The sequence below is a fragment of the Bacillus glycinifermentans genome, assembly GCF_001042475.2.
Lineage (GTDB): Bacteria > Bacillota > Bacilli > Bacillales > Bacillaceae > Bacillus > Bacillus glycinifermentans.
In genome coordinates, this window is record NZ_LECW02000045.1 from 461,374 (window position 1) to 519,044 (window position 57,671).

A 57,671-nucleotide genomic window follows, 5' to 3' on the forward strand; every position below is an offset into this window, starting at 1 on the left:
GATCGTCAATGCCGCGGGAGAGAGCTATATCAGCTATGCAGACTACGCCATTGCAGTTGTAGACGAAGCCGAAAACGGCGAGCATATCAATGAACGGTTTACGGTTGTAGGTGAAGCGGAATAAACGTAAAGAGGGCCTTTCGGGAAAAGGCCCTTTTTCATGTTATTCAAAAGTTATACTGGATTTCATTGTATCCGGCAACGGCTCCGATGCAAAACAAAATAATAAAGAATATGATGAATATTAAAGTAAGGACAACACTCGCCCCCAGATAAAACACTTGCCATTTTATAAAAGCGGCATAATTTTCTAATAGAGATTCGTGCGGTTCTTCAGATATTTCTTTGCTCATCAGCGAAGCGGAGCTTGCCGATTTCAGCAAATATACGCCTGAAACGATCATTAATACGCCGGGTGCTGCTCCTATCAAAAACAGCGGGAGGCCGAAGAGCGCTGTAAAAGCGCCTGTAATAATAATCAAAATTCCCGCGGCTTTTCCCCATTTTGAAATAATGTTAAGAGAATTTCTCAAACTTTCAGTCATCATAAACATCTTCCCGTCTTCCAAGATATATAATAAATTCTATTTATACAATAAAAAAGAGTATTTTTGAATCTAAATTATGAATTTTAAGAGATGGAAACGTTTTTAAATGATTTCCCGGAGGAAGCGGGTTTTCGGTATGGTATAGTATGTTCTAAACACCCTGCTTTACTGGTAGATTTAATTCCGGTACCCAGCCGATTTTACCATAGGTCCTGAAAGGGTGTGTTTTTGTATTGATCTACCTTTTTTAGAAAGGCGGTTTTACTGTGAAATCCTCTTATCTTTATCGTCTCCTGCAAATCGATCATATAAAAAAAACCGGCGACCTTCCAAATGAACAGCAGCTTGCCGATTCGTTCGTCTTTGTTTTTCATTTGAAGGGCGAAGGAAGAATTGAGATTAATGAAGCGGGTGTTCCGCTGCAAAAAGAAACGCTCTATATCTGTCCTCCTTATGAAACGTTCGGCATTACGGCCTCCTCAGACGACGTCAGCGTATTTCTCATCAGGCTGCACGCGTATGCAAGCGCCAAGCGGCACCAAACGCTTGAGCCTGACACAGATCCAGACCTCTTTTCCGACATTCAGATGATGAATGTGCATTCGGTCGGAAATCTGTCCGCCCGTCTTCAGAAGCTTTTTTCATTATGGCCGCCTTCTTCTGCGCTTCAGGAGATGAAGTGCCAGCTGGAACTACAGCACCTTCTTTACGACATCTGCTCGGCAAGGCTGTTTCACCCGGCTGATACCGCATCAGCCATCGCCAACACGAAAGCGTATATTGAAGAGCATGCGGATGCACACATCACGCTTGATCAGCTGGCACACATGGCCGGTATCAGTGCTAAGCATTACAGTGAAACGTTCAAAAAGCTGTACGGGCAAAGCGTGACAGAGTTCATGACGGAAACCAGGATGATAAAAGCGAAACAGATGATGGCCAGGGCCAGCTACAAGCTAAGGGAAATCGCCAGCCAGACGGGATACCAGGATGAATTTTACTTCAGCCGGACGTTTAAAAAGCATACCGGGCTTTCCCCGAGCGCCTACATGAAAAAAAGGCGCAAGAAGCTTGCTGCCTACGGCCAGAACACGCTCGGACAGCTCATACCGCTTCACCTCATTCCTTATGCGGCTCCGCTCCATCCGAAATGGACGGCGTATTACTACAAGCATTTTGCGGCAGACATCCCGGTTCACCTCAGCGCTTACCGCTTTGATGAACCGCGGGAAGAAAATCTGCAAATCCTGGCCAAAGCTGGTCCTGAGCTGATTATCAGCATGGATGACGTTTCAGAAGAAGAACGGGAGCGCCTGAACGGAATCGCCGATGCCGTCTATCTGCCGTCACAGGAAGATTGGAGAACGCAGTTCGCCTTGGCCGCCGCTCATGTCGAAGAAGAAGAGGAAGCGCGCAAATGGCTGGCGTCCTATGAGAGGCAGACCGAAGCTGCGAAAAAAGCGCTTCAGGCTGTCGGACAGCAGCGATTTCTGTTTTTGCGCCTGCATAAACACGAACTCTATCTCGCCCACAATCGCTCTGTCCGGGACGTTTTTTTCGGCGACTTAGGCTTTGAATCGGCTGCTTTTTTGGATGAACCGACGGATCGGGCGATTCCGTTGGAAACAATCAAGGCATATCACCCTGATTGCATCATGGTCTTCATTTACAAAGAACCTGAAACGATCGCCTATTACCACGAGCTGCAGCAGACGTCTGCCTGGCAGGATCTAAAAGCGGTGCGCGAACAGCGTGTGTACCGCATTCAGTCAGATCCTTGGCGCGAATATTCGGCTTGCAGCCATGAACGGATCATTCGCCAGGCCGTTCGGCTGCTGTCCGGAAAAAGTTCATTTTAATTGCCGGATATTGTCCATGGTGTTATTAAGAAGGCTTACCTATAATTTTAATTGATAATTATTATCAATTAAATCAGGGGGTCTTAGATAGATGAGAAAAATCTCTATATGTTTATGTATTTTGCTTCTCGCTTTGACTGCGGCAGCTTGCGGCAGCCAAAAAGAAGAGACTGGCGGCGCTGCAAAAAGCGCACAATCATCAGAGAAAAGCATTCAATATCTCGGTCATACATACAAGGTGAAGGTTCCGACTGACCGAATCGTGATTACGGGAAGCGTGGAATCGATGGAAGACGCGAAGCTTCTTGACGTTCACCCTGCAGGTGCGATTTCTTTTTCAGGAAAGTTCCCGGATCTGTTTAAGAGCATTACCGATAAAGCTGTTGCTGTCGGCGAAAAAACGGAACCTAACCTGGAAAAAATCCTTGAGCTTAAGCCTGACGTCATTTTAGCCTCCACGAAGTTTCCCGAGAAGACGGTGAAAAAGCTCGATAACATCGCGACTGCGATTCCTGTTTCGCACGTTGCTTCCAATTGGAAAGACAACTTGAACCTTTTGGCTCAATTGACGGGAAAAGAGGATAAGGCAAAGAACATCATTTCGGAATATGAAAGCGATCTGAAAGAAGCTAAAGCCAAATTGAAGAAAGCCGCAAAGGATACAAAAGCGCTCGTCATCAGAATCAGACAGGGAAATGTGTTTATTTATCCTGAAGAGGTATTTTTCAATTCAACGCTGTACGGCGAGCTTGGCTACACAGCGCCTGATGAAGTAAAGGCTGCCAAAACCCAGGAACTGATTTCGCTGGAAAAATTGAGCGAGATGAATCCGGACTACATGTTTGTTCAATTCTCTGACGACGAGAATGCCGACAATCCGAATGCGCTGAAAGATTTAGAGAAAAATCCGATTTGGAAAAGCATTTCTGCGGTGAAAAAGGATCATGTATTCGTGAATGCTGTAGATCCGCTTGCACAAGGAGGAACAGCATGGAGCAAAGTTCAATTTTTGAAAGCTGCCGCGGAAAAATTAACGCAGGACTAAACATGATATGCACGCAAAGCGAATAACACGAATCATCATCATCGCCGCTCCGTTTGCCGTGATCTTATCCATATTTCTCTCCGTGTGCTTCGGAGCAAAGCAGCTTCATTGGGAAACCGTGTTTTCGGCGCTGTTTCATTTTGACCAAGGGAATACAGACCATCAAATTATCTGGCATTCCAGGCTTCCGCGTGCAGCGGGCGCCCTCTTGATCGGGGCGGCGCTGGCCGTGTCGGGAGCGCTGATGCAGGGAATCACCCGAAACTATTTGGCTTCGCCTTCGATTATGGGCGTTTCCGACGGTTCGGCATTTATCATCACGCTGCTGATGGTATTGATTCCGCAGTCGTCCGCTCTTGAGATGATGGGGTATTCGTTTATAGGATCCGCTGTCGGAGCGGGTCTCGTTTTCGGACTGGCTGCCGTGATTCCCAACGGCTTTATGCCCGTTCAGCTGGCGATTATCGGCACGGTGACGAGCATGCTGCTCAGCAGCCTGTCGGCGGCGATGTCGATTTATTTTCAAATTTCGCAGGATCTCAGCTTTTGGTACAGCGCCAGGCTGCACCAGATGAATCCGGAACTTCTGACATACGCCGTACCTTTTTTCGTACTCGGCATCATCCTGGCTCTTTCTCTCAGCGGAAAAGTGACGGCTTTGTCGCTGGGGGAGGATATTTCTGAAAGCCTCGGGCAGAAGAAAAGAGCCGTCAAGCTGACAGCGATGGCAGCGGTCGTCTTGCTTACGGGAAGTTCTGTCGCCTTGGCGGGGAAAATCGCTTTCGTCGGCTTGATCGTTCCGCACATCACGCGTTTTCTCGTCGGTTCTGACTACAGCCGGCTGATTCCCTGTTCCTGTATTATCGGCGGCGTTTTTCTGATTTTGGCCGATCTTGCCAGCCGGCTGATCAATTATCCGTTTGAGACACCGATTGAAGTCGTGACTTCCATCATTGGCGTTCCTTTCTTTCTTTACTTGATTAAAAGAAAAGGAGGGGAACAGCGTGCCTAAAAAAATAGGAGTTATCTATGCCGTTTTGATCGTGCTGATTCTTGCAGTCTGTTATTTCAGCATCACGATGGGAGCGTTCTCTGTTCATCCGGCGGAGCTGCTTTCGGCACTTTTTGGAATCAACCCGAACGAGCAGTACGGCATTCTGCTGTTTGATTTGCGGCTTCCCCGCATCGCAACGGCAGGCCTTGTCGGTCTCGGTCTCGGGATAGCCGGCGCCGTCATTCAGGCGGTGACAAGAAATGGATTGGCCGATCCCGGAATATTGGGAATTAATGCGGGAGCGGGAGCCGCCATCGTCGGCTATATGCTGATTTTTCATGGACAGACGGAAACGGCCAATCTCCTCTCCGCGATGGGGATGCCTTTCTTCGGGCTGCTCGGGGGGCTTTTGGCGGCCGTATTCATTTTTATGTTTGCCTGGCACGGAGGAAACCTCGATTCCGCGAGGATCATACTTGTCGGGATTGCTATTAATTCGGGTTTCAGCGCCATATCTTTGTACTTGTCATTGAAAATGAACCCGAATGATTATGAAATGGCGATGGTCTGGAGAAACGGAAGCATCGGTTCGGCGAACTGGACATATATTCAAGCCGCTCTGCCGTGGTTTTTGCTGTTAATTCCGTTTCTTCTCGCCAAATGCAGGCTTCTTGATACGATTCGGTTTCACGAAGATACGGTGAAGAGTCTCGGCGTTTCCTCGAATGCGGAAAAAACGTTGCTGCTTATCGCCTGTGTCGGGATCATTAGCGCCTGTGTGTCGATCTCGGGAAGCATGGCATTTGTGGGCTTGATTGCGCCCCATATTGCACGAAGGCTTGCAGGCGTGCTGCACCGCTATTCGCTGCTCTTAAGCGGACTGATCGGGATGTTCCTCGTTCTGTGCGCCGATTTGGCCGGGAAATTGCTGTTTCAGCCGTCAGAGGTTCCCGCGGGAATTTTGCTTGCGATTTTCGGGGTTCCTTATTTCCTGTACTTGCTGTTTAGACAAAAAAAGGCGGCTTCATAGACCGCCTGTTTCAACCAACATAGAGGGGAGGGGGAAGGCAGATGGTTCATGAAAAACATGACGAGGCTGCCAAAGACGCTGAATGCCCGCCGGTAGCCATACCGGGGACGAAGCAGCATCTCATGCGGTCGCCTTCAGGGGACCGCAATTACCGGATTTTTATAAGCAGCCCCATTGAGGAGCCGCCTCCTTCGGGATATCCGGTGATTTATTTGCTGGACGCCAATTCGGTGTTCGGCACGATGGTCGAGGCTGTACGAATGCAGGCGCGCCGCCCTGAAAAGACAGGGGTGGTCCCTGCCGTTATCGTCGGTATCGGCTACGAGACGGACGCCCCGTTTGATCCGGCGCGTTATTATGATTTTACGCTTCCGGTGCGGCCGGAAAATCTGCCTAAACGGCCGGATGGAGCGGAGTGGCCTGAATCCGGCGGAGCGGAAGCTTTTCTGTCATTCATCGAAGAAAAGGTGAAGCCGGAAATCGAACGGGAATTTAAGATTGACATGAGAAGGCAGGCCATTTTCGGCCACTCTCTCGGCGGTCTTTTTGTCCTGCAGGTTCTGTTTACAAAGCCCGAATTATTTCAGACATACATCGCAGGCAGCCCGTCGATTCATTGGAATCAACCGTTTTTTGAAAAAGAACGCGAATTTGTCTCCCGATTGCATGCGGCAGATGCAAAGGTCGATGTATTGCTTGGAGCCGGAGAGCTGGAGAAAAGCCATAAAAGCCGTATGAACGAACGTGCGGAAAAGCTGGCAGAGCGCTTATCGGCTCTTGAAGAATTCGGAGTGCGGGCGGAGTTTCATGAATTTGAGGGAGAGGGCCATATATCGGTTTTGCCGGTTTTCATCAGCAGGGCTTTGCGGTTTGCGCTAAACCCTGACAGACAGGCCCGATAGGAAGCGGGGCGGGGAACTGCCCCCTTCACTACATAATGAAAGTGACACAAATATACCAAAGCGGCGGACGAATCAACCGGAAACGATTTGACCGTTAGCAGTAATTGGTATATTATATTTTTAAACGATAATGATTATCATTATCAATTAAGTTTGTGATCCAAAGTCTCTAGGAAAGGAAATGACCACAAATGAAAGGCAAAGTTGCTTTAGTTACAGGAGCTGCCCAGGGAATCGGAGAAGCGGTGGCAAGGGCGCTTGCGGAAAGCGGTGTGTCGGTTGCTGCGGTCGATCAAAATGAACAGGGGCTTCGTTCCCTTGTGACAGACTTGGAAAAGACAGGCCTGCATGCCGAGGCTTTTACCGCAGATGTCGGAAACAGTGCAGCCGTTGAGGAGACTGTGGGCATGATCGAACGTAATATAGGTCCGATCGATTATTTGGTCAATGTCGCCGGCGTGCTTCGGACCGGGTTGATCACATCGCTCAGTGATGAAGATTGGGAGAAGACATTCAGCGTCAACACAGCAGGGGTTTTTCACGTATCCCGCTCAGTTGCCGGCCGCATGATTACAAGAAGGAACGGCTCGATCGTTACCGTAGGCTCCAATGCCGCGTGTGTGCCGCGAATGCAAATGGCTGCTTACGCAGCTTCAAAGGCGGCGGCTTTGATGTTTACGAAATGCCTTGGCCTTGAGCTGGCCGAGTACAATATTCGCTGTAACATCGTATCGCCGGGCTCGACGGATACGCCGATGCAGCGGTCCATGTGGTCTGGCCGGGACGGGGCACAGGCAGTCATAGACGGATCGCCGGAAGCGTTCAAAACGGGAATTCCGCTTGGCCGTCTGGCTTTGCCGGCTGATATCGCAAATGCCGTTCTCTTTTTGCTGTCCGAGTCGTCCCGCCATATTACGATGCATGACTTGCGCGTTGATGGCGGGGCTACCTTGGGAGTCTGACCGAATTTAAAGGAGGTTTTGGAAATGATTGATCACCGTATCGTTCAAGAATCGCCGGCTGACCAGCTTTTACGCGAGTATCGGCCCGATGCTTCGTTTTTCTTTTCTTCTCCGGAGCGGACCATTTTGGCCAAAGGCGTTTTTGCCGCAGTTTCTGAAGCTGAAGGGTGCAACCAGATGGAAAATTTGGCTCAGCGGGCTGTTTCCGTTCTCAAAGATGCCGAGCAGTCCGGGCGGCAGAACCCGATCATTGTCGGTGCTGTCCCCTTTGATGAAACAAAGCCCGTGCAGCTTACCGTGCCGAACGAGGTCTGGTGCGCCGGCCCGCTGATGCTTGAACAGGATGTACAAATACATCCGGGTCCGGGACCTGTTTATGACATTGAGCCGATTCCTCAGCCCGGGGAGTATATACGGGGGGTCGAAAAAGGACTGGCCCGCATTGCTGCAGGGGATGTCAGCAAAATTGTGCTGTCCCGGTCGCTGCGCTATACATCACCGGTCAGCATTGATATCTCCCGCGTACTTTGCAATCTTGCACAGCACAATGCGGGCGGATACACTTTTGCAGTCGATTTGTCCAGGCAGGCAGCGGCGTCCGAATCTGCCGGAAGAAAGCGCAGGACATTGATCGGAGCCAGCCCCGAGCTGCTCGTTTCCAGAAACGGACTGCACGTTTACGCAAATCCTCTGGCAGGATCAAGGCCGCGGAGCGATGATCCTGCGGAAGACCGGCGCCGGGCAGCCGAGTTGCTTTCTTCTTCAAAAGATCGCCATGAACACGCGGTCGTCATTGAAGCTGTAGCTGCAGGGCTCAAACCTTTCTGCAAGACATTGGACGTGCCGCGGGAGCCTTCGCTGATCAGCACGGAGACGATGTGGCACCTTTCCACAGAGATCAAGGGCGTGCTGACAGACGCGTCGATATCGTCATTAGAGCTTGCTGCGGCGCTGCAACCGACTCCTGCTGTCTGCGGCACGCCGACAGATGCCGCAAGGGCGGCTATTAAGGAGATTGAGCCGTTTGACCGGGGCTTTTTCACCGGAATGGTAGGCTGGTGCGATTCCGCCGGAGATGGAGAGTGGGTCGTGACCATCCGCTGCGCCGAGGCGGAAGAACGAGCTCTCCAACTGTTCGCCGGAGCCGGCATCGTCGCTGGTTCAAGGCCTGAAGACGAGCTGGCAGAGACGTCAGCCAAATTTCGCACGATGCTCATTGCGATGGGGCTGAACAATGAATAGCAAAAATTGGGGGGATGAATATGCTAGCAGGATGCCCGACATGGCCGGACGAATTTGCTGAAAAATATCGAAAGGAAGGGTGCTGGCGAGGCGAGACATTCGGAGGAATGCTGAGGGAACGGGCAGACAAGCACGGTAACCGGATTGCGGTTACGTATGGAGATGCTCACATTAGCTACGGGGAATTGGATATGAGAGCCGACCGTCTGGCGGCGGGATTTTTGGAGCTGGGCATCAAAAAGGAAGACCGCGTCATCGTCCAATTGCCGAATACACCGGAGTTTTTTGAGGTTTGTTTTGCCCTGTTTCGGATCGGTGCGCTGCCTGTATTTGCGCTTCCTTCACATCGGCAAAGCGAAATCGCTTATTTTTGCGAATTTGCCGAAGCGGCTGCATACATCATTCCTGATACACACTCACGATTTGACTACCGCGTGCTTGCGAGACAAGTCCGCAGCAAGCTGCCGGAATTGCGCAATGTCATTGTCGCCGGCGATCCGGAAGAATTTCAGGGGCTCAGCGATCTGTATAGAGACGCAGATCCCGGCCGCCATCCGCATGTTAAGCCGGACGATGTCGCTTTTCTCCAATTATCCGGCGGAAGCACGGGGCTGTCCAAGCTGATACCGAGAACGCATGACGATTACATATACAGTTTGAGAATCAGCGCTGATATTTGCCGGCTTGATCATAACAGCGTATATCTTGCTGCTTTGCCGATGGCCCACAATTATCCGCTCAGTTCGCCGGGCGTACTCGGAACGTTGTATGCGGGAGCCAGAGTCGTTCTTGCAGAGGGGCCAAGTCCTGACGAAACCTTTCCTCTTATCGAAAAGGAGAGGGTTACCATCACGGGGGTCGTTCCGCCGATTGCTTTAATCTGGCTCGAAGCCGCATCATCGCGATCAGAAGACCTTTCAAGCCTCGAAGTGTTCCAGGTAGGCGGTGCCAAATTCAGCGCTGAAGCCGCCCGCCGTGTAAAGAGCGTGCTCGGTTGTACATTGCAGCAGGTGTTCGGCATGGCGGAAGGTCTGGTCAACTATACAAGGCTTGATGATCCTGAGGACATTGTCGTCAATACTCAAGGGAAGCCGATGTCGCCATTTGATGAAATTAAGGTCGTCGATGAAAACGGCCGCGACGTTGAACCGGGACAAACGGGTGAGCTGCTGACCCGCGGGCCGTACACGATCCGCGGCTATTACAAAGCCGAAGAGCATAATGCGAAAGCATTCACGCCGGATGGCTTTTACCGCACGGGAGATCTGGTCAAAGTGAACTCATCAGGTTATCTGATCGTTGAAGGCCGTGCAAAGGATCAGATCAACAGGGGCGGAGAGAAAGTCGCTGCAGAGGAAGTGGAGAACCACCTTCTTGCTCATCCCTCCGTACATGATGCGGCTGTCGTTTCCATGCCGGATGACTTTCTCGGCGAAAGGTCATGTGCATACATTATTCCGCGCGACACTCCGCCTGCCGCTGCCGAACTGAAGCAGTTTTTAAGAGAGCGGGGGCTTGCGGCATATAAGATTCCCGACCGGGTAGAGTTTACCGATTCTTTTCCGCAGACAGGCGTTGGAAAAGTAAGCAAAAAAGCGCTGCGCCAAGCAATAGCCGAAAAAATGGCGCAGGCCGCCAAAGCGAAACAATAATCAATTGAATGAAAGGACGTGATGTTGATGGCCATTCCTGCCATCTCTCCGTACAAGATGCCGAAAGCATCTGATCTGCCGAAGAACAAAGTGTCATGGATGCCGCACCCGAAGCGTGCCGTGCTTCTTATTCACGACATGCAGCAATATTTTATTGACGCATATACCCGGGGAGAGTCTCCGGTGACAGAGCTTTTGCCAAATATCAATATGCTCAAGGAGCAATGCAAAGAGCTTGGGATACCCGTCATCTACACCGCTCAGCCCGGCGGACAGACACCTGAAGAGCGCGGGCTTCTCCAGGACTTTTGGGGGCCGGGAATCCCTCCGGGTCCGGATCAGCAGAAAATCGTAGAAGAACTGAAACCGGATGAAGGTGATACCGTTCTGACGAAGTGGAGATACAACGCCTTTCGAAAAACGGATCTTTTAAGACTGCTTCAGGAACAGGGCCGCGATCAGCTCATCATTACCGGGGTCTATGCCCATATCGGCTGTCTCATGACCGCATGTGACGCGTTTATGCAGGAGATAGAGACGTTTTTTGTAGCAGATGCAGTAGCGGATTTCTCTTTACAACATCACGAAATGGCTATCTCTTATGCAGCCGACCGCTGTGCTGTCACCGTCACAGCCGAGCATCTTCTGAACGAACTGAAAAACGGGCGAAATGACGATGGTGGGCAAGAAGGCGGCGAACTGCTGTCAAAACAGACGATTCGCGAACAAATCGCCGCGCTTCTCCTTGAATCGCCGGACGATATCATTGACAGTGAAAACTTGATTCATAGAGGGCTCGATTCAGTCAGAATGATGAGTCTTACCGAGCGCTGGCGACGTGCCGGGGCTGAGGTGACATTTGTGGAGCTTGCAGAAGAACCGACGATCGAAAACTGGTGGAGACTGTTGTCTTCCTCTAAAGAAACATCATTGCCAAATTCAGATTATCAATGAAGGAGGTTGCCGTAATGCCTGAATATCAAGATAACCGCAGGCCATTAACCGGAGCGCAGGCCGGCATTTGGTATGCACAGCAGCTAGATCCGCAAAATCCGATTTATAATACCGCTGAATACGTAGAAATCAACGGTCCGATTGATCATGAACTTTTTGAACAGGCACTGCGGCGCGTCATTGAAGACGCTGATACATTGCATGCCCGATTCGGGGAAGATGATGACGGACCATGGCAGGTGATTGATCCGTCATCAGATTTTCCGCTTCATTTCGTCGATGTCAGTGCAAAGAAGGAACCGAGGAAGGCGGCTGAGGCGTGGATGAAGGACGATCTGGCCCGGCCGATCGACTTAAGCAGCGGCCCGCTCTTTACAGAAGCGCTTTTTAAAGCGGCACCCGACCTTTTCTTCTGGTATCACCGGGCACACCATATCGCAACTGACGGGTACAGCTTTATGCTTATTGCGGAGCGGTTTTCAAAACTGTATACCGCACTTGTGCAAGGGAAGGCGGTTGATGATGAAAGGTCTTTCGGGCCGCTTGCCGCAATTCTTAGGGAAGATTCGGTTTATCGTTCCTCAGACCAATATCAAAAAGACCGCCGGTTTTGGCTGGAGCAATTCAGCGATGAACCTGAGGTGGTCAGCCTTGCCGACAGGGCGCCGAGAACGTCTGACCGTTTTCTCCGCCGTTCTGGACATCTTTCTGCCGAACATGCAGACCGCCTCTTGTCTGCGGCAGGCTTGATGGGAGCAAGTTGGCATGAAGCAGTCATCACAGCAGCGGCCATTTATGTTCATCGTCTAACAGGCGCACGGGATGTTGTACTCGGATTGCCGATGATGTGCCGTTTAGGATCGGCTTCGTTGAATATTCCCGGCATGGTCATGAATCTCCTGCCGCTTCGCTTGTCGGTGCGGCCGGAGATGGGAGCTGCCAAGCTCATGAGGCAGGTATCAGAGGAAATCGTAAAAATCAGGCGCCACCAGCATTACCGTCATGAAGAGCTGAGGCGCGATCTGAAACTGCTCGGCGAAAACCAGCGGCTGTTCGGGCCGCAGATTAATCTGATGCCATTTGCCGGCAGCTTGAACTTCGCCGGTCATCAAGGTATTGTTCACAATATCACGACGGGGCCTGTAGATGACCTTTCGATCAATATTTACGGGAGACCCGGCGGAAGCGGCTTAAAGGTGAATATGGATGCAAATCCCGAGGTGTATACGGAAAGCGAACTTGAAAAACATTTGCACCGTTTTCTTATTATTCTGAAAAAAATTTCCGGTTTCCGACAAGATATGCCGATTGGAAAAATAGAGCTGCTGCTGCCTGAAGAACGCCATCAGGCGCTGATCAAGAGGAATGAAACCGATCACCTCCTTCCGAAAGCCGATCTTTCTGAATTATTCGAGATGCAGGTGAAAGAAAATCCAAACTCGCCGGCAGTGGTGTTTAAAGACGGCGTTCTCAGCTATTCCGAACTGAATGAACGCGCGAATCGGCTGGCCCATCTGCTAATTGAAAGAGGGGCCGGACCGGAGCGGTTTGTCGCGTTGGCTCTGCCGCGGTCACAGGAAATGGTGATCTGCATGCTTGCCGTCCTCAAGGCGGGAGCGGCTTATTTGCCTATTGATCCCGAATATCCGGCAGACCGGATCGATTATATGCTCAGCGATGCACAGCCGATGCTTGTCATGACAACGAGGGAGGCTGCGGCAAACATTCAGGAAAATGGAGACGTACCGAGAATGGTCATTGACGAGCAAGACGTCATTCATGACCTTTCCCGTTATTCTGCTGAAAATCCGGTGGGCAATAAAAAACGTTCGTTTCTTCACCCTGCTTATATGATTTATACGTCCGGTTCTACAGGAAGACCTAAGGGCGTCGTTGTACAATCTGAAAGCTTATGCAATTTTCTTTTGTCCATGCAGGAGACGTTTTCTCTTCAGCGGCATGACCGGCTTTTGGCAGTTACTACGGTTGCTTTTGATATATCAGCGTTGGAGATTTACTTGCCGCTCATCAGCGGTGCCTCCTTTATTCTCGCTGAGAAAGAAACCGTTCAAGATCCGCATATATTGGGGAACATGCTTGAAAAGCATGACATCACGATCATGCAGGCAACACCGACGCTGTGGCATGCATTGGCGACAAGCGTTCCGGAAAAGCTCCGCGGACTCAGAGTGCTCGTCGGAGGCGAGGCGCTTCCAAACAATCTTGCCCGGCGATTGCAAGAACTGGGCTGCCGGATTACGAATCTTTATGGTCCGACTGAAACAACGATTTGGTCAACGTGTGCCGCGCTGGAAAACGGCCTGAAAGAAGCGCCTTCAATCGGCCGTCCGATTTGGAACACACAAGTATACGTATTGGACGCAGGCTTACAGCCTGTTCCGCCCGGCGTGGCAGGCGAGCTTTATGTGGCCGGAACAGGGGTGGCGCGGCCGCCCGGATTTGACGGCCGAGCGTTTTATTGCGAATCCTTACGGGCCGCCGGGCTCCCGGATGTATCGGACAGGCGATCTCGTCCGGTGGCGTTCGGACGGTTCTCTCGATTATATCGGGCGGGCGGATCATCAAATTAAGATTCGCGGTTTTCGCATCGAAATCGGAGAAATCGATGCGGTCCTTTCCGGCCATCCCGATGTTCATCAATGCGCCGTTGTTGTTCGGGAAGACCGTCCGGGCGATCCCCGCTTAGCCGCATATGTCGTTCCGGTTGCTGAAGCGAGTCCTGATCCGGCTGCACTTCGCAGCCATCTCAGTGAAACACTGCCTGATTATATGATACCATCCGCATTTGTCATGTTGGAGGCGCTCCCGCTTACTCCAAATGGAAAGCTTGATCGCAAAGCGCTGCCGGCTCCCGTGATGAGCCGGCAGGCAGCCGGACGTGAGCCGAGGACGCCACAGGAAGAAATTTTGTGTGATCTGTTTGCTGAGGTGCTGGGGATATCGCGGGTCAGCATTGACGACAGCTTTTTCGATCTCGGCGGCCATTCGCTGCTGGCCGGCCGGCTCGTCAGCCGTATTCGTGATGTGCTGGGAGCGGAGCTTGGAATCGCCCGTTTATTTGACGAACCGACACCCGCCGGGCTTGCCAAGCAGCTTGATCAGGCGCGAAGCGCCCGGCCGGCGCTTCACAAGCTTGAAAGGCGGGAAGAGATTCCCCTTTCGTTTGCCCAGCGGCGTCTATGGTTTTTATACTGCCTGGAAGGGCCAAGTCCTACCTACAATATTCCAGTTGTTGTCAATTTGTCGGGCCGGCTGAATCGGGAAGCTCTTGAAGCGGAGCTTGGCGATGTTGCAGAACGGCATGAGCCGTTAAGAACGATTTTCCCTGAAAGGCGGGGAACAGCGTGTCAGCTTATACTCGACCCAGACAAGGCCCGGCCTGAACTGCTCGTTTCTCATGTCAGCGAACATGAGCTTGAGGGAGTCATGGCCGAAGCTGTAAGATACAGCTTTAAACTTGCGGAAGAGCCGCCGTTTCGCGCTCAGCTTTTCGTGCTCGGGGAAGACAAATATGTTCTGCTGCTCCTTCTCCACCATATGATCGGTGACGGCTGGTCATTGACGCCCCTGACCCGCGATCTGGAAGCAGCATACAGCGCCCGCTGCCAAGGTGCGTGTCCTGAGTGGCAGCCGCTTCCCGTGCAGTATGCCGACTATGCCATCTGGCAGAAACGTCTGCTTGGCAGTGAGAACGATCCGGATAGCCTGATTGCAAGACAGCTGGACTATTGGACAAAGACGCTTGAACACCTGCCTGATCAGCTTGAGCTTCCGGCTGATTTTCCGCGGCCTGCCGAATCAAGCTATCAGGGCGGCACGATTCAGCTCACCATTGACGAAAAGCTGCACGGCCGTCTGCTCGAATTGGCCCGGACAAGCGGAGTCAGTCTGTTTATGATTTTGCAATCGGGGATTGCCGCATTGCTGACAAGAATGGGAGCCGGAAGCGATATTCCGGTTGGAAGCCCGATCGCGGGCAGAAGCGCTGATTCTTTGAACGGGCTTGTCGGGATGTTCATCAATACACTTGTACTCCGGACTGATACATCAGGTGATCCGAGCTTTCGAGAGCTTCTCGGCAGGGTCAGAAACGTGAATCTTCATGCTTACGAACATCAGGACCTTCCGTTTGAGCGTCTGGTTGAAGTTCTCAATCCTGCCCGTTCCCGTGCCAGACATCCGCTTTTTCAAATTATGCTGGCATTTCAAAACACGCCTGAACCGGCTATTGAACTTCCAGGACTCACATCAACCGTTGAGGTCAAAAGCGTCGGCGCCGCCAAGTTTGATTTGACGATTGAGCTGCGCGAACATCGGAATGCGGACGGGACACCTGCCGGCATTGCGGGCTTCCTCGAATACAGTACAGATCTTTTTAGGCGCGCTACGGCTGAAGCGTTGGCGGCGCGGCTAGTGCGGCTGCTTTCATCCGCCGCAACCGACCCTGATCAACCGATTGGACGACTCGACATCCTGCTTCCTAAAGAACGCCAAATGCTGCTGACAGAGTGGAACAAAGCTCCGCTGAACGTGCCGGAGGCAAGCTTGCCGGCATTGTTTGAGAAGCAAGCTGCTGAAAAACCTGAAGCGATCGCCGTCGTATTTGAGGATGGTGTACTGACATACGGGGAACTCAACAAGCGGGCAAACCGGCTGGCACGGCTGTTGATTGCTAAAGGAATCGGTCCTGAGCAATTCGCAGCTTTGGCGCTGCCAAGATCATTGGATATGGTTGTCGGTCTTTTAGCCGTACTGAAAGCGGGGGCGGCATATGTTCCGCTTGATCCGGACTATCCGGCTGACAGAATCGCTTTTATGCTGACAGATTCCCGGCCTGCGTGCATCATCACAAATTCAGAGGTTGACCTGCGCCTTTCCGCCGGTGATGTGCCGCTGATTACACTTGATAATTCGCATGTAAAAGAAGAGCTCAAACATTATGCTGAAACGAACCCGGGTGATGAAGACCGGCTTGAGCCATTGTCACCGCTCCACCCGGCATATGTCATTTATACATCCGGGTCGACCGGTACGCCAAAAGGGGTGGTCATCCCGCATCAGAATGTTGTCCGCCTTTTTGGGGCAACAGCACAATGGTTCCATTTTAGTGAGGATGATGTGTGGACGATGTTCCATTCTTACGCCTTTGACTTTTCGGTGTGGGAAATTTGGGGCCCGCTTTTGCACGGAGGCCGGCTTGTCGTTGTACCGCACGCTGTCAGCCGCACGCCCGGCGAATTTCTCCGTCTGCTCGTAAATGAAGGCGTGACTGTTCTGAACCAGACCCCGTCGGCATTTTATCAACTGATGCAGGCCGATCGCGACAATCCTGAGATTGGAAGGCTTCTTTCCTTGAGATTTGTCATTTTCGGCGGGGAGGCGCTTGAATTGAGCAGACTGGAAGACTGGTATCAGCGGCATTCGGACAATTTTCCGAGACTGATCAATATGTACGGCATCACCGAGACGACTGTGCATGTCAGCTATATTTCCCTTAATCGGGAGATTGCAGCTCTGCAAGCCAACAGCCTGATCGGCTGCGGGATACCCGATCTTGGCGTTTATGTGCTTGATTCGTGCCTTGAGCCGGTTCCGCCGGGAGTAGCCGGAGAGCTTTACGTAACCGGGAGCGGTCTTGCCCGCGGTTATTTGGGAAGGCCGGATTTGACCGCTGAGCGATTTGTCGCTGATCCGTACGGACCTCCCGGAACCAGGATGTACCGGACGGGCGATCTGGCCCGCTGGCGCTTTGATGGTTCTCTTGATTATATGGGACGGGCTGATCAGCAGATTAAAATCCGCGGCTTTCGAATCGAATTGGGCGAGATTGAAGCCGTGCTGGTTCAGCACGATGAAGTGGATCAGGCCGCTGTCGTTGTTCGGGAAGACCAGCCCGGGGATAAGCGTCTGATCGCCTATATTGTCCCCGCCTCAGAAGCAGAACCCGATCCGGCAGAGCTGCGCCGGTATGCCGCCGGGACGTTGCCTGATTACATGGTGCCTGCGGCATTTGTAAAAATTGATGTTCTGCCGTTGACGCCGAATGGCAAGCTCGACCGCAAAGCGCTTCCTGAGCCGGATTTTACGGCGGCTGTTAAGGGAAGGGGGCCGCGTACGCCTCAAGAAGAGATACTGTGCGATCTGTTCTCAGAAATTTTGAACGTGCCCCGGATCGGAATTGATGACGGATTCTTCGAGCTTGGCGGGCATTCGCTGCTTGCTGTCCAGCTGATCAGCCGAATCCGCGAAGCCCTCGGGGCGGAGCTCGGCATCGGTGATTTGCTGGAAGCCCCGACCGTCAGCGGCCTCGCTGAACGCCTTGAGGTCGGCGGCAGCCAGAGTGCGCTGGATGTCCTGCTTCCGCTGAGAGCTGGCGGCAGCGAGCTGCCTCTGTTCTGCGTACACCCGGCAGGAGGCTTGAGCTGGTGCTACGCCGGTTTGATGACGTCGCTCGGCAAGGAATATCCGATTTACGGATTGCAGGCGCGCGGCATCGCACAGCGGGAAGCACTGCCGGCAACACTGGATGAAATGGCCGCCGATTATATCTCTCATATCAAACAGGTTCAGCCGGCCGGACCTTACCGCCTTCTCGGCTGGTCTCTCGGAGGAAATGTAGTTCATGCGATCGCAACCCAGCTTCAGGAACAAGGCGAAGAAGTTTCTCTTCTCGTCATGCTTGACGCTTACCCGAACCATTTCCTTCCGATTAAGGATGCTCCGGATGAGCAGGAAGCGCTTGTCGCCCTCCTGGCTTTAGGCGGATATGATCCTGACAGTCTTGGAGACGGGAAGCCGCTCGAGCTGTCGAGTGCGATTGAACTTTTGCGGCGCGACGGCAGTGCACTGGCTAGTCTTGATGAAGCCGCAATATTGAACCTAAAGGAGACTTATGTGAATTCGGTTCGCATTTTAAGCGAATATAAACCGCATATCTATCACGGTGATCTTTTGTTCTTCAGATCAACCGTCATTCCGGAATGGTTTGATCCGATTGCGCCGGAATCATGGCTTCCTTATCTTCATGGACAGATTGAGCAGCACGATATTGACTGCCGCCATAAAGATTTGTGCCAGCCGGGTCCGCTTGCCGAAATTGGACGCGTTCTTGCCGAAAAATTAGATGCCTTAGGGGGGAGAGACTGATGACGAATCCTTTTGAACGTGAAGACGGCACATATGTTGTCCTGATGAATAACGAAGGCCAGCATTCGCTCTGGCCGGCATTTCTTGATGTGCCGGCCGGCTGGGCCATCGTTTTTGGGGAATCAAGCCGGAGCGATTGTGTTGAATATATCAGCTCGAATTGGAGCGATCTGCGGCCGAACAGCGTGAAGCCCGCTCTAGGGGTCCGCGGCGGTGATGAGTAAATATGAGGCCGTTCAACCAGCGGACGGTTGTCAGCATCGTATATGTCACGGCGATGTTTATGGCCGCGATGGACGCGAGCGTCGTCAACTTGGCGCTGCCGGCAATCATGAAAGAATTTCAGGCGCCCCCGCCGGACGCCGGCATCGTCAATATCGGATACCTGGTCAGTCTCGCCGTATGTCTTCCGATTGCCGGATGGCTTGGCGACCGTTGGGGTACCAAGCGGATCTTTTTGATAGCGCTTGGGATGTTCACTGCGGCGTCTCTATTGTGCGGGCTTGCTGAACATCTTGCAGCTTTAAATCTATTCCGCATCATCCAGGGAGCCGGCGGAGGGTTGATCACGCCTGTAGGAATGGCGATTTTGTTCAGGACGTTCCCGCCGGAAGAACGGCCAAAGATTTCGCGTGTTCTCGTTCTTCCGGTTGCCGTAGCTCCAGCGCTCGGGCCGATCATCAGCGGGTTTTTTACGGATCAGCTGTCATGGCGCTGGATTTTCTTCATTAATGTTCCGATTGGATTGATCATTCTGCTGGTTGGTCTGTTATGTCTTGACGAGCACACGGAATCAGATGCGGGAAAATTCGATCTGCCCGGCTTTCTTCTCTCAGCCCCGGGAATGCCGCTTGCGGTGTTTGCGCTCAGCCGGGGGCCGGCGGACGGATTCGGATCGCCTGCTGTGCTTGCCGCCGGAGTCGGCGGACTCGTTTTGCTGACGGCCCTCGTATTTGTCGAGCTTCGCACTCGGCATCCGCTGCTCAATCTCCGTTTGCTGGCGGATCGGGTTTTTGGAATGATGAGTATCGTATCGCTGTTCTCGGCGGCCGGACTGCTTGGCATGCTTTACGTGTTTCCGCTGATGTATCAGGATGTGCTGAATCACTCGGCGCTGGATACCGCCTTGATTACGTTTCCCGAAGCGCTGGGGCTGATGCTCGCCTCTCAGCTCATGCCCCGGTCGCTTTCAAGGCTTGGGCCGCGCCGGCTGATCTCTTCCGCATTGTTATGTGCGTCTGTGCTGTTTGGCCTGCTCAGTTTGACAGGGCCTGGAACAAACCCGTGGCTTCTGAGAATGCTGCTGTTTTTGGCCGGCTTTTTCTTAGGCCATGCAGTCGGTGCTGTTCAGGTCACTTCTTTTGCCAACATCCCTTCAGCTTCAATGGGGCGGGCGACGACATTGTTCAATGTACAGAATCGGCTCGGCTCGGCTTTAGGCGTCGCGATCATGTCCTGCCTCCTTGCGGTCATGAGCCGGCATACGGAAGGGGCGCTGCCGGACCTTGCGGCATACAGGACGGCTTTGCTTGGTGCGGCAGGGTTTCTTATCGCTGCTTTTTGCTTCGCGCTTGGCATCCGTGACGCTGATGCCGCCCCCGGCATGGGTGCACGCTCCTCATCATCAGCCCGCGATGAACGGGCGGCGGCAAGCAGCAAATAAAAAAAATCCCCCTGGGAAGTCCCGGGGGGATTCAATTTGTCACGCTACAAAATCGGCGACAGGAGAATCGAAATCGCTTCCTTGAAGCGAATTCTTCTGCTCCGGTTTTGATAATCTTCATAAGTGAGCTCCTTCGAAACTTGCAGATCATTTTCGAATGACAGCACAAGGTTTCTGGCAATTTCCTCGTCATATAAAAAGGCATTCACTTCAAAATTCAGCTTAAAGCTCCTCATGTCGATATTTGCCGTTCCGACTGAAGAAATTTCCTCATCGACAACGATCGTTTTTGCATGAATAAAGCCATTATCATAAATGAATACAGAGGCGCCCGCCTTGAGCAGCTCGCCGATATAAGAAAGAGTCGCCCAATAGACGAAAGGATGGTCAGGCTTGTTCGGGATCATGATTCTGACGTCAACTCCTGACAGGCAGGCGATTCTGAGAGCGTCAAGAAGGCTTGCGTCAGGGATGAAATAAGGCGTTTGAATCAATATGGACCGCTTAGCGGTTGAAATCATTTTAATGTAGCCGTTTTTAATCTGCTCCCATTCCGAATCCGGGCCGCTTGTGACGATCTGCATGCCGATGTTTCCGTGAGAGCCGCACTCCGGGAAAAGATTCGGCTTGTATGTAATGTCATGGCGGTGGGAGGCCTGATTCCAATCAAGGATAAAACGCGTTTGAATCGAATGGACGGCCGTTCCTTTGATTCGAAGGTGCGTATCCCGCCAATAGCCGAATGATGGATTTAAGCCAAGGTACTCATCCCCGACATTAAATCCGCCGACATATCCGATGACTCCGTCGATGATGACCAGCTTCCGGTGATTGCGATAGTTCATGCGCAAATTGATAAATCGAAACCGCGAAGGAAAAAAGACTTCGACATAACCTCCGGCCTTTTTCAGCTCTTTAAAAAAGCTTTTCCGCAGTCTTCTTGATCCCAATTCATCATAAAGAACGCGGACTTCGACGCCTTCCTTTGCTTTTTTGATCAGCGCGTCGCGCAGCTTCTTTCCGATTTGATCGCCTTTATAAATGTAGTATTGCAAATGAATATGGTCTTTGGCATTTTCAATATCGCGAAGAAGCCGATCGAACTTTTGGCGCCCGTCGGTTAAGAGCTCGACGGCATTATCTTCCGTAAACACGGCGTGATTATTAATGATGTGCATATAAATTAAATCTTTGCTGTCCGCCGTCGCCTTGTTCCGAAATTGGAATTCCCGGTTTTTCAATTTGGCGAGCTGCTGATCCAATATTTTCTCAATCCCGATCTTTTTCTGGTCTTCCCAGTAAAAGAGGTGCTTGCGTTTTAAATTATGGCCGAACAATAAATAAAGGATGAAGCCGAGCACCGGGATAAAGAAGAGAACCAGCAGCCAGGCCCAAGAGGCGCTTGCATCGCGGCGCTCCCTGAAGATCACAACGATGGCCAGCAGCGTATTTAAAACTAATACAAAACCGAGAAATATCGATGTGATGCTAATATTTTTAATAATATCCATGTTGAACCTCACAAAGACGGATTTGTTTTGATACATTCCATTTATATCAGTAACTTATCTTTCAAGCAACCATGTCATGTTATACGAGAAAAAAGCAGGAAGGTTTCTTTAAAAAGTGAGCTATAAGGCAAAAAACTGTAAAACATGTTAGAACTAAGTTACGATATAAATATAAAAAGTACGAATTTCTGTTGTAACATTCAAGCAGGAGGGATGTTTATGGATCTTGAAACATTTAATCAAATGCCCGCCTTTATGAGAAAAGAAATGGAAAACCTGAAACAGGTTGCTGCCCCGATATTAAAGAAACGGCTGATCTTTCTTTTTACAGCGGTTCCGCTGCTCGTTATCTCTCTCGTTTATCTGTCATCCTTCTGGGGAGAGACTCATTTCGGTACGGAAACCTTCGTCAAAATCGGTATCGCCGCATTAGGCGCAGCCTTTGGAATGGCCTTGATCAGGGAGTCGTCATATCAAAAAAGAAATGTCCAGCAAAAGGTGTTTCAGTATATTCTCGAACGGATGCAAAAAAGCGAAGTGCTTTCCGATGAGCGGAAAACCCGCTATGTCACGGCGGTAAAAGAGCAGCCGTTTACGGTGATGAGCAATTTCATGGAGTTTTTAAATGAAGAAGAAAGCAGAAGGCAGCACCTTGCTGAATTGTAAAATGAAAAAGAGCTGATGGACAGCTCTTTTTTACGTTGTAACGTCAAGATGCCCCGCTTCATTCAATTCTTTCCCCAATATTTTTAAATCGTAGCGATTGCCGTCCATCTCGGCGATGCCTGGAAAATTACCCCATTCTGAAAATCCGTGTTTTTGAAAAAGGCTGATGCTCGGTTCATTATGGGCGAATATAAACGCCATCAATGAACGGATTCCGAGCTTCGGCGCTTGATCAAGCGCTTTTTTTAAAACGGCCGATCCCATCCCTTTTCCGCGGCGGGCTTCGTGAAGGTAGATGCTGATCTCTGCGGTTTTTGCGTATGCCGGCCGTCCGTAAAACGATTCAAAGCTGATCCAGCCGATGCACTCCTGCGCGTCGTTTTCGACGATATACAGCGGCCTTGCTTCTGTATGGCCCAAAAACCAGCCGAGCTTATCTTCAACTGTCACAGGTTCTGTATCGGCCGTAACCATCCGGGAAGCAATGGTGGAATTATAAATGTCTACGACTGTGTGAAGGTCTTCTTTTTTGGCGATGCGCAATTTCATGATCTTATTCTGTCCTTTCTTGTCCGTTTTTATTGTAAGCGTCCGGTCCGGCTGGCTGCTAAAAATCGGTTCAATAAAAAAAGTTTTTTGTAAATGTATATATTTTCTGAAAAGTGTTCAGAATGTTGCTGAGGTGATGAAAGCATGAAAGAGGAAGAAAAGAATCGTACTTCCAAAATCACAAAGCTGCAAAGGTTTTTTCGCAGGCGCTGGGTATTTCCGGCCATCTATCTGATCAGTGCCGTCGTTGTTTTAACAGCTGTTCTTTGGTATCAATCAGCATCCAATAACGATGTGAAAGATAAGCTGGCGGATGACGGAAAGTCAGCCTACGACAACCGTGATGACGCGGTAGAAGTGGGAAAACCGGTCGAAAATGTCGTAATGCCGGTCGTTGATTCTGAGAATGTAACTGTCGTGAAAAAATTCTTTGAAACAAATGCATCTAAAGAAGAGAAAGAAGCAGCACTTGTAAACTATGATAACACGTATAGCATGAGCAAAGGTATCGACTTGGCAGAGAAAGACGGAAAAACGTTCGATGTTTCCGCATCTCTCAGCGGTACTGTCATCAAGGCTGCTAAAGATCCAGTGTTGGGCTATGTTGTTGAAATCGAGCATGAAGACGGGCTATCAACCGTGTATCAATCCCTTTCTGAAGTGAGCGTTAAGCAGGGTGACAAAATCGAGCAAAATCAAGTCATCGGAAAAGCAGGCAAAAACCTTTATAATGAAGAAGGCGGAAACCATGTTCATTTTGAAATCCGCAAAGACGGAGTTGCTTTAAACCCGCTGAACTTCATGGACAAGCCGGTGTCAAGCATTGAAAAGGCAATGGAAAAGCAAGCTTCTGAAGTGAAACAACCTGCCCAGCCTTCCGTTGAGGAAAAAGCAAAAACGGAAGAAAAAGCGAAAGACGACACTGAAGGAAAAACAAAAAGGGAAGATTCAACTGACGATTCAGGCGCTCAGGATGAGGGCCAGACAAAAGATTCAACACAGCCGTAACACAAACCGTTTACGCCTATCAAATCAGATAGGCGTTTTTTTGTTACAATGTTTTAAAAAACCCGTATCAAATCGAAAGGGCAATCCGTTTATTAAAGTAAGAGGCCTCTTTAAGGAGTGTGAATTCATTCATGAATGAATTAAAACAAAAAGCGCTGATGAAATACTGCATGATGATCACCGGTGACAAATGGGATGCTGAGGATTTGGCTCAGGATACGATCCTGAAATTAATAGAAATTAATCAAGCAGACGCCTCGCCTGCTTATCAAAAAACGGTTGCAAAGCATAAATGGATTGACCGGATTCGAAAAAGAAAGCGCGAGTGCTTTCTTTCGGGCGCAGATCAGGCAGGAGGGCAGACGGAAGAAATAAGGGCTGCGGACGAATGTGAGCATCTGCTGAAACATCTCGCGGCCGAATTAACGCCGAAGCAATTAACGATCTTTTTGCTCAAGGACGTGTTTTACTACCAGCTGCATGAAATCGCCGAAACGCTCGGCAAACCGGAATCATCCGTCAAATCGCTTTTATTCAGGTCGCGCCAGCGTGTCAAAAGGCTTTCATCTGACGTTCTTCAGAGGGAGGCGATCAGTGAGAGCGGTTCAGAGCACGAAAGGCTCTTGATCGACGCGATTTTGCGCCACGATCCGGACCGCCTGCTTGAATACGCAAAGCGGACCTGGCTTTCGAGCGCTTCGCAGCCGTCCTGCATAAGCATGATGAGGTGTGCTGCCTAGGAGGCTAAAAGGCATGAACACCATTCCTTATGTTATTGAAAAAACAGCGGCAGGAGAAAGATCCTACGATATTTTTTCAAGGCTTTTGAAAGACCGCATCATAATGATCGGATCTGAATTTACGGACGATCTCGCCAATCGCGTCACCGCCCAGCTGCTGTTTTTGTCGGCGGAGGACAATGAAAAGGACATTTCGGTCTATATCAACAGCCCCGGCGGATCAACCTCTGCCGGATATGCGATTTTAGATACGATGGAGTACGTGAAGCCTGATATTCGCACGATCTGCGTCGGGATGGCTGCTTCGATGGGGGCGATCATCCTTGCGGGCGGAACGAAAGGAAAGCGGTTTGCCCTTAAAAACAGCGAAATCATGATCCACCAGCCGCTCGGCGGCGTCAAAGGACAGGCGACGGACATGGAGATTTCCGCAAGGCGGATCATTAAACTGAAGGAGAAAATCCAGCAGTTCTTCCATGAACGGACGGGTCAGCCGCTTGAAAAACTAAAAGAAGACATGGAACGCGATTATTTTATGGATGCCAAAGAAGCGAAGGCTTACGGTATTGTCGATGCAGTTTTGTGAAAAATAATCTTTAGAACCTTATGGTATTCAACATGTTTCCTTTTAGAAAGGTTTTGATGCAGCCCTCTCAATTGTAAGTATGCGATATTGAAATCCTTTGAAAATCCCCCTGTTTTGTTTAAATCGTAGACGTTCATTATTAACAGTAAGGGGGGATTTCATGATTGTTGTAGCAGCATAGACTTTTGTACAGATCTCATCGCATCAATCAAAGGGATTTACAGCTGAGGAATAGCTTTCTTGGGAGGAGATAATGCCGTACGATTTCTATCTGCTAAGAAAACTATAAAAATGAATGATAAAAAGTCCAAGAACTTTTTATCATTCATCCTCAATTCGCACTTTTGTAGTAAATTGTTTTAAAGCTAAGCTTTTATGATTCTAATCTGTCATTAATTTTAATGCTGAACTGTAATATAATGTTGCAGCTCTCCATGCCAATCTTTATATCCCCAGCTCTGTGCTACAATTACATCGTACTTGCCTGCCGGAATATTTTTAGTTGAGAAAACTGCCCTGAAATTACGTGTGCCGATCTTATGATCTACTTCTATCATTTTTACCGGGGTAGTTCGGCCCTTTTTATACAGATATACTACATAACCATTGTCATTATCTTCACGCAAGGTGCCTGTGACAACAATAGAAGTAGCATGTTTTGAATATGTATTAGCATCTGTCTTAAATTTAATTGCTCCTTTTGAAGACATAGCAAATGCTTCTGAACTGCTAGCGAAACATACAACTAGCAAAAGAGCAGCCGTAAATAGTGAAATTGCAATTTTTTTCAATTTAAACTCCCTTTCTTTTCTATTTTAGCAACTATGTTATATTAACATAGTTACTAAAATAATCAATAAAAATAGAAAAAAATTCTACATCATAAATAATTTTCCCTGAGAATGGTTTTTAGATTAGTAGTGATTCAAATTCAAGATGATGGGCTTGGAAGAACATTTTGATGAGACAAGCAAGAAAATTTCTCTCGGAAACGTGCTGTTCAATATCACTTTTGCTGGGAAATACAAACCGGCCTATAGAAATAACCTATCATTAGTTGAATTATTTTATCAGCCCCCGCACGCAACGAGCGATCGTCGGAAATGATTTTTATTGGGATTAAAAAAGAAGATATCTAAGCTTTTGGACAGCTGTTCCAAGCCGCCGGGAAAGATTTTTGAAAAATAAATTCAAGTTGTTATGTTTGCCAATCTAAATAAAAACAGCTCCCGGCACTGTTACGCCGGGAGCTTCAATCGTTTATAAAGCGTCGGGCCCTTCTTCGCCCGTACGGATGTTAATCGTGTTTTGAATTTCGTAAATAAAGATTTTGCCGTCTCCGGGTTCGCCGGTTTTGAGCACCTTTTGCGCCGTCTCGGCGACCTTTTCGACAGGCACCTTGCTGACGACGATTTCGACTTTTAAGCGTTCATATACATTGCTTTCCCGCTTGACGCCGCGGTAAAGCTCTGTATGTCCTTTTTGCAGGCCGCATCCGTGGACATTATAAAATGTAATGGAAGTTACCCCGATTTTGGCCAGTTCGGTTTTCAGCTCTTCAAAGTTTGTAGGACGCGTTACGATTTCAACCTTATACATTTGACCGCTCATTACATCACTCCCTGACAATTAATCTTGATACGCTTTTTCGCCGTGCATCGTAAGGTCGAGCCCGAGAGACTCTTCCTCTTCGGTTGCACGAAGCTTAAAGAAAATGCTGACTACTTTTATAATAACGTAAGTGACAATTGCAACAAACACATATGTTGAAAGAATCGCAATCAGCTGTTTCCAAAGCAGGCTGATGTCTCCGTAGAACAGGCCGTCGGCTCCGTTCGAATTAATCGATGTAGTGGCAAATAAGCCGGTTGCAATGCCTCCCCACGTTCCGCCGATTCCGTGAAGGCCGAATGCGTCAAGCGCATCATCGTAGCCGAATTTCTTCTTGAGAGAAAACACGCCCCAGAAACAGACGGCGCCGCCTACAAATCCGATAAAAACAGAAGCGAACGGAATGACGAAACCGGCGGCCGGTGTAATTGCGACAAGTCCCGCAATGGCGCCGGAGACCGCTCCGAGCATTGTCGGTTTTTTATTGATCAGCCATTCGACCAGGACCCAGCCGATCACTCCGGCGGCCGCTGCCGTATTGGTGTTGATGAAAGCGGTCATCGCCACTTCATCAAGGGTCAGTGCGCTTCCGACGTTAAACCCGAACCACCCGAACCAGATCAGCGCCGCGCCCAGCAATGTCAAAAGCAAATTGTGGGGTGCCGTGTCGCTGATGTTTTTCCGCTTGCCGAGCACGATCGCAACGACAAGTCCGGCGACGCCTGATGAAATGTGGACGACGTTTCCGCCCGCGAAATCAAGGGCTCCCAATTCTGCAAGCCAGCCTCCGCCCCATACCCAGTGGGCGACAGGAGAGTAGACAAGCACGACCCACAGCACCGAAAACAGAATAAAGGCCGGAAAACGCATCCGTTCAGCAAAGCTTCCGGAAATAATCGCCGTCGTGAGCACAGCGAACGTCAATTGGAACATCATATAGAGTGTATGCGGAATCGTCTCTGAATAATCGGAATTCGGGTCAAATCCGACTCCGTGCAGCCCGAGCCATTCAAAGCCTCCGATCAGGGGATTCCCCGGTGCGAAAGCGAGAGAATATCCGAACAAAATCCATATGACCGAAACGATCGCGATCGATGACAAACTGTGCATCACCGTGCTCAGCACGTTTTTGCTTCTTACCAGTCCCCCGTAAAATAAAGCGATGCCCGGCGTCATCAGCCACACGAGCAGAGCGCAAAAGAACATGAATACTGTATCCCCCATTTGCATGTTACATTCCTCCGTCGTAAAAAGTGATGTTTTTTTCAATTATAGTGATAAAAGGACGATATCATGACGAACATGTGAGATTTCCTAACATGGTTTTTTGGGAGAAAAGCAGCAGGAGGGAAACGGTTCGTCTGAGACAAGCGTCAAAAACCGCCTTATTCCGTCTTTGTCACTTCGATCCAGACGATCCGGTGGCCGTCCATTTCTTTCGCTTTAAAATTGTAGCCGTCGCATTGAATCTCGGTTCCGGGCCCGGTGTCGACGTTTTGTGTCAGAAACCAGCCGCCGATTGTATCGATTTCTTCATCTGACAAATGGATCCCGAGCAGATCGTTTACATCGCTGACAAGTACTTTGGCGTTCAGGATGTAGTGGTCTTCTTTGATTTTGCGAATGTCTGACACTTCATCGGTATCAAACTCATCGCGTATGTCGCCGACGATTTCCTCGATGATGTCTTCAATCGTTACCAGACCGGACGTTCCTCCGTATTCATCGACGAGAATCGCCATATGTGTGCGTGTCTTCCTCATTTTGGCGAACAGCTGATAGACGGGAATCGTTTCGATCACGCGAATGACGGGATGGATAAACTTCTTAAGCTGGCCGGTTTCAAAGGAAGCCTTGCCTGCAAGCTCAGCGAGCAGCCATTCTTTCATGTTGATCATCCCGATGATGTGGTCCTTGTCTTCCTGTACCACCGGAAACCGGGTATGCTTCGTTTTCTTGATCAGCCGTTTTGCCTTTTCCGTACCGTCTTCAAGAGACAAGACGGTCATTTCATTCCGGGGAACCATGATTTCTTTTGCCATCCGTTCATCGAATTTGAAAATGTTGTTCACGTATTTTAATTCGTTTTGATTAATTTCTCCGCTTTGGTAGCTTTCAGACAAAAGGGTTCTCAGCTCTTCCTCCGTATAGGCCAATTCGTGCCCTGCGGCCGGCTTTACCCCGAACATTCCGGTGATGACGCGGGCCGATTGATTGAGCAGCCAAATAAACGGAAACATTACCCTGTAAAACAAGATCATCGGCCTTGCAAACAGCAGCGTGATGTTCTCCGCTTTCTGGATGGCGAACGTTTTAGGCGCCAGTTCGCCGATCACCACGTTCAAATAGGTGACGATCAAAAAAGCGGCCAAAAACGTGAGCACGTGCGTGACAGACTCATGCAAGCCGAGTGCTGCAAAAACGGGATGCAGCAGGCTTTGCATCGTCGGTTCACCGAGCCATCCGAGGCCGAGCGCCGTCACCGTTATCCCGAGCTGACAGGCCGATAAGTATTCATCAAGATGTGAGGTTACTTCTTTTGCGGCAAGCGCTCCCTTTCTTTTTTCGACGATCAATTGGTCGATTTTTGTCCTTCTCACTTTAACGATAGCGAATTCAACCGCTACGAAAAACCCCGTGAGCGCGATTAAAATCGCCACTGCCGCCAGTTTTACAAAATCCAATGCAAGGCCTTCCGAAACAGAAGGCGCACACCTCCTTTTTTCGAATCAATATCATACTGGCTTCATACCACATGCAGTTGCAGGACAAACATCAGGTTTAGTTTCGGGGGCTGGGGGCAAAGAACAATAAGCGAAGGTGAACAGGAGGAAATGAGAATATGAAGATTGCTTATGGAGACGGATGGAATTGGTATCAGCTCGGCCCTCAGGAAAAAACAAAAGCGCTTGAGCTTATCGATTCCGAACACTGGCCGGAATGCCGGAAATGGTTTCAAGGCGTTCCTTCGGAAAACGTAAATTGTCTGGATATCGATGTTGTGTCCGCTGATCATGAGGCGCTGTACGGCTCACTGATTTATCAGCAGGATGCGAAAGAAGAGCACGACCGTTCTGTTTTCCACTTTTACGTGACAAAGGACTATTTTTTTACGATGAACTTCGATTTTTCTGTTTTTGAAGGCTTCAGCGATAAGCGGATGCGGCATCGGCTTAAACGGTGCAAGAATGCGCCTGAAGCGTTTTTGGCGCTGGCGGGGGAATTGGTGCACGCGTATTTCAAGGAGCTTGAGCAGTTTGAAAACGACCTTCGGACATTAAAATGGAAATTTCATCATGATAACAATAAAAGCATCATCGAGGCGATCCACAAGCTGCGCCATGAGCTATTGATCATGAAAAGCCTTGTGATGACGATGAAAAAAATCGCGATGACCATTCAGGAAACATTTGTATTCAAAAACTTCGACGAAGCTGAACAGCGCCGGACGTTTTACGAGATTGACAGAGTGCTGACGCTGATCAAAGACTATGCAGGCGATATTAATTATCTGCTCCATTCCGAAGAAGTGGTGACATCCCACAGGGGAAATGAAATTTTTAAAGCGTTGACCATTTTCACGACGTTGTTTACGCCTGTGACGGCTTTCGGCGCGCTGTGGGGAATGAATTTCGAGAATATGCCCGAGCTCTCTTTCAAACACGGCTATTTGTATTCGCTGATTTTGATAGCCGGTTCAACCGTGCTGGTTTATCTGTATTTGAAAAAGAAAGGATGGACCGGTGATTTGTTGAAGGATAAAAAGAAATATATCAAAAAGAAAGAGTACTTTTAAAGACGTTTAAGAGCCGCTTTTTTCGGAAAAGCACATACTACACCAATGATAAAGGAGGAATCCAAAGTGAAGCTGAAAGACTTGATGACACCGAATGCCGAGTGCTGTGAACCTTCCGCGTCCGTTACAGAAGTTGCAGAGAAAATGCGCGACCAAAATGTCGGCTCCATCCCGGTTTGCGAGAATGGCAAATTGGTAGGAATCGTGTCAGACCGCGATATCGTAATTAGATGCGTCGCTGAAAATGTCATTGAGGCACCTGCACAGGATATCATGAGCACAGAATTGGTGACGGGTGATCCAGAGATGACGGCGGAGGAAGCCGGCGAGCTGATGGCTGAGCATCAAATTCGCAGGCTGCCGATCGTCGAAAATGAACGGCTGGTCGGAATCGTTGCGCTGGGGGACCTTTCAGTGACAAATGCTGCTGATCAGAAAGCGGGAGAAGCTTTAAGCGAAATATCAAAACCGGCTTAAACGTTGAGGAAGAGCGTATCTGCGCTCTTCCTTTTGTCATATTTTAGCGCACCCGCCGAAGCGGCCAGCATACAACGTGCTGCCTTTTGGCGTAGTGGAGAAGCGGAGCGGTATCCGCAAGAGTGAGGCCGCTTGCCGAAGCTGCGTTATTTTGGGAAAAGTCGGCTTCAGCCTGCTGGAGCCTCCATTGCGGGTGATGGATGTCTGCATAATAGATCCGGCTGTTCTGTAGGGTGTATAGCCGATACCTTTCAGTCAGCCAGTATTCGATCGTGCCTTTCCGGGCGGTGAAGGAGTTGGACATCGCTCCGTAGCGAACGGAGAAAGCTGCTTTTCCATCAGGTCTTCTGCTGGAAAACCGAACACGGCTTCCTTCGTGAACAAAGTCCATGCCGGCATGGTAATACGGCAGGCGGAAAAACGTTCGCGCGCCTAAAACGGCGAAGCGGGAAGCGGCATCAAGGCTGAAAAAATAAACGCCCGGTATCCCTCGATAGGTCACGTACGTTCGGACATTCAGCTCAGGAAATCGGCTGAAAAAGGGGAGGGGCGGCAAAAAGCGCGGCCGCAGATTCGTCAGCAGAAAAGGAAGAATCCCGATCCAGGCCTTTCCGTTGAACGTCTCCAGTTCCAAGGCGGCCGGTATTTTTTCGCGAATCAGCTCAGGCTCGGCAGGCCAATGGGCGAACAATACATCATTCCACGTCTGAGCCATCATCCAGGGTCCTTTTGGAAGCGGGAACGGCCTGTGCGATGTGTTCGGCATCACAAGCGACACTCTCCTTTTTCGTTTATTATGTATAAAATGGTCTTTTTTAAACGATTAAAGCAGCGCATTTTGCGGTTTTACTTCTCTCTTCGCGGGATATATCAAATACAGGTTCAAAAATAAGCGAAGGAGAGTGACTGGATTGTTCAAACATTCGAAGGTTCTTCAATATCCGGCAAAGCCTGATAAGCCGGATCCCGTTTTTGCCAAGAAGATGCAGGAGATTCTCGGCGGACAGTACGGTGAAATTTCGGTGGCGATGCAGTATCTGTTTCAGGGCTGGAACACGAGAGGCAACGAAGCATACAAAGATTTGCTCATGGATACGGCAGCTGAAGAAATCGGTCACGTCGAAATGATCGCAACGATGATTGCGAGGTTGCTGGAAGATGCTCCCGTCTACGAGCAGGAGAAAGCTGCGGAAGATCCGGTGATCGGTTCTGTCATGGGAGGGATGAACCCTCATCATGCCATCGTTTCAGGGCTCGGCGCTATGCCGGAAAGCAGCACAGGCGTCCCTTGGAATGCAGGTTATATCGTCGCCAGCGGAAATCTCCTTGCCGACATGCGCGCAAACGTCAATGCGGAATCACAGGGCAGGCTGCAGGTGGCCAGACTATACGAAATGACCGATGACAAAGGCGTAAAGGATATGCTCGGCTTTCTGCTGGCGCGCGATACGATGCATCAGAACCAATGGATTGCTGCAATCAGGGATTTAGAAGAGAAAGAAGGCGTTGTCGTGCCTGGCACGCTTCCGAAAGAATGTGAGAAAGACGAATTTGCGCATACGCTGTATAACTTTTCAGAAGGAGAAGAAAGCGCCGGGCTTGATTGGCTGAAGGAAGACGCGCCGGACGGAGCGCCGTTCGAATACGAGAACGGTCCTGTCGCCTACGGAGAAAAACCCGAGTTGAAGCCCGCTCCAAAACAGAGCCACAACACGCCTCCCGCTGATGAACGACTTTAAGAGCCGAACGGCTCTTTTTCTTTTTAAAAAAATTCAAATTTCCGCTCAAATATTATAAAATAAGTGACAGGTTTGCAGATCTTTTCATTGTCAGGTAAGCTAACTATAAAAAAACAAGTAAGGAGTCATATCATGAGTAAAGTTCTTATTTTTGGGCACAAAAATCCGGACACGGATACGATTTGTTCAGCGATTGCATATGCCGAACTGAAAAAAAAGCTCGGCGTTGATGCAGAACCCGTCCGTTTAGGCGAAATCAACGGCGAAACCCAATATGCGCTCGATCAATTCAAAGCGGAAGTTCCGCGCCTTGTCGAGACCGTTGCCAACGAAACGGACAGCGTCATCCTTGTTGACCATAATGAGCGCCAGCAAAGCGTCAATGATCTGGATCAGGTGCGCGTGCTGGAAGTCATTGACCACCACCGGATCGCCAATTTTGAAACGAGTGATCCATTGTACTACCGCGCTGAGCCTGTAGGATGCACGGCAACGATTTTAAAAAAGCTTTATAAAGAAAACGGAGTCGATATTGAAAAAGGAACGGCCGGACTCATGCTGTCTGCGATCATCTCAGACTCGCTGTTATTTAAATCTCCGACTTGCACGGATGAAGACGTAAAAGCGGCGAAAGAATTGGCTGAAATTGCAGGAGTTGACGCTGAAAGCTACGGCCTGGACATGCTGAAAGCCGGTGCCGACCTGAGCGCGAAAACGATTCCGCAGCTTCTGTCGCTCGATGTCAAAGAATTTACAATGGGCAGCCATAAAGTAGAGATTGCCCAAGTGAATACGGTCGACACAAACGATGTCCTTTCCCGCAAAGAAGAGGTCGAAGCAGAGCTTGCAAAAGTGGTTGCTGAAAAAGGATTGGATTTATTCGTCTTTGTCGTAACGGACATTCTAACGAATGATTCGGTTGTCGTCGTTTCAGGACAAGCCGCACAGGCCGTTGAAAAAGCGTTCAATGTCACATTGGCGGATAACACAGCGACGTTAAAAGGCGTCGTTTCCCGTAAAAAACAAATCGTTCCGCCGCTGACAGAATCACTAAAAGGATAGTAAACAAAAGCCCGGACATCGACGTCCGGGCTTTTGTTATTATCTGAAAATCAATTTTCTCACCCGGCGCACGATAGAATCGTAGAGCGAAATGATCCAATCGAAAATCGGGTGCAGGTATTTGGAAAATTTAAGCACAATGAGCGACACCAAAATCGCTACCAGGATGCTTCCTAAAACATCAACCGGATAGTGATGACCGACCCAAATGCGGGAGAAGCCTGTCAGCAAACCGAAGGCGATCATAAAGGTTCCGATTTTGCGGTGGACGAGCCAGAATGCGATAGAAATTGCCAGAGCACCAGTTGTATGATCGCTCGGGAACGACGCATCTGCGGCGTGATGAATCAGCACATCGACATGGTGGGCGACGAAAGGGCGCGGCTCCTGGTAAATCAATGTAATTAAATAGTTGAATACAAGGCCCAAAATCCCTGTAAATCCTGCCTGAAGAACGCTTTTTTTGTAGGAATGGCCTCCGAAGAGCCATATGGCCAGCAGCATAAGGGCATATAGATAAATCGCCTTTTCCGATATGAAAATCATCATGCCGTCAAGAATGGTGCTGTGATGTGATAGATTATGGATAGCTTTAAATAATTCGTAGTTCACAAAATCACCTTTCAGTATTTTTAATAGAATCCTATTTTTCCCGGACAGTTAGGGGACGAAACTGCATTCATAAAAGTTTCATGTTAAACGAAAAAGAGCCGGGCCTATGGCAAGCCCGGCAAGACGGTGAACCGATCAATCGGCTACCGATATATTTCTCTTCTCCTTCAGCAAGGCCGGTTTCCGGCTCCACGTATACAGGAACAGATTGACGAGAACGAAGACGCCTGAGAATAAATAGATATTGGAAAAACCGGTTTGTGCGACAATCAGGCCGAACACGAAGGACCCGACCGCGATTCCTGAATCGAATAAGGTGAAATAAGTGGCCGTCGCATAGCCGCTCCGGTGCTGCGGAGAGGCTTGGATCGCCAGCGTCTGCAGGCAAGGGGTAATCGAACCGTAGCCCATGCCGATGACCGCCCCTGAAAGCAGAAGCATCGCGCCGCTGTTCGTAAAAGCGAGCAGGCAAAGCCCGATGCTAAAAAGGATAATGGACGGATAAATGACGACGCCGGGACCGACTCTATCATATAATTTTCCGGTGAACGGCCGTGTCACCATCATCGCTACCGCGAAAACCATAAAGAAATAGCTGCTCGTTTGAATCAGGCCGAGAGATTTTGCGTAAACCGAAATGAACGAAATGACGCTCGAATAGCAAAAAGAAACAAACAAGCCGACGATGGCGATCCGCATCGCCCCTTTTTCAAACATATTGGAAAACGACAATTTGAAGACAGCGGAAGTCGTGTCGTCTTCTTTTGGAATCCGCACCAGAGCCGTGCAAAGGATTCCGAAGGCGACGATTCCGGAAAACAGCGCAAACAGAGCGGTAAAGCTGATTTTGTCAAGCAGGTTCAAGGCGATAAACGGCCCGATGACGACCGCCAGGTTCATGGACATGGCAAAGTAGCCGAGACCTTCGCCGCGGCGTGCCGGCGGAATCAAATCGGCTGCAATCGCACTCGTTACCGTGGTAATGATGCTGAACCAAATGCCTTGGAAAAAGCGGATTCCGAGCAATACGTAAATATTTTGAACGGATATGAAAAGGAGAGACGAAAGCGTAAAGAGTATGACGCTGACGAGCGCCATTCTTTTTTTCCCGAACCGCTCGATTATTGCGCCTGAAAACGGCCTTGCAAAAATCGCGGAAAGCAAAAATCCGCTGATCAAAAGACCTCCCTGTGACTCCGTTCCGCCGAGCTCTTGCATCGTGTAGACCGGCAAAATCGTTAACAAGGCATAAAAATATACAAAAATAAACAAATTCATCAGAACAACCATGATAAAATCTTTAGTCCAAATGGGTTCCGATTGTTTCATAGGCTACAGCTCCTTCTTGTTGTATGTCAGCAGTTGATGTAATAAACGCTGGAACGTTTTTTTATCCTTCTCATCAAATCCCGAAAGCATTTCTTCTTCAAATTCTTTTATTTTCAACTGAATCTCGTCATATTTAACCGCGGCTTCGTCCGTCATTTTTACGACTTTTTCCCTTTTATCTTCGCCTTGTATCCTTTGCACCCAGCCGTTTTTTTCAAGGCGGTTGATCGTTCGCGTTACGGTCGGCGCTTCAACGTGCAAATACGACCAAATGTCTTTTTGAGTCATCGGGCCATACGTATGAAGGCAGTACAAGATTGACCATTGAGCTCCGAAAAGTCCGTAGGCCTCAAGCTGTTCATTCGTTTTTTTTGAAAGCATCCGCGCACTTTGATTGATTTGGTGAATGATCGTCCGGTTGATGTGTTCCATATAAACCCCTCTGAAAATACTTACCTAGGTAAATAATAAACTTTATTCATTTTACTGGATGTCCTACAACCTGTAAAGCAAAAATTTTCGAAGCCGAAATAAAAATGTCTTGATAAACCCCTTGTCCTCCTTGAGTTTTTAGCATAATCCCATTTCAATGCTAATACACTGATACAAACCTAACAAAGAGAGTGTTTGAGGTGAGGGATCGTGGGAGTATTTCAAAATTCTACTTGGAATAGCTTAAAACGAAGCAGCTGTATAAATAGTATTTTCTTTCAGCATACGGATCTCATTTCACACTTCTCACATCCATTTTAGGGAGGTCGAGTGGTGTGCACGATTACATCAAAGAGCGAACAATCAAGATAGGGAAGTACATCGTGGAGACAAAAAAAACGGTTCGTGTGATCGCGAAGGAGTTTGGTGTTTCCAAAAGTACCGTACACAAGGATTTGACAGAAAGGCTGCCTGAAATTAATCCTGATTTAGCCAATGAAGTAAAAGAAATTCTTGATTATCATAAATCAATCAGACATTTGCGGGGCGGGGAAGCAACAAAACTAAAATACAAGAAAGAGGAAATCCTTGAAAGGGAACCCGTGCAATAGGGCATAATGGACCAGTAATAAAGGGCATTTCTCATCATTTCCCGGTATCCTCCGTCTGCTTGTCGATAAAAAGCCACAAAAAATTGTGAAGAACTTTCACAAGGATGCTTTTTTTTCTAATTTTTATGATAAAATATATAATTAGGGCAGAATGTGGACATTGCTGTGAAACAGATTTCGAGGAGGATATAGATAGATGTTTGCAAGGGATATTGGTATTGACCTTGGTACAGCGAACGTGCTGATCCATGTAAAAGGAAAAGGGATTGTCTTAAATGAGCCTTCAGTTGTCGCTCTTGACAAAAACACCGGGAAAGTGCTTGCTGTCGGCGAAGAAGCAAGGAGAATGGTTGGACGTACACCTGGGAATATTGTTGCGATACGTCCATTAAAAGACGGCGTAATTGCAGACTTTGAAGTAACAGAAGCCATGCTGAAGCATTTCATCAACAAATTGAATGTGAAGGGCCTTTTCTCAAAGCCGCGCATGCTCATTTGCTGCCCTACAAATATTACATCCGTAGAGCAGAAAGCCATTAAGGAAGCTGCTGAAAAAAGCGGCGGAAAGCATGTGTATCTTGAGGAAGAGCCTAAGGTTGCCGCAATCGGCGCAGGTATGGACATTTTTCAGCCTAGCGGAAACATGGTAGTGGATATCGGCGGTGGAACGACAGATATCGCGGTCATCTCAATGGGCGATATTGTCACCGCCTCTTCTATTAAAATGGCTGGGGACAAGTTTGATCTTGAAATTTTAAATTACATTAAACGCGAATACAAGCTGTTAATCGGCGAACGGACAGCTGAAGACATTAAGATCAAAGTCGCAACTGTTTTCCCAGACGCACGTCATGAGGAAATCTCCATCCGCGGCCGTGACATGGTCACAGGGCTGCCTAGAACCATTACGGTAACGAGCAAAGAAGTGGAAGAAGCGCTTCGCGAATCGGTATCCGTTATCGTACAAGCTGCCAAACAGGTGCTTGAAAGAACGCCTCCTGAACTTTCAGCTGACATCATTGACCGAGGCGTTATCATCACCGGAGGAGGCGCATTGCTGAACGGCCTTGACCAGCTTCTTGCAGAAGAGCTGAAAGTGCCGGTGCTCGTTGCTGAAAATCCGATGGATTGCGTTGCTGTCGGAACAGGCGTCATGCTGGATAATATGGACAAGCTTCCGAAACGCAAATTAAGCTGAGCATAGACCTCATTCTTTTTTAAGAATGAGGTTTTTTTATGAAAAGCTTAAATATAATCGTAACACTGACGATAAAAAGGATAGAATCTTTAATATTATTATAGAACAAATGTTCTTATTTTGTAAATGAAAATTTGTGGACGGCCGGGATGTCCGTCTAAAGAACAAATCCTGAGGTGAAATCATGTTAAAAGGACTTTACACCGCAGCGTCGGCGATGATTACCCAGCAGCGGCGCACGGAAATGCTGACGAATAATATCGCAAATGCAAATACACCGGGTTATAAGGAAGATCAAGGTTCCATTCGCGCGTTTCCGGAAATGCTTCTGAGCCGGATGGAGTCCGATTCCTTTCAGACGGACAGCGGATCCCACTCCTTTACAAAGCAGACGCCGATCGGTGCTTTAAATACGGGAGTTTACATGCAGGAGCTCACACCGCTTTTTTCGCAAGGCGATCTGCAAAGCACAAATGAGCCGACAAATATTGCGATCAGTGAAAAAGAGGTTCCTGTAAACCAGCAAACCAATGATAAAGCGGCCCTTTTCTATGCTGTCAGACTGGGGAGCGGCGATATCCGCTATTCGAGAAGCAGCAATTTTTCGTTAAATGAAAACAACGAACTGACGATCAACGGAAATGTCGTCCTTTCCACAGACGGCCGGCCGATTGCCGTGGATAGCGAGAATTTTAAAGTGGCTGAGGATGGAACCGTGTCCGAAAACGGCCGGAACCTTGGAACGATCGACGTCAGGATCTCGCTTGACACAAGAAATTTGGCCAAGGAAGGAAACGATTTGTACCGGACTGAAAACGGACAGGAGCTGCCAAGTGCAGCCGCAAACCCGGCCGTCAGCTATTCGATCAAGCAGGGGATGACAGAACGCTCAAATGTTGATGTGACAAGAGACTATACGGAAATGACCGCTGCCTACCGCTCGTTTGAAGCAAACCAAAAAGTTCTTCAGGCTTATGATAAAAGCATGGACAGAGCAGCCAACGACATCGGCAAAATCGTATAACATACGCAAACGGAGGATGTTGGAATAAATGCTAAGATCGATGATAACAGCTTCAAACACAATGAATGAGCTGCAAAAGCAGATGAATAATATCAGTCATAACCTTGCCAATCTGGATACGACGGGATACAAGGCGGTCAATACAAGCTTTTCAGAGCTTGTCAGACAACAGATTGAACAAGTAGACGAGAAGAACAATGAAGTAGCCCAAAGCAGGAAGACGCCGCCTGGACTCCGGCTCGGCGTCGGCGCGCTCGCGGTAGACAAGCTGACAAACAGCCAGGGAAGCCTGAAGGAGACGGGACGGAACCTGGATTTCGCCCTAACCTCCCCTTACCAATACTTCCAGGTGGATGTCGACGGCGAAGTTCAATATACGAGAGACGGGGCGTTTACCTTGAGCACTGTCGCCGGAAATGCCAATCAAGTGCAGCTTATGACGGCAGACGGGCATTCCGTACTTGATGAGAACGGAAATGCCATCCGCTTTGACAGGCGCTATCAAAATGTTCAAGTCGATAAAAACGGAACGATTACCGTATCGTCAGGGAATGAAGGAGAAGCGCCATTGCGGTTTAATTTGGGCATCGTCCGGGCGGTAAAGCCTCAAGCGCTGGCAGCGGAAGGCGGCAACCTTTTTTCTGTTGACGATAATTTAAGAGCAACTGCCCTCATCAATTTAACCGGAGCCGGACGGCAGGAGATATCCATAAAGCAAGGTTCCCTTGAAGCGTCGAACGTTGACGTGTCAAAGGAAATGACGGATCTTATCGCCTCCCAGCGGTCGTACGAAATGAATTCGCGCGCGGTCACAATGGGGGATCAAATGATGGGGCTGATCAATTCAGTGCGCTGACACATCCAAAAAGGAGCCGGCCGAACCGGCTTCTTTTTTATTGCAGCGAAGCGCGCTCTTTACGATGGTAATGAATGCCTAAGTTGAAAAAGAAGCCGTTTCATAATATACTTCCAGATGTACAGAATGAGCCCAGGGCTCGTCGTTCTATACATATTTTTTAAAAAAAGGAGATGTCAAGGCAATGCTTGATACTCAGCAAATTAAAGACATTATTCCCCACCGCTACCCTTTTTTGCTCATCGACCGGGTGACAGAAGTAGAGGAAGGGAAGCGGGCTGCGGGTTATAAAAACGTCACAGCAAATGAAGAATTTTTCAACGGGCATTTTCCAAATTACCCAGTTATGCCGGGTGTTTTAATTGTAGAAGCGCTGGCGCAAATGGGAGCTGTTGCCCTTTTGATGAAGGAAGAGAACCGCGGAAGACTTGCGTTTTTCGCAGGAATTGACAGCTGCCGTTTCAAAAGACAAGTCAAACCGGGCGACCAGCTTCATCTGGAGCTTGAAGTCACCCGTTTCCGCGGCTCGATCGGCAAAGGAAAAGGAGTCGCAACAGTAGACGGGGAAATCGTTTGTGAAGCAGAGCTGATGTTTTCGCTCGGAGAAAAACAGGAATAATCCGAACAGATGGGTTTTTGGATGAACCCATTTGTTTTTTTATTATGAAGCAGAGAAGGTGATTCTTGTATGTGGAAAGATTTTAAAAGCTTTGCGATCCAGGGAAATGTGATCGATCTTGCCATCGGGGTGATTATCGGAGGCGCTTTTGGAAAAATCGTAACCTCGCTCGTCAATGACATCATATTGCCCCTCTTTGGTCTTGTGCTCGGGGGTCTGGACTTTTCAGCGCTCTCCTTTACATTCGGCGATGCCCAAATCAAGTACGGGATGTTTATTCAGACAATCGTCAACTTCTTTATCATTTCATTTTCAATTTTTATTTTTGTCCGGTATTTGTCTAAACTGAAGAAGAAGAAAGAACTTCAGGAGGAGAAAGAAGCCGGGCCTGATCCCCAGGAAGAACTTCTCAAAGAGATTCGCGACCTGTTAAAAAAGCGCGTGAACCATTCATAAAAAAAGGCTGTCGCTTTTACAGGACAGCCTTTTCTAAATATTTTGTTTGAACGCTTCAAGAAGCTGATCCCCGGTATACCCTTCTTTGATCAACCCTTCTAAAATCTTGTCGGAATCCTTTCTCAGCTTGGAACTCACCATTTTGCCGTTCATTAAAACGGAGACATGCTCTCCGAGGACCGTAATGTTTTTTACTTTTGCTAAAAGCTGGGCGGGCCGGTTGCTCTTCTTGGTAATTGTTACGAACGCCTTCACTTCTTTGCCTTCTTGTAAAAGGTATTCAAAAAAATATCGATACTCCTTGGAGACAAGCCCTTCGACCATCCAATGGTTTTCTCCGTCTTCCTTGTTAATGATCAGGCCGTCGATCAGGGGGAACTCCTCAAGCCGTTTTGCCGAATCATCCTGGCGCACGATTTTCAAATCAATAAGCCTAAAGGTTTTCACTGCTTTCACCTCACAAGCTTCAATAGTTGTAATACCATTATAGCATATTCAGGTTAAAAGCCTGTAAACGCTGTTTGTTTTGTTTACTGGTATAATACTAATATTTTTAAATTTTGAAAAAAGTATTTTATCGTACTTTGTTTTTCATTATACTGTAGAGAACAGGGGGTGACATTTTACTTAAAGGAAGTACTTATAATCAGCGGCAATCCGGCTGCTGACCGCAAGCGGTATAAGCTGATGATCCGTTTTTCATCCGACAGTGCCGGAAAATGCGATATCAATGTGGACTATGACGAAAGTATTATATTTCGCTATGAAACAAAGGATAGAATGGAGATTTATGAATTCCAATTAACATTCAAAGAAAAAGAACTGTCATTCAGGCTGTTCGCCTGGGACGGAGGCTCATACGTCCGCTTGTATTCCGAGCGGTGGCTGGCATCTCCTGTTTTTTTTCAGTTTTTAAAAAATACATATTTCTCTAATCAAAAAGACATGATGTTTATGATGATTAGGAGGAAAAGCCATAAATTATAATGGTAAATTACTTTTTTTCGGAATATTTTCTCTTTATCCGCATTTTTCTTCCCCGGGCTTCTCTTATAAACTGGTGATATCGCTGATGAAGGGAGGAACGGAATGTTTAACCACATTATGCTGGTCGGGCGTTTAACGAAGGACCCGGAGCTTCGGTATACATCTGACGGTGTCCCCGTTGCCAATATCACCCTGGCCGTCAGCAGGCATTTCAAAAATGCCGCGGGCGACATTGAGACGGACTTCATCAATTGCACGCTGTGGAGAAAAACGGCCGAAAACACAGCCGATTACTGCAGAAAAGGTTCAATCGTCGGATTGAACGGCAGGCTTCAAACGCGCAACTATGTTAATTCAGAAGGGAACCGCGTCTTTATAACAGAAGTCGTCGCCCGCTCCGTTCATTTTTTGGGCGGGAAACCCCGCGAGACCGCAGATGTCTGAAGAATGAACGATTCCCCTCTCAAGCCCCTTTCCTATATAAAATCAATTAATTCCCCATTTTCTCCTCTAATGGCCGGTCTTTGGGACCGGTTTTTTTGTCGTCAAAAAAAGACAAAATTAAATTGACGCAGGATTTGTTCTTTTTTTACTTAACTTCACTTAATTAACCTTGATTTTTCACAGCAAATTAACTTATAATCACTTAATATAAAGGGCTTTTACTTAAAAGAAGGAATGATGACGTGTACCAGGAGGAAAGGTTAATTTCCATTATCGACTATTTGAAGGAGCATAAACGGATTTCCGTCGACCAGATTTGTTCTTTGCTCCATGTGTCAAGAGACACCGCCAGGCGTGATCTCGTCAAGCTGAAGGAGCGGGGCGCGATCATCCGGACAAGGGGAGGCGCCATTTTGCCGACGAACCATGATGAGATTAAAGATTATTCAGGAAGACTGAATATCGTGTCTGAAGAAAAGAACATGATCGGAAAGGCAGCTGCTTCGTTAATCAGGGAAGGCGACCACGTGATTTTTGACGCTTCCACAACAGTTCAGGCGTGCGCTGAGCACCTGCCGGATATGAACTGCACGATCATTACCAACTCGATAAACCAGGCGGAGGTGCTTTCATCACGAAAGGGAGTTGACATTCATCTGCTCGGCGGAAAGCTGCAAAAAGAGCACCGTTTTTTATACGGCGCTTCGGTGATCGAAAAGCTGTCCAGCTATCATGTTGATAAAGCTTTAATCGGAGTTGTGGGGGTTTCTGAACACGGACTGACGATCGCCCATGAAGAGGATGGAATGGTCAAACGGAAAATCATATCCCAAGCGGAACAGGTCATCGCGCTTGCGGATCACTCCAAAATCGGAAGGACGGACTTTTTTCAGTATGCCGAATTGAGCGACATTGATCTTCTGATAACAGACCGGCTGCCGGATAAGGAATTTCAAAGGCTGCTCGATCAACACGGGGTAGAACTGCTTGTGGCAGAATAAGAAGGGACTTAAGGGGGAAAACAGCTGATGAGAATGATTGCCCTGGATTTGGACGGGACGCTGTTAAACAGTGAAAGCAAGGTCACAAAGGCAAGTATAGATGCGATAAAGGAAGCACAGGAAAACGGAATTGAAGTGGTGATTGCCACAGGGAGAGCCTCATTTGACGTTCGGGAGATCTTCCGGTCCACCGGTATCAAAACGTGGATCATCAGCGCCAACGGAGCGGTGATTCACGATCCGGAAGGACGCCTGTACCACTCCGTTTCGATTGATCGGGAAAAAGCGAAAGGGATTCTTCAGTGGCTTGAAGAAGAGAATTACTATTATGAGGTGTTCAGCGATGACGCGATCTTTACCCCGCAAAACGGGAGAGAGCTCCTTGATATCGAACTGGACCGCCTGAGAAGCGCCAATCCGGCTGCCGATCTGTCAAAGCTGGAGCTCGCCGCCAGCCAGCAGCTCAGCCAAAACGGGTATGCGTATATCTGTTCTTATCGCGAGCTGTTTGAAGCGGATAAAGATATAAACGTATACAACATATTAGCTTTTTCTTTTCATAAAGAAAAGCTTCAAAAGGGCTGGAAACGCTTTGAAAAGGAAAAGGGCCTAACGCTTGTCACCTCAGCCGAACACAACTTTGAGCTTGAGCATATTGACGCTTCGAAAGGGCTTGCTTTAGAAAAACTGTCGCAAAATCTCGGTATTCCGCTTTCGGAAACCGCTGCCGCCGGCGACAGCCAGAACGATTATTCCATGCTGAAAATCGTGGGAAAAAGCTTTGCGATGGGCAATGCCCGCGAGGATATTAAGGAGATGGCTGATGAAGTGGCGCCTGCAAATGATGAAAACGGCGTTGCCCATATTCTGCGGCATTTTATTGATCAAAAAAAGGTTTAAATACGCGTTAACTCGCACACCCTTTTTATATCGGCGTGATGCCGGCGCATCGCCGGCAGCGTAACGATAAGGGCTGCGATTAACAAGCGGATTGAATGTTTAATCCGCAGGCTGCCGACTTTGCCGGCAGCCTTTATTTGTTTCAAAAGCACGAAAAAAGATGAACACTTTCCGCGCGTTCATCTTTTTTTAGCGTTCATTTAAAAAAGAAAGTATTTTTGGCCGAGCGGTACGCGGTTGACCGGCTGGCAGGACAGTTCTTCCCCGTCCGCGTACACTTGATATGTCGCCGGATCGATTTCGATTTTCGGCAGCGAGCCGTTCCATTTCATGTCCATTTTGCTGAGCTGACGAATGCCGCGGACCGGGGAGATCATTTTCTCAAGCCCCAATGTTTTATGCACTCCGCGGTCAATAGCAGCCTGAGACATGAATGTAATGGAAGTGGAGCGGTTCGCCTTGCCGTACGAAGCATACATCCGGCGCATTAGAACGGGTTCAGGAGTCGGGATGGAGGCGTTCGGATCGCCCATTTGCGCCTGTGCAATCATTCCGCCTTTTAACACGAGCTCCGGTTTTACGCCGAAAAACATCGGGTCCCATAAGACGAGGTCGGCCAATTTGCCTTTCTCGACTGAACCGACCTCATGGCTGATCCCGTGAGTAATGGCGGGGTTGACGGTGTATTTTGCGATATAGCGTTTTGCGCGTACATTGTCATTTCCGTTTTTTTCCGTTAAAGCGCCGCGCTGTTTTTTCATTTTATCTGCCGTCTGCCATGTACGGAGGATGACTTCTCCGATTCGGCCCATCGCCTGCGAGTCGGAGGATGTCATGCTGATGGCGCCGATGTCATGCAGAATGTCCTCTGCCGCAATCGTAGCCGCTCTGATTCTCGAATGGCTGAATGCGACGTCTTCGGGAACCTTGGCATCGAGGTGGTGGCAAACCATCATCATATCCAAATGTTCATCCATTGTATTGACGGTATACGGAATCGTCGGAGTCGTAGACGACGGCAGGATATTCGCATAAGAGGCGAGCTTCATAATATCGGGGGCATGTCCTCCGCCGGCGCCTTCAATATGGTAAGTATGAATGACGCGGTCGCCTATCGCTTCAAGCGTGTTTTCGAGAAATCCAGCTTCATTAATCGTGTCCGTATGAATCGCCACTTGAATGTCCGCTTCCTCCGCAACATCCATACACGTTTGAATCGCTCTCGGCGTCGTACCCCAGTCTTCGTGAAGCTTGAGTCCGATCGCGCCCGCTTCCACCTGCTCGATCAGCGGCGCTTTGTCCGAAGCATTGCCTTTCGCCGTAAAACCGACATTAACCGGGAATTCTTCGGCGGCTTCCAGCATTCTCTGTATATACCAGGCTCCCGAAGTACAAGTCGTTGCTTTGCTGCCTGTTGCAGGGCCTGTCCCGCCGCCGATTAGCGTCGTCACTCCTGACGACAGCGCGACCTCCATTTGCTGAGGACAAATAAAATGGACGTGGGTGTCGACTCCGCCGGCTGTCAAAATTTTTCCTTCACCGGAGATGACTTCTGTTCCGGCTCCTATGATCATATGTGGATCTACTTGATCCATGATGTCCGGATTTCCGCTTTTTCCGATTCCTGCGATTCGGCCGTCTTTGATGCCGATATCGGCTTTCACGATTCCCGTATAATCAAGTACGACAACGTTTGTGATCACAAGATCAAGTGCGCCGTCTTTTGCGGTGATTCGGCCATTTTGTCCCATACCGTCACGAATCGTTTTTCCTCCGCCAAAAATCATTTCTTCCCCGTAAACAGTGAAATCTCTTTCGACTTCAATCCAAAGATCGGTATCCCCGAGCCTGATTTTATCGCCTGTCGTCGGACCGAACAGCTCAGCGTATCGTTTTCTCGTGATTTTCACCGCTTAACCCCCTCTATCCAGCCGGCTTCCTTAAGCTGATTCAATGCTTTTTCTTTTCCTCTTTCATCAAGCAATGTCTCCGACATGCCGTTTAATCCGCGGACTGTCCGGCGGCCTCCAAGCTCTACCAGCGAAACGGTTTTTTCTTCCCCGGGTTCAAGCCGGATAGAGGTGCCCGACGGAATATCAAGCCGCATCCCTAAAGCCGCTGCTCTGTCAAACGCCAATGCGCGGTTGGCTTCCGCAAAATGAAAATGCGAGCCGACTTGAATCGAGCGCGTCCCTGTATTTTTCACGGTAATCTCTTTGGTTGCCCGCCCTTCGTTAATCGAAATCATGCCATCCGCAACTTGAATTGCTCCCGGCTTCATTGATTCACCTCCTGAGAAATCGGCTGATGAACCGTGACAAGCTTAACGCCGTCTGGAAATGTCGCTTCGACTTGAATGCTTTCAAGCATTTCGGGAACGTCTTCCATCAGGTCGTCAGCCGTAAGGACGTGCCGGCCCGCTTCCATCAGTTCGGCTACGCTTTTCCCTTCGCGCGCACCTTCCATTATAAAGCAGGTCAAAATGGCTACAGCTTCCGGATAATTCAGGAGCACGCCCCGTTTTTTTCTTTGTTTTGCAAGCTCCCCAGCAGCAAAAATAAGCAGCTTTTCTTGTTCGACAGGTGTTAATTTCATCCTTTCTCCTCCTTTTATGCAAATTGAAATCAAAAAGAAATGGACAGGATCTCCCGTTACCACCCCCTTTAAAGATAAAAAATATGTAAATATATAAATGTTCATGTCATAAATTAACAAGTTCATGTCATTATTATATAATCAACGGAAATGTTTTTTGAAGAATATTTAAAAAATTTAGTTAATGGTTTGTGGCAAATTTTAAAACTTATAAAGGGGAGAGAAACTACACTGTTTCAACAGGTAACGTTACGGTGCCGGAGAAACGCTGTGTGTGGTAATGACGATTGGTTTATACGTGATGTATTGGAACAAAAGCAGTGATACCCGGCATCGGGTTAGCGTCAGCGATTTTGTCGCCGTAAGGCGGGAGGGTGCAAGTCTTTTGAAAATAAAAAACAGCCGCTCTCTTTAGGCGGCTGTTTTTGGCGTCAACCCGACATTGCGGATGCGCTTAATGTAAACAGTTCTTCGAGTTCTTCTTCGGAAAACTCGGTAATCCAGTTTTCGCTTTGAATGATCTGGTCGTTCAGCGATTGCTTTGATTCGAGCATGCGGTCGATTTTTTCTTCGATTGTTCCGGTTGTTATGAGCTTATGGACATGCACAAATCGTTTTTGGCCGATCCGGTATGCACGGTCTGTTGCCTGGTTTTCAACGGCCGGGTTCCACCATCTGTCATAATGAATGACATGATTGGCTGCGGTGAGATTCAGACCGGTTCCTCCCGCCTTTAAGGACAAGATTAGAAAAGGGAATTCCTTATTTTGAAATTGCTCGACCATTTTATCGCGCTCAAGCTTTGATAAGCTTCCGTTTAAAAACTTGACCGGTTCGCCGAATGACGTTTCAAGCAGCCGCTTCATCATCTCGCCCATTCCGATATACTGGGTGAAAATCAGGCAGCTTTCCTCCCGGTCGCGGATCGTTTTCGTCAGCTCGAGCAGCTTTTCCAGCTTGACGGATCTGCCGTTGAGGAGTTCCGTCTCCAGTTCTTTTAGATAGAGGGCCGGATGGTCGCAAATTTGTTTCAATTTGCCGAGCATGCTTAGTATCAGCGCCTTCCGCTGCATTCCGGCGAGAGTCGGCATGTGCTCAAACGTGTCTTTTACAAGCTGCTCGTAAAGGGAAGCCTGTTCTGCAGAAAGCGGAACGAATTCCTTTTCCTCCTGTTTATCAGGAAGGTTGAGAGCGACTTCCTGATCCTGCTTCGTCCGTCTTAATAAAAACGGCTTAATGAGCTGTTGAAGCTGTTCAATCCGCTTTTCGTCGCGGTCTTTTTCGATCGGCAGGACGAAGCGCTTATGGAAGCTTCCGAGGCTACCGAGGTAGCCTTTGTTCATAAAGTCATATATCGACCACAACTCTGTCAGGCGGTTTTCCATCGGAGTCCCGCTGAGAGCGATATGGTGAATCCCTTTCAGTTTTCTAATCGAGCGGGATTGCTTCGTATGCGCGTTTTTAATATTTTGCGCTTCATCAAGGCAAATACAGTTCCACGTCACGCCTCTGAGATCGTCAAAATCGGAATGTGCGAGGCCGTATGACGTCAGCACGATATCGGTGTCTTTGTAGCGCTCCTGAAAAGCTTCTCCCTTCGGGCGCTTTGGTCCGTAATGGAGTGCTGCCGATAACTCGGGTGCAAAGGACTGAAGCTCGCGCTGCCAGTTCCCGAGCACCGAAGTCGGCGCGATGATCAGCGACGGCGTTTTTTGCCCTTTTTCTTTCAAATAAGAAAAGTACGCGATTATCTGAATCGTTTTCCCGAGTCCCATATCGTCTGCCAGGCAGGCGCCGAAGCCGCATTTGCGAAGGAAAAGCAGCCAGTTCAGCCCGTCTTTTTGATACGTTCTGAGCGTGCCTTTAAAATGTTTGCTGACGGGGTATGAAGGGAGCTCATCACGATTGTTCAGCTTCCTGATCATGTTTTTCAGCTGGTAGGATAATTCAAACTGCACTTCGCTGAAAGCGGACGTATCAAACAGGTCGTCTTCTTTCTGTTCCGTGCCGCGGTCCGTCAACTCGCGGGCAAGGATGTCTGACATGTGAAGTCCTTCGGTTTCGGCGCGCTCCATCAGCTTTTTCATTTGTTTGATAAAGCTCGGATCGATTTTGATCCATTGGCCGCGGATGTTGACGAGCCGCCTTTTATTGGCGACAAGCTGGTTAAACTCTTCTTCCGAAAGTTCAATACCGTTTGTCGCAAACCGCCAATTAAAGTCCATGAGCGCGTTTATCCCGACGAAAGATTCGCCCCTCGGGGCTGATGAAACTTTCGCTTTCAAAAGCATATTGCTGTCTTTGACGATCTGCCACCAGGACGGCAGCAGGATTTCGATCCCCATGCTGACGAGTGTTTCGCTCGCTTCCGACAAGAAGATCCATGCTTCTTCTTCAGAAAGCAGCGTTGTGCCTGAGTCGATCGAAAGCCATGGGACGGTTTGGCGGAAACGGTCCTGTTCGCGGGCGATTCGATCGGCATATGCGCGCCACGATTTTTTCAGCCCTTTCAAGCCGTCGAAAAACTGGATGTCCCCGCTTTTTTTATCGCGTAAAAACAATTCGATTTTCCAATCATCACCGTCAAAATCGGGCTCGTTTAATCTGAGTCCGACGGTGAACGGGACGGGATTTTCAATCCAGCCGATCGTTTCAAGAAAATCCTCTTCATCGAGAAAATGTCCCTTAAATGAGGTGACGGCGGGGGAGTGTTCAACGATCGTCTCCCACTTTGCCTTCAGTTCTCCGTTATAATCGATGTAGTCGTCGACGGCCCGGGAAAACCATTCCGCCGTATAACCTTCCAAAAAGCCTTCTTTGTCTTTCCAGCGCAGCATTCCCTTTTTCCACGCTTCATAGTCGGGGACAAAATCCTGATCCAGGATAAACTCGTAAATCGTTGAAGCTGTTTTCATCAAAGGCTCTGTTTCCTCAGTCAGCAAAATATCACTAAAGGAATTAAACGAGTTTTTGCCGAGAAATTCGGCAGCCATCCAGGGAGATAGAAGCACGGCCGGTTTTTCCAGACCTGCATCTTCAAGAAAAGTGCCGTAAAAGGACGATTCGTGCCATTGAAATAAATGCCTTTCCATCTGGCTGCGCGTGAGCTGCTGATGGTCCTTGTCACAGCAGGATAAAACGAATGTATAGTCTTCGGACTGTTCGACATGTATCACGATTTCTTTAAGACTCGCCATCGATCAACTTTCCTTTCTTTAGCTCCTCCTGGAATGCCCGCAGCCTTTTGTGGCGGGCTGTCAGCTGTTCCATGTAGCGCTTCCAGACATCTTGTTTTTTCATTTTATTATAGAGAGTGCGCAGCTTTTTCAAGCAGCGGGCGGCTTCTTTATATGCGCTGCGGTTCCGCTGTTCAATCAAGCCGGAAATCTCCCTGTGGTAGGAAGGAACGAGCGCCTCGGGAACCTCCGCTGCGATGTCCTTCAAGGCATTCTGGCCGATTTCCTCGATTGAAAAGCCGACGAGGCTGTGAATTTCCATCCACTCGATAAACCGCTTCCTGCTGTATAGAAATTGGCTGTATTCTGTAAATGTGTATGGCAGGCACTTTTTGCAGTACCTTTCATATAATTGCTCATCGTTCGCGTTTTTGCTGTAGTCGTCGAGAAAAAGGAAGAATTCGCTTAAGGCGTCGCGGATTTCCCGATAAGGTCTATCAAGCTTTGAGAAGCCTTCGACAAGCCCTTCCAGCCGTTCATACCATTTTTTCAGGCGCTTCCAATCCTTTTTGGCTGTCATGACGCTGAGCCACTGAAACGTATAAGGCAGAATGTCAGGAGAAAAAGTTCCGGCTTTTTCAAAGATTGCCTCGTCGTTTTTCAACAGAAATTCAAGGTGAAGCCGGGCAAACTGAATTTCGGGAGTGTCGGGCAGTCCGTGCAAAACGTCAAGTTCCCGCTTCAGCCATTTCGGCCGGGACAGAAGGGCGCTCCAAATCTCCCCGAATATCCGAAGTCTTTCATATTGAAAAATGTCTTTCTTGAGCAGGAGCTCGCGAACGACGCCTGGCGTTTTATCTAAAAACGGATCGAGCGAAAAAGAGAGCGCATACGTTTTCAGCTCATCAATCGAGCTGTAAATCGTGTCCATCAGCTGTTCGATATAAGGGTTGAGCGAATAAAAATCTTTTTCCGGATCGATGCGCATGTTTTCGATCAGCGTATGCATCGCAAGCCATGTCGCAAGAGCGGCATGGATCTGGTATATTTTTTTCAGCTCCGGTTCAGACGGCGTCCGCTTTTTTAGTGCTGAAAAATAGCCGTAGTAAAGGTATTGCATCGTTTGCTGGCCTTTAGGCGTCCGCTGTTCCCAAAGCCTGAATTCCGATTCGAAAAAACGTTTCCAGTTTTCAAACGTTGGCCGCACATTTTCAGGGCTGAGCCGAAGCTGGTTTAACAAAAGCTGCTGATCAAAGGATTGGCGCTGTTCTTTCCAATATTCCGTGAAAGTTCCCAATCGTTCATATTGTGCATATAAATATAAGTAAACGGCAAGGATGTGGCGGCAGATTTTTTTTGCCGGGCATGAACAGCTGCTCTTTTTGACGTCGGACAGATCGATTGTCACTTTCACCGGCACGACGTCCTGTACGTAGGCTGCCGCCGTATGCCCGCTGAGCGGTTTGACCCGATAGACCGAATCTTGCCTGTATAAAATAAGGGCTTTTTTCAGAAGCTGAATGTTATCTTCATCGTGCGGAAGCACATGCTTAAACTGTTCAGCCGCTTCCATTACAACTGTTTTTGAGATCATTTCCTGAAGCATGTCTATCGCTCCTAACCGAATGACTTTTAAAAAGTTTCCAATCTCTCTATTATAGCTTAATCCGCTGATGCAAAAAAGATTTTCTCTGGAAAAGGACATAAAAACGGACAGCTGTCGAATAATGTAATAGACTATGGCAAATCGATACTTAACAGCATATAATCTGAATATAACGCAAAAATGAGTATGATTTCATGGAAGCTGAAAGGAAAAAGGTATGGATGATAAGGAATTGAATCAGGAAGAGTTTTTGAAAATTCTCATGCACGCTTATGACGTTGGCGAAAAGTCGCATGACATTACGACAAAAGAATTGCTTGAGGATCTGATTGTTCATATCAAAAATGGTTATACAACGTAAAAAGCCGCAAACTCTGTTTGGCGGCTTTTTCGTTCAGCAAAAACAGCCCCATTCCTGCAAAAACTGCTATGTTACATCATATAAAGACCCTGCATCCCCGGAATCTCCCGCTATTTGTCAGGATTCATTTCTTTCAGAACCGCGATAAATATGTATAATCAAGGTAAAGGTGGAATTTGCTGAAAATTTAAATAAAAGAAGCTAAGGGGGGCTCTTATGCGGGACAAGCTCGGCTTTAAAGACGTGTTCTTCGTTTTGAAAAAAAGGTGCGCGATCATCATTCTGATCACGATGGCGGCGGCTGCATCGAGCGCCGCAGTCAATTATTTTCTGCTCACACCGATCTACCAGGCAACCGCCCAAATCCTCGTCAATGGCCGCCAAACCTCAAACTTTGCCGACATTCAGACTAATCTTGAACTCATCAATACGTATAACGTCATCATGAAAAGCCCTGTCATTTTGAATAAAGTGAAAGATGATCTCGGCCTTCGCGAAACGGCGGACGAACTCAAGAATAAAATGACCGTTGTCAGCGAAAACGAATCACAGATTGTCAGTATTTCCGCGACTGACAAGGATTATTCCAAAGCGGCCGCCATCGCAAATACAGTCGCTTCCGTTTTTCAAAAAGACATTCAAGACATCATGAACGATAAAGCCGAGGTCACCATCGTTACAAAAGCCGTACCGTACGATTCACCTGCGCCTGTCAGCCCGAACAAAACATTCAATATCGCTGTCTTCACGATGTTTGGATTGCTGTTTGGAGCCGGTCTCGCCTTTATTCTTGAGCTTTTGAACAACACGGTGAAAAACGAAGATGACGTTGAAAATACGCTGGAACTTCCCGTAATGGGGAACATTTTATTCACGAAGCCGAAAAAAGGACAGGCCGTCGGCCGGATGAACGGTACGATTGGAAAAGATCAGGCGTTTTGACCACTTTACGGGAGGTTCCGTTATGATTGATATTCACTGCCATATTCTTGCGGCCCTTGATGACGGGGCAGGGTGTATGGACGACAGTCTTGAAATGGCGAAACAAGCCGTTTCTCAGGGAATAGACACCGTCATTGCCACTCCGCACCACAGAATCGGCATATGCGAAAATCCAAAAGAGGCGATCTTCGCCCGCATGACTGCACTGAAGACGAGGCTCAGGCAGGAAAACATTCCGCTGACCATCCTGCCTGGCCAGGAAATCCGCTTATACGGCGAAATAAAAGACGACCTCGAACGCGGCAGGCTGCTCAGTCTCTCCGAAACAAAATATGTGCTGATCGAGCTTCCTTATCATCACGTGCCGCGCTATGCAGAAAAGCTGATGTTTGATCTTCAGGTGAACGGATTCATCCCGGTCATCGCCCACCCTGAGCGGAATATGGAAATAATGGAAAACCCCGATCGTTTATATCGGCTCGTCAAAACAGGCGCATGCGTCCAGATTACTTGCTCAAGTCTGACCGGGCATTTCGGAAGAAACGTCAAAAAGCTGGCCCGCCGCTTCATTGAAGCCAATCTCGTCCACTTCATCGCATCGGATGCACACAATGTAAAGGTGCGCTCCTTCTTTTTTGACGTATTGGAAAACGAATACGGGTCTGATTTTTTGAGTATGTTTATAGAAAATGCCGGGCTTCTTATCAAAAACCGTGATATTCATAAGGTCACGCCGCTACCGGTCAAAAAGAAAAAGCTCTTGGGGCTGCTCTAAAGCATTGCATCTACCGGCATATATACAGGCAGAGGAGGAGCATCATGAACATTTCCATCGTTGGCACCGGGTATGTCGGTCTTGTGACGGGCGCCTGCCTGTCGGACATCGGCCACTATGTTACTTGTATCGATATCGATGAAAAAAAGGTCGGGCTGTTGAGAAAAGGGTTATCGCCGATTTATGAACCCGGACTCCAGGATTTGATCCGGAGGAACCTCGCCCGCCGCAGACTCGCCTTTGAAACGGGTTTTGAAAAAGGCATTTCAGGGGCTGATATTATATTTATTGCGGTCGGCACTCCGCAAAAGGAAAACGGCCAGGCCGACCTCCGGTATATTGAGAGTGCGGCGGAAATGATCGGCCGCCATGTAAAACAGGACTGCCTTGTGGTCACGAAAAGCACCGTCCCCGTCGGCACGAGCGAATGGATTTCAAACATCATTAAACGCTACGCAAGGAATCGTGTGCAAATATCGGCCGCATCCAATCCCGAATTTTTGCGGGAGGGCTCAGCGATTTATGATACGTTTCACGGAGACCGGATCGTGATCGGCGCCGAGAATGAACAATCGGCCGCTATTCTCGAACAAGTCTTCGCGCCTTTTGGCATTCCCGTTTTTAAAACGGATATCAGAAGCGCAGAGATGATTAAATATGCATCAAACGCTTTTCTTGCCACGAAAATCAGCTTTATAAACGAAATTTCGAATATTTGCGAGAAGGTCGGCGCAGATATTGAGTCTGTCGCATACGGAATGGGACAGGACAAAAGAATCGGCCACCGGTTTCTAAAAGCCGGCATCGGCTACGGCGGCTCTTGTTTTCCGAAAGATACGAACGCCCTTGTCCAAATTGCCGGCCATGTGGAGCACGATTTCGAACTGCTCAAGTCTGTGATCAAGGTAAACAATGAGCAGCCGATCCTGTTGGTCGAAAAAGCGGAAAGGCGGCTCGGCGGCTTGAAAGACAAAGTGATTTCTCTGCTTGGCCTGTCCTTTAAACCGAATACTGACGATATGAGGGACGCTCCGTCAGTCGTCATTGCCGAAGCGCTGGCCGAAAGGGGGGCGAAGATGAAAGCGTTCGACCCGATTGCGGCTGAAAATGCAAAACGGGTCTTGGCAGAAGGCGTTCAATATGCGGACACGATTGAAGAAGCGGTAAAACGCTCCGATGCAGTGATGATTTTAACAGAATGGGAAGACATTAAAGCATTCCCTTTAGCATCCTACAGAGAGCTGATGGATGCCCCGATCATTTTTGACGGGCGAAACTGCCACGAATTGCGGGAAGCGATAGAAGCCGGGGTTGAATACTATTCCGTCGGCAGGCGGCAAGTTGTCCCCGTTCATACGCAGGCGCCTCCTTTTACAGCAGTGGAATGACAATCCCGCCGTATGCGAACGCTGCTGCGATTAAAAACGCCGGATGAACGCGGAATTTCGTCAAGGCGATCAAAGAGACCAATGCGATTGCAAGCGCTTGGATCAAGCCGATGGAATAAATCGCATCACCGCCGATTTCCCATGTCAACAACAGCATCATAACGGCGAGTACGGGCTGGACGGACAGCGTCATTCCTTTTACCGCATCTGACTTTCGGAAGCGGCGGATCAATTTAAGCAATAAAATAAGAGCGATTGCCGAAGGCAGCACGGTCGCTGTCAGAGCGACGATTATTCCGGGCCATCCCAATACGCTGTAGCCGACATATGCGGCAATTTTCGTAGCGATCGGGCCGGGCAAAGCGTTTGCAAGCGCCAGCATGTTGGAAAATTCATCTTTTGAAAGCCAATGAAAATGGCGGACGACCTCTTCAAAATTAAGGGGAATCGAAGCGGGGCCGCCGCCGTACCCGAGCAGGTTTGCGATAAAAAACGCCCAAAACAAGTACAATGAGATCATGAAGCAGACACTCCTTTACCCTTTCGCTTCAATTTAAAATGGAAAGCTCCGTAAGCCAGAAACATCGTGACGACGATGCCCGAATGAATCGAAAACACTTGAAGACCCAAAAATGCAAGGATGAAAAAAAGGACGCCGATCACGATTCCAAAGCCTTTCAGCGCTTTTTGGCCAAATTCGTATGCCATCTGCCCTAGCATCACGGCGATGACCGGGGTAACTGCGCCGATCATGCCGTTTACGACCTTCGAATGGCTGAGCACGTTGACTGCGGCAAACAGCACGGCCATCGCTGTGCAGGTCGGCAAAATGTGCGCCGCTGTCGCCACGATGGCCCCGGGAATCCCTTTTATTTTGTGCCCTAAATACGCCGACATCTTTGTTGCGATCGGCCCTGGCAGCGCATTGGCAATCGCCAGGATTTCCCCGAATTCATCATCATTGATCCATTTGAATTTTTTAACGGCTTCATGGCGGATCAGCGGAATAACGGAAGGTCCGCCTCCGAACCCCAATATCCCGGTCCTCACCATCGCGATGATCAGTTCGCGGTAAGGGTGCTTCATGTTACTTCCTCCTTTTTACAGCTTCATTCCCATACGGCTTTTATAGCGCTTGATCAGCATCTGGCAGTCCACGCTGACGACGCCTTCCAAAGGATAGAGGCGCTTTGTCAGGAATTCCTCCATTTCGTGATCGTTGGCAAAAATTCCGTGCATATGAAGCTTGCTCGGCCCGGTCATATGATAGAGGCTTGTGACGGCAGGCTCCTTTTCGAGCGCGACGGCAACGGCCTCTAAATATTTGGGCTCGACTTCTACATTAAAAAAGACCGATACGGGAATTCCGACCTTCACGGGGTTGATCACGGCGGTAAACTTTTCGATGATGCCTTCTTCCATCAAATTGTTGATCCTCGTTTGAACGGCAACCCGCGACAGACCTACACGCTTCCCCAGATCGGTATAAGAAATCCTTCCTTCCTCGTGGAGAATCGATAGAATTTTTTTATCTGTTTCATCAAGAACTAAATTTGGCATGTGGTAATCAAGACTCATACACGTACCATCCTTTCATATCGTTTACATCGCAACAAATGTAAATCGCAATCGATTTGGTTTTTTTAAAAACGTTTTGTAAATTGTATCATACATTAAATTTCGATATGAATGATTTTTGGCGTTTTTCTTCAGCTTTGCGGAACTTTCGCGGGGTAAGCCCCTCATTTCCCGTGTGAGCCGGGAGAGCGGTGCGGGAACAGGCTGCAGGCGGCAGCCATCCAGATGGACGGTCAGGTTTCCAGAAGGGAGGACTGATCCGCGATATGACCGGGCAAGTAAATGTTTGAAACAAATCTTTTGACACAATATTTTCCACGAGCTATAATTATCTCGAAATCGAGATAATTTAGGAGGCGAAATCGTTGGCTAAAGATTTTTACACCGCGATTAAAGAAAGGCGTTCAATTTATGGAATCTCTAAAGATGTAAAAGTATCGGACGACAAAATTCGGGAAATCGTCGAGTTTGCCGTCAACCACACCCCGTCATCATTCAATTCGCAAAGCTCAAGGGCCGTTGTTCTATTGGGCGGGCAGCATGATAAGTTTTGGGAAATCACAACCGGAACGCTGCGAAAAATCGTTCCTGCTGATCAATTTGCAAGCACGGAAGAAAAAATGAACGCTTTCGGCAGCGGCTATGGCACGGTTCTGTTTTTCGAAGATCAAAACGTTATTAAAGGACTTCAAGAACAATTTGCATTGTATAAAGACAATTTCCCAATCTGGTCTGAGCAGTCTTCAGGCATGCTCCAGCTTGTCGTATGGACCGCGTTGGAGAGCGAAGGGCTCGGAGCGACTTTGCAGCACTATAACCCGCTCGTTGATGAGGAAGTCAAAAAAGAATGGAACATTCCTGAAAGCTGGAAGCTGATCGCGCAAATGCCGTTCGGCCATCCGGTAGCAGAGCCGGGAGAAAAAGATTTCGCGCCGATTTCAGAGCGCGTGAAGATCCATAAATAAAGGAATAAAAAATACCCAATGAACGGCCGTTCATTGGGTATTTTGCTGCATAT

At 48.6% G+C, this 57,671-nt stretch carries 55 protein-coding genes and 1 pseudogene (1 of these 56 running past the window's edge); 36 read left to right on the forward strand and 20 right to left on the reverse strand.

Annotated elements, in window-relative coordinates; genetic code table 11:
* On the forward strand, positions 1-124 hold the end of the coding sequence (locus AB447_RS21655; protein ID WP_048354105.1) for an NAD(P)-dependent oxidoreductase. The gene continues 518 nt to the left of window position 1, outside the view; only the last 124 of its 642 coding nucleotides appear in the window; its start codon lies beyond the left edge, outside the window; the stop codon is at positions 122-124.
* A gap of 43 nt (positions 125-167) precedes the next feature.
* On the opposite strand, the gene AB447_RS21660 is transcribed toward AB447_RS21655, so the two are convergent.
* Entirely contained in the window at positions 168-548 is a 381-nt protein-coding gene (locus tag AB447_RS21660) for a DUF5362 family protein (RefSeq protein WP_048354114.1), read from the reverse strand.
* A gap of 266 nt (positions 549-814) precedes the next feature.
* Here AB447_RS21660 and btr point away from each other — a divergent pair, with 266 nt between their 5' ends.
* The 12 genes and pseudogenes from btr (at position 815) to AB447_RS21720 (ending at position 20,018) form a co-directional block, all read left to right on the forward strand.
* Positions 815-2,407: a bacillibactin transport transcriptional regulator Btr gene (gene btr, locus AB447_RS21665; RefSeq protein ID WP_048354104.1), complete on the forward strand. Its 1,593-nt coding sequence runs from the start codon at positions 815-817 to the stop codon at positions 2,405-2,407.
* Positions 2,408-2,498: 91 nt separating this feature from the next.
* Positions 2,499-3,452: an ABC transporter substrate-binding protein gene (locus AB447_RS21670; RefSeq protein ID WP_048354103.1), complete on the forward strand. Its 954-nt coding sequence runs from the start codon at positions 2,499-2,501 to the stop codon at positions 3,450-3,452.
* A gap of 7 nt (positions 3,453-3,459) precedes the next feature.
* Positions 3,460-4,464 carry a FecCD family ABC transporter permease gene (locus tag AB447_RS21675; protein WP_048406819.1) on the forward strand — a complete coding sequence of 335 codons (1,005 nt, stop codon included), beginning with the start codon at positions 3,460-3,462 and terminating at the stop codon, positions 4,462-4,464.
* Between the two features lie 4 nt (positions 4,465-4,468).
* Positions 4,469-5,476 (forward strand): FecCD family ABC transporter permease, encoded by a 1,008-nt coding sequence (locus AB447_RS21680; protein WP_096892186.1) that lies wholly within the window; start codon positions 4,469-4,471, stop codon positions 5,474-5,476.
* Between the two features lie 41 nt (positions 5,477-5,517).
* Positions 5,518-6,378 carry an alpha/beta hydrolase gene (locus tag AB447_RS21685; RefSeq protein WP_048354101.1) on the forward strand — a complete coding sequence of 287 codons (861 nt, stop codon included), beginning with the start codon at positions 5,518-5,520 and terminating at the stop codon, positions 6,376-6,378.
* A 191-nt stretch (positions 6,379-6,569) separates the two neighbouring features.
* Positions 6,570-7,340: a 2,3-dihydro-2,3-dihydroxybenzoate dehydrogenase gene (locus AB447_RS21690; protein WP_048354100.1), complete on the forward strand. Its 771-nt coding sequence runs from the start codon at positions 6,570-6,572 to the stop codon at positions 7,338-7,340.
* Positions 7,341-7,364: 24 nt separating this feature from the next.
* On the forward strand, positions 7,365-8,582 hold the full coding sequence (gene dhbC / locus AB447_RS21695) for an isochorismate synthase DhbC (protein ID WP_048354099.1): 1,218 nt from the start codon (positions 7,365-7,367) through the stop codon (positions 8,580-8,582).
* Between the two features lie 20 nt (positions 8,583-8,602).
* Positions 8,603-10,234: a (2,3-dihydroxybenzoyl)adenylate synthase gene (locus AB447_RS21700; protein ID WP_048354098.1), complete on the forward strand. Its 1,632-nt coding sequence runs from the start codon at positions 8,603-8,605 to the stop codon at positions 10,232-10,234.
* Between the two features lie 27 nt (positions 10,235-10,261).
* Positions 10,262-11,188 carry an isochorismatase gene (locus AB447_RS21705; RefSeq protein ID WP_048354097.1) on the forward strand — a complete coding sequence of 309 codons (927 nt, stop codon included), beginning with the start codon at positions 10,262-10,264 and terminating at the stop codon, positions 11,186-11,188.
* 14 nt (positions 11,189-11,202) lie between these two features.
* A pseudogene (locus tag AB447_RS21710) lies at positions 11,203-18,355 on the forward strand (amino acid adenylation domain-containing protein).
* Positions 18,355-18,579: an MbtH family protein gene (locus tag AB447_RS21715; protein WP_048354096.1), complete on the forward strand. Its 225-nt coding sequence runs from the start codon at positions 18,355-18,357 to the stop codon at positions 18,577-18,579. Before AB447_RS21710 ends, AB447_RS21715 begins: the two are co-directional and overlap by 1 nt.
* Positions 18,580-18,581: 2 nt before the next feature.
* On the forward strand, positions 18,582-20,018 hold the full coding sequence (locus tag AB447_RS21720) for an MDR family MFS transporter (protein ID WP_048354095.1): 1,437 nt from the start codon (positions 18,582-18,584) through the stop codon (positions 20,016-20,018).
* Positions 20,019-20,062: 44 nt separating this feature from the next.
* Here AB447_RS21720 and cls read toward each other — a convergent pair whose 3' ends face one another.
* The gene (cls, locus tag AB447_RS21725; protein WP_048354113.1) at positions 20,063-21,511 is read right to left on the reverse strand and encodes a cardiolipin synthase; all 1,449 of its coding nucleotides are present in this window, start codon (positions 21,509-21,511) and stop codon (positions 20,063-20,065) included.
* Between the two features lie 237 nt (positions 21,512-21,748).
* Between cls and AB447_RS21730 the strand changes: the two genes are divergently transcribed.
* Positions 21,749-22,195, forward strand: a complete 447-nt coding sequence (locus AB447_RS21730) for a YwnF family protein (protein WP_048354094.1) — start codon at positions 21,749-21,751, stop codon at positions 22,193-22,195.
* A 30-nt stretch (positions 22,196-22,225) separates the two neighbouring features.
* Here AB447_RS21730 and AB447_RS21735 read toward each other — a convergent pair whose 3' ends face one another.
* On the reverse strand, positions 22,226-22,744 hold the full coding sequence (locus AB447_RS21735; RefSeq protein WP_057957746.1) for a GNAT family N-acetyltransferase: 519 nt from the start codon (positions 22,742-22,744) through the stop codon (positions 22,226-22,228).
* A 144-nt stretch (positions 22,745-22,888) separates the two neighbouring features.
* On the opposite strand from AB447_RS21735, the gene AB447_RS21740 reads away from it, so the two are divergent.
* The 3 genes from AB447_RS21740 to AB447_RS21750 all read left to right on the forward strand — a co-directional run bounded on the left by AB447_RS21740 (position 22,889) and on the right by AB447_RS21750 (position 25,078).
* Positions 22,889-23,752, forward strand: coding sequence for a stage II sporulation protein SpoIIQ (locus AB447_RS21740; RefSeq protein WP_048354093.1), 864 nt, complete (start codon positions 22,889-22,891; stop codon positions 23,750-23,752).
* A gap of 131 nt (positions 23,753-23,883) precedes the next feature.
* Positions 23,884-24,492: an RNA polymerase sigma factor gene (locus tag AB447_RS21745; RefSeq protein WP_048354092.1), complete on the forward strand. Its 609-nt coding sequence runs from the start codon at positions 23,884-23,886 to the stop codon at positions 24,490-24,492.
* 13 nt (positions 24,493-24,505) lie between these two features.
* On the forward strand, positions 24,506-25,078 hold the full coding sequence (locus AB447_RS21750; RefSeq protein ID WP_048354091.1) for an ATP-dependent Clp protease proteolytic subunit: 573 nt from the start codon (positions 24,506-24,508) through the stop codon (positions 25,076-25,078).
* A 398-nt stretch (positions 25,079-25,476) separates the two neighbouring features.
* Here AB447_RS21750 and AB447_RS21755 read toward each other — a convergent pair whose 3' ends face one another.
* The 4 genes from AB447_RS21755 to AB447_RS21770 form a co-directional block, all read right to left on the reverse strand.
* Complete coding sequence (locus AB447_RS21755) at positions 25,477-25,869, reverse strand: hypothetical protein (protein ID WP_048354090.1); 393 nt, start codon at positions 25,867-25,869, stop codon at positions 25,477-25,479.
* Between the two features lie 469 nt (positions 25,870-26,338).
* Positions 26,339-26,689 carry a P-II family nitrogen regulator gene (locus AB447_RS21760; protein ID WP_046130347.1) on the reverse strand — a complete coding sequence of 117 codons (351 nt, stop codon included), beginning with the start codon at positions 26,687-26,689 and terminating at the stop codon, positions 26,339-26,341.
* 18 nt (positions 26,690-26,707) lie between these two features.
* Positions 26,708-27,919 carry an ammonium transporter gene (locus tag AB447_RS21765; protein WP_048354089.1) on the reverse strand — a complete coding sequence of 404 codons (1,212 nt, stop codon included), beginning with the start codon at positions 27,917-27,919 and terminating at the stop codon, positions 26,708-26,710.
* A gap of 155 nt (positions 27,920-28,074) precedes the next feature.
* Positions 28,075-29,373, reverse strand: a complete 1,299-nt coding sequence (locus tag AB447_RS21770) for a hemolysin family protein (RefSeq protein ID WP_048406821.1) — start codon at positions 29,371-29,373, stop codon at positions 28,075-28,077.
* Positions 29,374-29,531: 158 nt separating this feature from the next.
* Here AB447_RS21770 and AB447_RS21775 point away from each other — a divergent pair, with 158 nt between their 5' ends.
* Both AB447_RS21775 and AB447_RS21780 read left to right on the forward strand, forming a co-directional pair.
* Positions 29,532-30,485, forward strand: a complete 954-nt coding sequence (locus AB447_RS21775) for a magnesium transporter CorA family protein (protein ID WP_048354088.1) — start codon at positions 29,532-29,534, stop codon at positions 30,483-30,485.
* A 66-nt stretch (positions 30,486-30,551) separates the two neighbouring features.
* Positions 30,552-30,962: a CBS domain-containing protein gene (locus tag AB447_RS21780; RefSeq protein WP_048354087.1), complete on the forward strand. Its 411-nt coding sequence runs from the start codon at positions 30,552-30,554 to the stop codon at positions 30,960-30,962.
* Between the two features lie 43 nt (positions 30,963-31,005).
* Here the strand turns inward: AB447_RS21780 and AB447_RS21785 are convergent, their stop codons facing one another.
* Entirely contained in the window at positions 31,006-31,731 is a 726-nt protein-coding gene (locus tag AB447_RS21785) for a YqjF family protein (RefSeq protein WP_057957747.1), read from the reverse strand.
* A 142-nt stretch (positions 31,732-31,873) separates the two neighbouring features.
* Between AB447_RS21785 and AB447_RS21790 the strand changes: the two genes are divergently transcribed.
* A complete protein-coding gene (locus AB447_RS21790) occupies positions 31,874-32,701 on the forward strand; it encodes a manganese catalase (protein WP_048354086.1) in 828 nt (275 codons plus the stop codon).
* A gap of 132 nt (positions 32,702-32,833) precedes the next feature.
* Positions 32,834-33,763 (forward strand): manganese-dependent inorganic pyrophosphatase, encoded by a 930-nt coding sequence (locus AB447_RS21795; protein WP_048354085.1) that lies wholly within the window; start codon positions 32,834-32,836, stop codon positions 33,761-33,763.
* A gap of 39 nt (positions 33,764-33,802) precedes the next feature.
* On the opposite strand, the gene AB447_RS21800 is transcribed toward AB447_RS21795, so the two are convergent.
* From AB447_RS21800 to AB447_RS21810, 3 genes are all read right to left on the reverse strand, one after another.
* Positions 33,803-34,375, reverse strand: coding sequence for an undecaprenyl-diphosphatase (locus AB447_RS21800; protein ID WP_048354084.1), 573 nt, complete (start codon positions 34,373-34,375; stop codon positions 33,803-33,805).
* 135 nt (positions 34,376-34,510) lie between these two features.
* Entirely contained in the window at positions 34,511-35,704 is a 1,194-nt protein-coding gene (locus tag AB447_RS21805; protein WP_048354083.1) for an MFS transporter, read from the reverse strand.
* 3 nt (positions 35,705-35,707) lie between these two features.
* Positions 35,708-36,136, reverse strand: a complete 429-nt coding sequence (locus AB447_RS21810) for a MarR family winged helix-turn-helix transcriptional regulator (protein WP_048354082.1) — start codon at positions 36,134-36,136, stop codon at positions 35,708-35,710.
* 335 nt (positions 36,137-36,471) lie between these two features.
* Here AB447_RS21810 and spoIIID point away from each other — a divergent pair, with 335 nt between their 5' ends.
* The 6 genes from spoIIID (at position 36,472) to mscL (ending at position 40,900) form a co-directional block, all read left to right on the forward strand.
* A complete protein-coding gene (gene spoIIID / locus AB447_RS21815; protein WP_006639358.1) occupies positions 36,472-36,747 on the forward strand; it encodes a sporulation transcriptional regulator SpoIIID in 276 nt (91 codons plus the stop codon).
* Between the two features lie 196 nt (positions 36,748-36,943).
* A complete protein-coding gene (mbl, locus tag AB447_RS21820; RefSeq protein WP_006639357.1) occupies positions 36,944-37,945 on the forward strand; it encodes a cell shape-determining protein Mbl in 1,002 nt (333 codons plus the stop codon).
* Positions 37,946-38,129: 184 nt separating this feature from the next.
* Positions 38,130-38,969, forward strand: a complete 840-nt coding sequence (locus AB447_RS21825) for a flagellar hook-basal body protein (RefSeq protein WP_048354081.1) — start codon at positions 38,130-38,132, stop codon at positions 38,967-38,969.
* 28 nt (positions 38,970-38,997) lie between these two features.
* Entirely contained in the window at positions 38,998-39,825 is an 828-nt protein-coding gene (locus AB447_RS21830) for a flagellar hook-basal body protein (RefSeq protein ID WP_048354080.1), read from the forward strand.
* A 184-nt stretch (positions 39,826-40,009) separates the two neighbouring features.
* Positions 40,010-40,444 carry a 3-hydroxyacyl-ACP dehydratase FabZ gene (gene fabZ, locus AB447_RS21835; protein WP_048354079.1) on the forward strand — a complete coding sequence of 145 codons (435 nt, stop codon included), beginning with the start codon at positions 40,010-40,012 and terminating at the stop codon, positions 40,442-40,444.
* A gap of 69 nt (positions 40,445-40,513) precedes the next feature.
* Positions 40,514-40,900, forward strand: a complete 387-nt coding sequence (mscL, locus tag AB447_RS21840) for a large conductance mechanosensitive channel protein MscL (protein WP_048354078.1) — start codon at positions 40,514-40,516, stop codon at positions 40,898-40,900.
* A 33-nt stretch (positions 40,901-40,933) separates the two neighbouring features.
* On the opposite strand, the gene AB447_RS21845 is transcribed toward mscL, so the two are convergent.
* On the reverse strand, positions 40,934-41,347 hold the full coding sequence (locus AB447_RS21845; protein ID WP_048354077.1) for a YwpF-like family protein: 414 nt from the start codon (positions 41,345-41,347) through the stop codon (positions 40,934-40,936).
* Positions 41,348-41,515: 168 nt separating this feature from the next.
* Here AB447_RS21845 and AB447_RS21850 point away from each other — a divergent pair, with 168 nt between their 5' ends.
* The 4 genes from AB447_RS21850 to AB447_RS21865 all read left to right on the forward strand — a co-directional run bounded on the left by AB447_RS21850 (position 41,516) and on the right by AB447_RS21865 (position 44,232).
* The gene (locus AB447_RS21850) at positions 41,516-41,887 is read left to right on the forward strand and encodes a hypothetical protein (RefSeq protein ID WP_048354076.1); all 372 of its coding nucleotides are present in this window, start codon (positions 41,516-41,518) and stop codon (positions 41,885-41,887) included.
* A 102-nt stretch (positions 41,888-41,989) separates the two neighbouring features.
* Positions 41,990-42,331 (forward strand): single-stranded DNA-binding protein, encoded by a 342-nt coding sequence (locus tag AB447_RS21855; RefSeq protein WP_048354075.1) that lies wholly within the window; start codon positions 41,990-41,992, stop codon positions 42,329-42,331.
* A gap of 242 nt (positions 42,332-42,573) precedes the next feature.
* Entirely contained in the window at positions 42,574-43,332 is a 759-nt protein-coding gene (locus AB447_RS21860; protein ID WP_048354074.1) for a DeoR/GlpR family DNA-binding transcription regulator, read from the forward strand.
* Between the two features lie 27 nt (positions 43,333-43,359).
* Positions 43,360-44,232 carry a Cof-type HAD-IIB family hydrolase gene (locus tag AB447_RS21865; RefSeq protein ID WP_048354073.1) on the forward strand — a complete coding sequence of 291 codons (873 nt, stop codon included), beginning with the start codon at positions 43,360-43,362 and terminating at the stop codon, positions 44,230-44,232.
* 200 nt (positions 44,233-44,432) lie between these two features.
* On the opposite strand, the gene ureC is transcribed toward AB447_RS21865, so the two are convergent.
* From ureC to AB447_RS21890, 5 genes are all read right to left on the reverse strand, one after another.
* A complete protein-coding gene (gene ureC, locus AB447_RS21870) occupies positions 44,433-46,142 on the reverse strand; it encodes an urease subunit alpha (RefSeq protein ID WP_048354072.1) in 1,710 nt (569 codons plus the stop codon).
* A complete protein-coding gene (ureB, locus tag AB447_RS21875; RefSeq protein WP_048354071.1) occupies positions 46,139-46,513 on the reverse strand; it encodes an urease subunit beta in 375 nt (124 codons plus the stop codon). The genes ureC and ureB overlap by 4 nt, the downstream gene beginning before the upstream one ends.
* Positions 46,510-46,827: an urease subunit gamma gene (gene ureA / locus AB447_RS21880; protein WP_048354070.1), complete on the reverse strand. Its 318-nt coding sequence runs from the start codon at positions 46,825-46,827 to the stop codon at positions 46,510-46,512. The genes ureB and ureA overlap by 4 nt, the downstream gene beginning before the upstream one ends.
* A gap of 431 nt (positions 46,828-47,258) precedes the next feature.
* Entirely contained in the window at positions 47,259-50,024 is a 2,766-nt protein-coding gene (locus AB447_RS21885) for a DEAD/DEAH box helicase (RefSeq protein WP_048354069.1), read from the reverse strand.
* The gene (locus tag AB447_RS21890; protein ID WP_046130142.1) at positions 50,011-51,609 is read right to left on the reverse strand and encodes an SWIM zinc finger family protein; all 1,599 of its coding nucleotides are present in this window, start codon (positions 51,607-51,609) and stop codon (positions 50,011-50,013) included. Before AB447_RS21890 ends, AB447_RS21885 begins: the two co-directional genes overlap by 14 nt.
* 217 nt (positions 51,610-51,826) lie before the next feature.
* Here AB447_RS21890 and AB447_RS25970 point away from each other — a divergent pair, with 217 nt between their 5' ends.
* The 4 genes from AB447_RS25970 (at position 51,827) to AB447_RS21905 (ending at position 55,075) form a co-directional block, all read left to right on the forward strand.
* The gene (locus AB447_RS25970) at positions 51,827-51,970 is read left to right on the forward strand and encodes a YwzD family small protein (protein WP_096891940.1); all 144 of its coding nucleotides are present in this window, start codon (positions 51,827-51,829) and stop codon (positions 51,968-51,970) included.
* Between the two features lie 216 nt (positions 51,971-52,186).
* Positions 52,187-52,912, forward strand: a complete 726-nt coding sequence (locus AB447_RS21895) for a YveK family protein (protein WP_048354068.1) — start codon at positions 52,187-52,189, stop codon at positions 52,910-52,912.
* Between the two features lie 22 nt (positions 52,913-52,934).
* Positions 52,935-53,687 (forward strand): tyrosine-protein phosphatase, encoded by a 753-nt coding sequence (locus AB447_RS21900; protein ID WP_048354067.1) that lies wholly within the window; start codon positions 52,935-52,937, stop codon positions 53,685-53,687.
* A gap of 44 nt (positions 53,688-53,731) precedes the next feature.
* Complete coding sequence (locus AB447_RS21905; protein WP_048354066.1) at positions 53,732-55,075, forward strand: UDP-glucose dehydrogenase family protein; 1,344 nt, start codon at positions 53,732-53,734, stop codon at positions 55,073-55,075.
* On the opposite strand, the gene AB447_RS21910 is transcribed toward AB447_RS21905, so the two are convergent.
* Genes AB447_RS21910 through AB447_RS21920 form a run of 3 tightly spaced genes read right to left on the reverse strand, consistent with a single transcriptional unit; the run spans position 55,059 to position 56,653 of the window.
* The gene (locus AB447_RS21910) at positions 55,059-55,595 is read right to left on the reverse strand and encodes a chromate efflux transporter ChrA (protein ID WP_048406822.1); all 537 of its coding nucleotides are present in this window, start codon (positions 55,593-55,595) and stop codon (positions 55,059-55,061) included. The two genes, AB447_RS21905 and AB447_RS21910, sit on opposite strands and share 17 nt — an antisense overlap.
* Positions 55,592-56,161 carry a chromate efflux transporter ChrB gene (locus AB447_RS21915; RefSeq protein ID WP_048354065.1) on the reverse strand — a complete coding sequence of 190 codons (570 nt, stop codon included), beginning with the start codon at positions 56,159-56,161 and terminating at the stop codon, positions 55,592-55,594. Before AB447_RS21915 ends, AB447_RS21910 begins: the two co-directional genes overlap by 4 nt.
* A gap of 15 nt (positions 56,162-56,176) precedes the next feature.
* Positions 56,177-56,653 (reverse strand): chromate efflux transcriptional regulator ChrS, encoded by a 477-nt coding sequence (locus AB447_RS21920; RefSeq protein ID WP_048354064.1) that lies wholly within the window; start codon positions 56,651-56,653, stop codon positions 56,177-56,179.
* Positions 56,654-57,018: 365 nt separating this feature from the next.
* Between AB447_RS21920 and AB447_RS21925 the strand changes: the two genes are divergently transcribed.
* Entirely contained in the window at positions 57,019-57,618 is a 600-nt protein-coding gene (locus AB447_RS21925) for a nitroreductase family protein (RefSeq protein WP_048354063.1), read from the forward strand.
* The last annotated feature ends 53 nt before the right edge of the window (positions 57,619-57,671 follow it).

Bases quoted from the DNA above. Each gene is read 5' to 3' on its own strand.
- AB447_RS21660 (WP_048354114.1), bottom strand. From the start codon at position 548: ATGATGACTGAAAGTTTGAGAAATTCTCTTAACATTATTTCAAAATGG.
- AB447_RS21670 (WP_048354103.1), top strand. From the start codon at position 2,499: ATGAGAAAAATCTCTATATGTTTATGTATTTTGCTTCTCGCTTTGACT.
- AB447_RS21675 (WP_048406819.1), top strand. From the start codon at position 3,460: ATGCACGCAAAGCGAATAACACGAATCATCATCATCGCCGCTCCGTTT.
- AB447_RS21685 (WP_048354101.1), top strand. From the start codon at position 5,518: ATGGTTCATGAAAAACATGACGAGGCTGCCAAAGACGCTGAATGCCCG.
- AB447_RS21690 (WP_048354100.1), top strand. From the start codon at position 6,570: ATGAAAGGCAAAGTTGCTTTAGTTACAGGAGCTGCCCAGGGAATCGGA.
- dhbC (WP_048354099.1), top strand. From the start codon at position 7,365: ATGATTGATCACCGTATCGTTCAAGAATCGCCGGCTGACCAGCTTTTA.
- AB447_RS21700 (WP_048354098.1), top strand. From the start codon at position 8,603: ATGCTAGCAGGATGCCCGACATGGCCGGACGAATTTGCTGAAAAATAT.
- AB447_RS21705 (WP_048354097.1), top strand. From the start codon at position 10,262: ATGGCCATTCCTGCCATCTCTCCGTACAAGATGCCGAAAGCATCTGAT.
- AB447_RS21715 (WP_048354096.1), top strand. From the start codon at position 18,355: ATGACGAATCCTTTTGAACGTGAAGACGGCACATATGTTGTCCTGATG.
- AB447_RS21720 (WP_048354095.1), top strand. From the start codon at position 18,582: ATGAGGCCGTTCAACCAGCGGACGGTTGTCAGCATCGTATATGTCACG.
- AB447_RS21730 (WP_048354094.1), top strand. From the start codon at position 21,749: ATGGATCTTGAAACATTTAATCAAATGCCCGCCTTTATGAGAAAAGAA.
- AB447_RS21735 (WP_057957746.1), bottom strand. From the start codon at position 22,744: ATGAAATTGCGCATCGCCAAAAAAGAAGACCTTCACACAGTCGTAGAC.
- AB447_RS21740 (WP_048354093.1), top strand. From the start codon at position 22,889: ATGAAAGAGGAAGAAAAGAATCGTACTTCCAAAATCACAAAGCTGCAA.
- AB447_RS21745 (WP_048354092.1), top strand. From the start codon at position 23,884: ATGAATGAATTAAAACAAAAAGCGCTGATGAAATACTGCATGATGATC.
- AB447_RS21750 (WP_048354091.1), top strand. From the start codon at position 24,506: ATGAACACCATTCCTTATGTTATTGAAAAAACAGCGGCAGGAGAAAGA.
- AB447_RS21760 (WP_046130347.1), bottom strand. From the start codon at position 26,689: ATGAGCGGTCAAATGTATAAGGTTGAAATCGTAACGCGTCCTACAAAC.
- AB447_RS21765 (WP_048354089.1), bottom strand. From the start codon at position 27,919: ATGCAAATGGGGGATACAGTATTCATGTTCTTTTGCGCTCTGCTCGTG.
- AB447_RS21775 (WP_048354088.1), top strand. From the start codon at position 29,532: ATGAAGATTGCTTATGGAGACGGATGGAATTGGTATCAGCTCGGCCCT.
- AB447_RS21795 (WP_048354085.1), top strand. From the start codon at position 32,834: ATGAGTAAAGTTCTTATTTTTGGGCACAAAAATCCGGACACGGATACG.
- AB447_RS21805 (WP_048354083.1), bottom strand. From the start codon at position 35,704: ATGAAACAATCGGAACCCATTTGGACTAAAGATTTTATCATGGTTGTT.
- AB447_RS21810 (WP_048354082.1), bottom strand. From the start codon at position 36,136: ATGGAACACATCAACCGGACGATCATTCACCAAATCAATCAAAGTGCG.
- mbl (WP_006639357.1), top strand. From the start codon at position 36,944: ATGTTTGCAAGGGATATTGGTATTGACCTTGGTACAGCGAACGTGCTG.
- AB447_RS21825 (WP_048354081.1), top strand. From the start codon at position 38,130: ATGTTAAAAGGACTTTACACCGCAGCGTCGGCGATGATTACCCAGCAG.
- AB447_RS21830 (WP_048354080.1), top strand. From the start codon at position 38,998: ATGCTAAGATCGATGATAACAGCTTCAAACACAATGAATGAGCTGCAA.
- fabZ (WP_048354079.1), top strand. From the start codon at position 40,010: ATGCTTGATACTCAGCAAATTAAAGACATTATTCCCCACCGCTACCCT.
- mscL (WP_048354078.1), top strand. From the start codon at position 40,514: ATGTGGAAAGATTTTAAAAGCTTTGCGATCCAGGGAAATGTGATCGAT.
- AB447_RS21855 (WP_048354075.1), top strand. From the start codon at position 41,990: ATGTTTAACCACATTATGCTGGTCGGGCGTTTAACGAAGGACCCGGAG.
- AB447_RS21865 (WP_048354073.1), top strand. From the start codon at position 43,360: ATGAGAATGATTGCCCTGGATTTGGACGGGACGCTGTTAAACAGTGAA.
- ureB (WP_048354071.1), bottom strand. From the start codon at position 46,513: ATGAAGCCGGGAGCAATTCAAGTTGCGGATGGCATGATTTCGATTAAC.
- ureA (WP_048354070.1), bottom strand. From the start codon at position 46,827: ATGAAATTAACACCTGTCGAACAAGAAAAGCTGCTTATTTTTGCTGCT.
- AB447_RS21885 (WP_048354069.1), bottom strand. From the start codon at position 50,024: ATGGCGAGTCTTAAAGAAATCGTGATACATGTCGAACAGTCCGAAGAC.
- AB447_RS21890 (WP_046130142.1), bottom strand. From the start codon at position 51,609: ATGCTTCAGGAAATGATCTCAAAAACAGTTGTAATGGAAGCGGCTGAA.
- AB447_RS25970 (WP_096891940.1), top strand. From the start codon at position 51,827: ATGGATGATAAGGAATTGAATCAGGAAGAGTTTTTGAAAATTCTCATG.
- AB447_RS21895 (WP_048354068.1), top strand. From the start codon at position 52,187: ATGCGGGACAAGCTCGGCTTTAAAGACGTGTTCTTCGTTTTGAAAAAA.
- AB447_RS21900 (WP_048354067.1), top strand. From the start codon at position 52,935: ATGATTGATATTCACTGCCATATTCTTGCGGCCCTTGATGACGGGGCA.
- AB447_RS21905 (WP_048354066.1), top strand. From the start codon at position 53,732: ATGAACATTTCCATCGTTGGCACCGGGTATGTCGGTCTTGTGACGGGC.
- AB447_RS21910 (WP_048406822.1), bottom strand. From the start codon at position 55,595: ATGATCTCATTGTACTTGTTTTGGGCGTTTTTTATCGCAAACCTGCTC.
- AB447_RS21915 (WP_048354065.1), bottom strand. From the start codon at position 56,161: ATGAAGCACCCTTACCGCGAACTGATCATCGCGATGGTGAGGACCGGG.
- AB447_RS21920 (WP_048354064.1), bottom strand. From the start codon at position 56,653: ATGAGTCTTGATTACCACATGCCAAATTTAGTTCTTGATGAAACAGAT.